The organism is Novosphingobium sp. PhB55 (assembly GCF_004368805.1).
Taxonomy (GTDB): domain Bacteria; phylum Pseudomonadota; class Alphaproteobacteria; order Sphingomonadales; family Sphingomonadaceae; genus Novosphingobium.
Genome location: NZ_SODQ01000006.1, coordinates 115,344 through 173,014 on the forward strand (window position 1 = coordinate 115,344; position 57,671 = coordinate 173,014).

Below are 57,671 nucleotides of genomic sequence, written 5' to 3' on the forward strand. Positions count from 1 at the left end.
CTGCTGCGCGATGCGTTCCGCCATCTGCCGGTCCGGGCGGGAGAGCCAGTTGGGCTGCTGCCCGTCGTGCTCCTCCGCGCCCTCGTCATCTGCCAGCGGCGCGTCGTCGTCTTCGCCGATCTGCTCCGACACAGACTGCCACAAGGCGACATAGCCCGGACGCTCCTGCCCGACATGGGGCTCGGCCGGACGATCGAGGCCGAAGCTGGCATGGCCGATGCCGGCAATGGCCTCGTCCACGAAGTCGAGCACGCGCTGCGCCGTGCGGAAGCTGCGGTCCAGCCCGAGTTCCACCAGCGGCCGCGCGGACAGGTTGCTGCGCAGCATATCGGCATTTTCAGCCGCTTCGCGCATCTTGCCCCGCACGCGGTCGGCCGCGCGGCGGAAGTTCTCGGGGCTGGTGCCCTGGAACCGGAAGATCGCCTGCTTGTAATCGCCCACGACGAACAGGGTGCGCAGCAAGGGGGGCTGCCCGTGTCGATCCCCATGTTCCACGGCATGTTGACGCTCGTGCTGGCCCAGCCCGGCCCAGAACTCCTCCGCCATGGCGAAGACGATGTCCCACTGCGCGGCATTGGTGTCCTGCGCCTCATCGACCAGGATGTGATCGAAACGGCGATCCAGCTTGTAGCGGATCCAGTCCGCCGAAGCCTGACCGCGCAGAAGATCGGCGGCGCGGCGGATCTGGTCGTCGAAGTCGATCAGGCCTTCGCGCTGCTTGGCCTCGTCCCAGGCAAGTGCGAAAGCCCGGCCGAGCCGCAATGCCGGCACGAGCCGCTCGGCCAGGCCGAGCAGCGCCTTGACCTCGCGAATGCGGGCAAGGCCCTCACCGACGCGCAAGGCATAACCCTCATAGTCGGGATCGCGCTTGGACAAGTGGTTGAGGCTGCGAACCGAATCGTCCTTGGTGAACAGCGCGGCATGGACATCGTCGATACCCTCCGCCCGGCGCGCCGGAGACTGGGTGAGCCAGGGCACCAGCACGTCGGTTGCCTTGTGGGCGGTGGCGGTGTTCCAATCGGCCAGAACTTCGCAGCACCGGCGCAGCGAGCGCACATCGAAGCCATCGTCCGCACACATTTCCGCGAGCAGGTCGTCCCCGGCGTCAGCAGGCAGGCCGAGCAGGCGCAGGACATGGCCGCGGATGTCGCCCGCCTGCCACGATCCCGGGCCGAACCAGGCCTCGCGCGCACCGGCGCAGCGCAACAGGAACTCGACGACCGAATCCGGCCCGTGCCGCAGCGAGAGCTGGGCGATGGCTTCCAGCAGCGGCGCACCGTCGAAAGGATCGTTCTCCGCCGCGACCAGCAGATCGGCCAGGACCTGCCGTGCCAGCAGGGCGCGCTCGCGGTCCTCCATCGGCCGGGCGCCCGGCACCAGCTCCGCCTCCAGCGGGAACGTCGCCAGCAGCCACTGCGAGAAGGCGTGGATGGTGTCGATCCGAAGCCCCCCGCCCGGACTGTCGAGCACCGCGGTGAACAGCGTGCGCGCACGGGCGCGCGTGTCCGGATCGGTCGGCGCGCCGATCGCGTCGAGCCGCTGGAACAGCTGGGTATCTTCCAGCCGCACCCATTCGGCCAGGGTGCCGTTGATGCGCGCGGCCATTTCGGTGGCGCCGGCCTTGGTGAACGTAAGGCACAATACCTGGGACGGCTCCACCCCCTCCTGCAGCAGGAGGCGCAGCACGCGGGAAGACAGCACTTGCGTCTTGCCCGTGCCCGCCGAGGCCGAAAGCCAGACGGTATCGCGCGGATTGACCGCCAGCATCTGGTTGCCGTGCAGCGGATGGACGGCGGCAGGACCGCTCATGCCCCCTCCTCCGTGGCACTGCCCTGCGCGCGTTCACGGCTGCCGAGCGAGGTGATCCATTCATCGAGACGCATCAGCTGGTCGTAATCGGCATAGGACCCGAGTTCGGGGTTGAGACGCGCGGTGAAAGGCTCGTTGCCGAGGATCCAGCGGTCCAGTGCATCGTTCAGGTAGCGCTCGGTTTCCGGCAGGAAATCGTCCGGTTCGATCCCGGAGCGGCGCTTGCCGACCTTGAGCGGGGTGGCGGCGTAGCCGAACTGGTTCTTGTCCTTGGCCATCGACCAGTATTCGAAGCCCCCCGCCTCGCCTTCGATCTCGCGGCCCTGCATGTCCTTGAAGCCGCCGGCTTCGGCGATCAGCGCGATCAGGCCAAGCTGCAGCGCGAAACCTTCCTCCACTCGCCGCGGAGTGGGCGGCGAGCCCGTCTTGTAGTCGACCACGGCCAGCGTCCCGTCAGCCTGGCGGTCGATGCGGTCGGCGCGGCCGTGGATACGGATGTCGCGGTGGCGCATGTCGCCCCAGGCCTCGCTCGCCACCACACGCCGCCCCTCGGTCTTGTGCCGCAGCACGAGGTCGCGAAAGGTGTCGAGCGCGGCCGAGAGACGCGGCCACCACAGCGCGCGCATCAGCGGATGGGCGTTCTTCTCGGTCAGCACGGACTGGGCAATCGTGTGCAGCCCGTCGACCGGCTCACCCGCCTTGTGCCAGTCCTCCAGGATCTTGTGCGCCACTTCGCCCTTCCACGCCGCGCTCGGTTCGGCATCGAGCGCGTCGAGCTTGCGGAGGCGCAGGATCGCATTGGCGTAGAACTCGTAGGGATCGCCCCGCAGGCGGTCCAGCCCGGTGACCGCCAGGTCCACGCGGCGCTGCTCGGGCGCCGGCATGGGCTGCGGCCGTGGGTGCGGCGGCACCGGCGCGGCATCGTCCAGCATGCGCGCCAGGCGCAGCGCCTCGGCCTCGATATGACGCTCGCCCTGCTCGCCGAGCAGCGCCTTGACCCGCAGCACGAAGCGCGAGGGGATCACCGGCCCCCCGGCATCGCGCAGGGCCCAGCTCAGCACCACGTCCGGCGCTCCCAGCGCGGCGGCCAGATCGTGCGCGGCAAGGCCGATGCGGAAATCGGCCCCCGGCACGCCGAGCGCGCGCAGCACGGCAGGCGGCAACAGGGCGTCCTGCGAGGGGGAAGCTGGCCAGACGCCTTCCACCAGCCCGCCGCAAATGACCAGGTCGGCGCGGCTCATCCGCGCTTCCAGCAGGCCGTAGATCGCCACGCGCGGATGGCCGCCCCAGGGCGGGCGCACCGAGACACGGTCCATCGCATCGCGCAGCATGGCGTGAAGTTCGCGCGGATCGAACAGCGTTCCCGCCGAACCGGCCGCCGCGCGCAGTTCCTCGACCAGGGCGCTCAGTGCCCGGCCGTCGGGACCGCCCCAGATCGCTTCGCCGCACATCGCCTCGGCCGCGTCGGCAAGCCTTCCCAACATGAAGTCCAGCGGATCGCCTTCGCTCAGCGCGAAGAGCGGCGCGAGCATCGCCTCGACCTCGCCCCACCAGCCTTCCAGCTTCTCCTGCACCGCCAATTCGGCCAGGGCGGCAAGACCGGCCCCGGGGCGCGGCCCGCGCAGTGCCAGGTCCAGTCGGCGGGCATTCTCCAGCCAGCGGGCACGGCCTTCGCCGCCCCCTGCCAGCGGATGGACCAGCAGGGCGATCAGCGGCACGGGCGCGGCCTGCTCCGCCATCACTTCGGCCAGCAGCAGCAGCAGGCGGCCAGAGGCGGTCTGCGCGAGCGGGCGTCCTGCAGTGTCGTCCGCCTCGATGCCCCAGCGGGTGAGATGGGCGACGACCCGCCCCGCAAGCCCGCGGTCGGGCGTAATCAGCGCCACGCGGCGTTCCGGGACTTCCAGCGCCTGGCGCACCAGCACCGCGATGGCCTGGGCTTCCTGCTCGGGATGAGTGCTTTCCATCAGCCGCACCCCGGCCAGCCGTCGCTTCTCGGGACCAAGCGCGACCCAGGCCGCCGATGCGCGGGGGGGCAGGAACAAGTTGGAAATCACGGTGCTGCGCTCGGCCGGCGAGGCGCCCAGCCCCGAACGGTGCCAATGCGCTACTTCCTCGCGCGAAATGCCCATGCGATTAAGCAGCAGCTTGAGGTGATATTGCGGATGGGTGACGGCATCGCCCCGGCCGAACGGCGGATCGTCCGGACTGTCGGGACGCCCCGCCGTGCCGAGTTCGTCCCAGACTTCCGGCGGCAGGGAAAGATCGAAATCGGGCAGGACCACGCTGCCGCCGGGCAATTCGCTGACCACGCGCAGCAATCTTGCCAGCGAAGGTGAGGCACTGGTCACACCGGCCGCTACGATGGGATAGGCCGGCGGCGAGGCCTGCCATTCGCGGGCGGCGTGCTCGAACAGGAGGTTGCGGCGCTCCGGCGCGTCGATCTCGCCGCGCTCGGCCAGTTCCGCGATCCAGTGCTGCTGCACTTTCAGGAATGTGCGCGTATTGTCGGTCCAGTGGCCGGCCAGATCGCCGACGATGCCGATCACCCGCTCGCTCATCAGGTCTATCGGAGCGATGCCTTCCACCAGCAGGCGGTCCATCGTGCGCCCCAGTTCCCAGGCGCGGCGCAGCAGGGCGGCGCCCTTTCCGGCCTCGGCGCCCTCGACCTCGCGCAGGAAGTGAGCGATGCGGAGCCAGCGCCGGGTCGGATCAGCCGCGGGCGGGATGTCCGAGGCACCCAGCGGATCGAGCAAGGGCCCCAGCGTCTCGTCCAGATCGAGATCGCCCACCACCACCATGCGCGGCAGCAGCAGGCCCGGCTTGTCGGTCGTGCCGGAAAAGCGCACGAAAGCCTCGGTCACCGTGCGGACCGTGCGGCGGCTTGGCAGCAGCAGCGTCAGCCGCGCCAGGCCGAGTTCACCTTCGGAGTAACGCGGCACCAATCCCGCCACCAGGGCGTCTGCGAAGCCGCGGTGAGCAGCAATCGAGAATACGCGTGGCCCTCTCTTGTCGGGCCCCGCCCTGTCAGGCACGGGTCAGCCATTCCTCGGTGGGCCTGATCGCGGTCGGCTCGCCCACTTCGAACCAGAGGCCGGTATGGGAAATGCCGTAGAGGCGCCCTTCCTCGATGGCGCGGTTCCACAGCACGTTGGTCGAGAACGGTCCTTCCGGCGCATCGCGCAGGAGGCGCTTCGACACGATCTGGATGCCCGAATAGATGAAGGGCGCGATGCGGCCCTGCTTGCGGCGGGCGATGCGCCCTGCGGGATCGAGGTGAAAGTCGCCCTCGCCCCGATAATTCACCGCGCGCGGATGCGAGACCAGCAAGAGCAGTGCATCCATGATTTCCGGGTTCCAGGCCCGCGAAAGTTCGTGGAACACGTCTTCCGGTCCGTCGAGCCAGATATTGTCGCTGTTGAGGCAGAAGAACGTCTCGGGCAGCAGCGGCGCAGCCTTGACCATGCCGCCGCCGGTTTCCAGCAGACGTTCGCGCTCGTCCGACACGGTGACCTGCGGCCCCTTGTGGCGGGCCTTGAAGTGGCCTTCCAGCGCGTCGGCAAGGTAATGGACATTGACCACCGCCTTCTCGACCCCGGCCGCATCGAGTTTGTCGAGCGCATGGTCGATCAGCGACTTGCCGGCGACGCGCACCAGCGGCTTGGGCTGGGTGGCGGTCAGCGGCCGCATCCGCTTGCCGAGGCCGGCAGAGAGCACCATGGCCGTATCGCTGGCCAGCTTCACTTCGTTCATGCCGCGTAGCTCCCGCCATTGGCGTCGCGCAAATGGGCGGGGATATTGGCATCGAACCAGCGCGCGACCGGCTCCAGTGCCGGATGCGCCAGGTCGCGTTCGAGCATCGCCCAGACGCGGGGGATCAGTTCCAGATAACGCGACTTGCCGTCACGCCGCCAGAGACGCACGAAAATGCCGATGATCTTGGTGTTCCGCTGCGCACCGAGGCGGGCATAGTCCGCCAGGAACGTCTCGGGATCGGCATCGGTGGCCTGGATGTAATGGTCGAACATCTCGGCCTCCAGTTCGGGCGAGACATTGCGGCGCGCGTCCTGCAGCAGCGAGACCAGATCGTAGGCGGGATGGCCGATCAGCGCGTCCTGGAAATCGAGCAGGCCCTGCTTTTCCAGCGCGCCGAGCAGCATGATGTTTTCGGCGTGGTAATCGCGCAGCACGGTCACGCCCGGGCGCTGGCGAGGCAGCAGTTCACCCATCACCGCTTCCCAGGCGGCGGTGAAGCCCGCGGAATCGACGTAGAGGTTCTGCGCCGTGCAGTACCAGTCGATGAACAGGCGCACCTCGCGCTGATACTCGCTCATCGAATAGTCGAGGAAAGGCCCCGGCGGCAGCTGGCGGAGCTGCGCCAGCACGTCCACGGCGCCCCGGTAGACGGCCACTTCGTCGTCCTGCCACTGGTCGAGATAGTCGCGCATCCGTGCGTGGCCGAAGTCCTCGATCAGCACGAGCCCGCGTTCCGCCCAGTCCGCCAGGATGCGCGGCGCGCGCAACCCATTGGCATCGAGCCAGCGCGCGGCGCGCAGGAACGGCGTGGGATCCTCGTTGGGCGGCGGCGCATCCATCAGCATCGCCGTTTCGCCATCCGCGCGGGTAACGCGGAAATAGCGCCGGAACGAAGCGTCCCCGGCAAGCGGTTCGACGGCGGCGCCTGCCCATCCGGCGTCGGCCAGGAAGGGTTCGAGGTCCTCGGGAAGGTTCGCTGGGTTCGTGCTCATTTCGGGATTCGCCCTAGAGCATTTTCAAGTCGGGTGGAAACACCTGACGACTCGGAAAATGCGACAAACAAACAACGGTGATCGCTGTTCCGATAAAATCAGAACCCAAGGCGATCCCGCCAATCGGGCCCCGGCTCGACAATGGCGGTCCGCCCGTCGCCCGCAACTTCCAGCGTGATCGAGAGACAGGCCGGCTCATGGGCGAAGCCGCCCGCATGATCGGGCCACTCGGCGAGCAGCACGGCGCCCTGCCGATAGTCGTCCAACCCGATCTCATCGGCCTCGGACGGATCCTGGAGCCGGTAGAAGTCGGCATGGACCAGCGGCAGGCGCACGCCCGGACGGCCGGAATCGGGCTGGCCTGCAGGAGATACGTCGCCCTGCGGCGGATCGTAGACCTCGATGATGGCGAAGCTCGGCGACGGCACTTCGCCTTCGTGCCCGAGGGCGGCGATGATGGCGCGGGCGAGCGTTGTCTTGCCCGCACCGAGACCGCCGGTGAGGGCGACGACGTCATCGGGGCGCAGCCGGTCGGCAATGGCGCGGCCGAAGCGTTCCATCGCGGCAAGGTCGGGCAATGCAATCTTCACGGAAGCTCCACCAGCGCGCTGGTACCTTGGCAGGGCTCCGAAGCGAGGCGCAGCGCGCCGCCATGCGCCTCGACCAGTTGGCGCGCGAGCGGCAGGCCAAGGCCCTGGCTGCGCTCCACCGACTTGCCGTCGGCGCTGGCCTTCATGCCGTCAAGCGCCAGGGCCACGCTGCGGCTGTCCATCCCCGCTCCCTGGTCCTGAACCAGGATCTGGAGCCATTCCCCGTCACCCGACTTGCGGCGGCCGAGCTGCACCAGGATGCGCTGGCCCTGCCGGGAGGCGGCAATGGCATTGTCGACGAGATGGCCGACGGCCCGCGCAAGCCGCTTGCGATCGCCGGAAATCGGCCGCAGCAGGCCGCTCGCCTGAAGATCCAGCACTAGCCCTGCCTTCTGGAGCCGCGACGCGCGCTCCTCCACCACGGAGCGGATGAAGGGCATCGGGTCGATCTCTTCCTTCTTCAGCGGCAGCAGCCCCGCTTCGCCCTGCGAAAGGTCCAGCAGGCTGTCGATATGATCGCCCAGCGCTTCCACGGAAGTGAGGATCGCCTCGATATATTCGCGCCCGCTGTCCGAAAGTTCGCCGCCGACGCCCGCCTCCAGCAGTTCGGCAAAACCGCCGATCGAGGTGAGCGGCGTGCGCAGTTCGTAGCTCATCTTGGCAAGGAACCGGGTCTTGATCGTATCCGCCTCGATCAGCGCCGCATTGCTCTCGCGCAGCGCGGCCTCGGCCTTCTGCGAATCGGTAATGTCGAGCACGGCCAGCAGCCCGTTGCCATCGGGCAGCGGCACGCCCGCGAACTCCAGCATGCGCCCGTCGGCCAGAGCGATGCGGCCGCCCTTCTGCGCCCGGTCCAGCGTGGCGGTGCGCATGACGCTGCCCACCGTCTCCGCTTCGGCCGGCCGCTTGAGGCGCGGCGCGATCTTCTTGAGCAGGTCCTGCATATGCGGATGGGTGTCGAGAAAGTCGCTGTCGAGCCCCCAGTCGGCGGCGAAGCGGCGGTTCCAGATCTGCATGCGCCCGTCCGGCGCGAAGACCGCAATCGATTCGAACAGACTGTCGAACGTGGCCGTGCGGGTGCGCAGCAGGGTATCGCGCACGGCCGACAGACGCAGCTGCTCGGTGCGGTCCTCGGCGATCAGCATCAGCCCGCCATCGGGCACCGGCTGGGCGACGATGCGCAGATGCGTGCCGTCCGCCAGGGTCCAGGCTTCCTCGCTGGCCTCGCCGCTGGCGAACCAGGCGGCTTTCTCACGGCGCCATGCGGGGAAATCGCGCGCTTCGGGCACGCGCCCGGCATCGCGCGCAGCATCGAGCAGGCGCTCGAAGGCAGGAAGATCCTGCATGGCCTGCGCCGAGAGCTTGAACAGACGTTGGAACGGCTGGTTGGCGAACGTCAGGCGTTTCTTGGCGTCGAACTGGGCCACGCCTGCCGAAAGCTGATCGAGCAACCCGCGCTGCGCCTCGCGGAAAGCGCGGAACGAGCGCGACATTTCCTCAAGATCCTCGATATCGACCGCGTATCCCGCGACCCCGTCCTCGCCCAGGGGCAGGTCGCTGACGCGCATCGCGCGGCGCTGGCCGTTGATCGTGGTCGAGACGATGCGCTGGATCGGCGAGCCCTTGTCGGCCGCGACGCGCGCGACTTGCGCCGGGGTGAGGCCATCGACGTTCTCGACCAGTTCGGTCCCGCTGGCCACGACGCCTTGCGCGCTGTCGCCGCCGACCGCGGCGACATAAGCCGAATTGACCAGTTGCAGTTCGCCGTCCGGACGGCGGAACCACATCGGCATCGGCGCCGCCTCGATCAGCGAGACCAGCGCGGTGAAATCCCCCCTCGCCCGCGAAGCTTCGTCGCGCAGGCGGGTGAGTTCGGTCTCGCTGTCGGAAAAGTCGAAGACCCAGACCAGCGCGGCGCCGCCGGGCGAGACTTGCGGGTCGGCCAGATGCCCCCGCAGCGCCAGCGACCGGGTGGACCCGCGCGGGGTCAGCACCATGCGAAAGGGCGTCGCGGTCTTCTGGGTGCGGCGTACGGCCTCGGTCAGCTCTTCCAGCTTCTCTGCCGGCAAGCCCCGCTCGCCCGTGTCGAGTTCGGACAGGAACTGCGGCACTTCGTCCAGCCCCAGCCACTGCGCCAGGCGCGGACTGGCTTCGATTCGCCCGTCGGAGCGGACAAGCAGCGGAGATGCGGGCGATTCCTCGACCATGCGGCCAAGGCGCCGCGCGGAGCGAAGCTGGTTTTCAGCCCGCTTCTGTCGGCTGCGCGCCGTAAGCACGGCCCAGGCCGCCGCCAGCATCCAGGCAGCGAGCAGGAGACCGATCAGGAGGGGTACGAGGCGATCCTGGTCCATTCACCAACGGCTATGCTTGTCCCGGCTCGCAAAGACAATGGGGAGAACGTCTGTGTTTAGTACGCCTTCGACATCCGTCGAAGGCTTGCGGCACCGGCCCACGCCCCCACCCGACCTCCCATTAGCGTATCCTGATGGGAGGTCGGGTGGGGGCGTGGGCCGGTGCCGCATAGGGAATGCCCAAATGGGCATTCCCTACCGAAAGCATCAATAACGGTAGTGGTCCGGCTTGAACGGACCGGCTTCCGGCACGCCGATGTAGTCGGCCTGCTTCTTCGACAGCTTGGTGAGCTTCACGCCCAGCTTTTCGAGGTGCAGCGCGGCGACCTTCTCGTCGAGGTGCTTGGGCAGCACATAGACTTCGTTCTTGTACTCGTCGTTTTTGACGAAGAGTTCGATCTGCGCGAGCGTCTGGTTGGTGAAGCTCGACGACATGACGAAGCTGGGGTGGCCGGTGGCGCAGCCCAGGTTCACCAGGCGGCCCTTGGCGAGCACGATGATCTGCTTGCCGTCCGGGAAAGTGACCAGGTCGGTGCCCGGCTTGACTTCCTTCCAGTCGTAGTTGTCGAGCGCCGAGATCTGGATCTCGCTGTCGAAGTGGCCGATATTGCAGACGATCGCCTTGTCGCGCATCGCTTCCATGTGCTCGCCGGTGATGACGGCTTCGTTGCCGGTGGCGGTGACGAAGATGTCACAGCGCTTCACAGCGTCTTCCATGGTGACGACTTCATAGCCTTCCATGGCGGCCTGAAGGGCGCAGATCGGGTCGATTTCGGTGACCATCACGCGGGCGCCGCCGTTGCGGAGCGAAGCGGCCGAACCCTTGCCGACGTCGCCGAAGCCGGCGACGCAAGCGACCTTGCCGGCCAGCATCACGTCGGTGGCGCGACGGATCGCGTCAACCAGCGATTCCTTGCAGCCATAGAGGTTGTCGAACTTCGACTTGGTGACCGAATCGTTCACGTTGATCGCGGGGAACGGCAGCTTGCCGTCCTTGGCGAGGTGGTAAAGGCGGTGAACGCCGGTGGTGGTTTCTTCCGAAACGCCCTTGATGGCCTTGACCGAAGCGGTCAGGTAGCCCGGCTTCGCCTTGAGGAAGGCGTTCAGCGCGCGGACGAATTCGATTTCTTCGGCGTTGGTGGGCTCGAACAGCGGCTCACCGGCTTCGACGCGGGCGCCCCAGAGCGCGAACATGGTGGCATCGCCGCCATCGTCGAGGATGAGGTTGGCAGTGAGGTCAGGGTTCTCTTCGGTCGACCAGTCGAAGATCTTGCCGACGTAGTCCCAGTAATCGGCCAGCGATTCACCCTTGATCGCGTAGACCGGGATACCGGCAGCAGCGATGGCGGCGGCAGCGTGGTCCTGGGTCGAAAAGATGTTGCAGGTGGCCCAGCGCACGTCGGCACCGAGCGCGACCAGCGTCTCGATCAGCACGGCGGTCTGGATCGTCATATGCAGCGAGCCGGTGATGCGCGCGCCCTTGAGCGGCTGCGAAGCGCCGAATTCCTCGCGCAGCGCCATCAGGCCCGGCATTTCGGTTTCGGCGATGTTGATCTCGGTGCGGCCGAAATCGGCAAGCGAGATATCGGTAATGGCGTAGTCGTGGGCGATCTGGGCAGTGGCCACGGGAAGCTCCTGGTACGTTGGACGTTGCGTGGAGACGCCGAACGGCAAAGCCCGGCGTCTCGAATGCATGGTCCCTACCCCGTCAGCTTTCGCGACGCAAATATAAAGATATCTTTATATGGCTTCCCGCCTGTTCGCCAAATCCGCCCGAGGGGGCAAATTCGCTCGCAGAAGGCAGCGGGTTCGCTCGCAGAAGGCAGCGGGGCCCCCGCCGTCGCGGGGGCTCCGCTATCTTACGCCTTTCCGGCCAGATCGAACCGATCCGCGTTCATCACCTTGGTCCAGGCCGAGACGAAGTCCTTGAGGAACTTCGGTCCTGCATCGGCGCAGGCATAGACTTCGCTGAGCGCGCGGAGCTGGGAGTTGGAGCCGAACACCAGGTCCGTCCGCGTTGCCGTCCACTTCTGCGTGTTGCTGGCGCGGTCAGTACCGACGAACGTCTCGTCGGCTTGGTCGTCCACCTGCTTCCACGCCGTGCCCATATCCAGCAGGCCGACGAAGAAGTCGTTGGTGAGCTGCCCTTCGCGATCGGTGAAGACCCCGTCCTTCGAGCCGCCGTGGTTGGCGCCCAGCACCCGCAGGCCGCCGACCAGAACCGTCATTTCCGGCGCGCTGAGGCCAAGGAGCTGCGCCCGGTCGATCAGCAGTTCCTCGGTCGGAACGGTAAAGGCCACCTGCAGGTAATTGCGGAAGCCGTCGACGCGGGGTTCCAGCACCGCGAAGCCTTCCACATCGGTCTGCTCCTGCGTGGCATCGGTGCGACCGGGCAGGAACGGCACTTCCACGGGCGTTCCCGCATCGGCCGCGGCCTTCTCGATCGCGGCGTTGCCGCCCAGCACGACGAGGTCGGCCACGCTTACTTTCCTGCCTCCGGCCGAACCGTCGAATTCAGCCTTGACGCCTTCGTAGACCTTGAGGACTTTCGCGAGCTTCTCGGGTTCGTTGACCTCCCAATCCTTCTGCGGGGCAAGGCGGATACGGCCGCCATTGGCGCCGCCGCGGTGGTCCGACCCGCGATATGTCGACGCCGAAGCCCAGGCGGTGGAGACCAGTTCGCCCACGGTCAGGCCCGAAGCGAGGATCTTCTGCTTGAGCGCGGCCACGTCCCCCGTCTCGATCGCGGCATGGTCGGCGGCAGGGATCGGATCCTGCCAGAGCAGGTCTTCCGCCGGAACTTCCGGCCCGAGGTAACGCGCCTTGGGGCCCATGTCGCGGTGGCAGAGCTTGAACCAGGCGCGCGCGAAAGCATCCGCGAAGTGGTTCGGGTCGGCACGGAAGCCTTCCAGGATCCTGCGATATTCGGGGTCGACCTTGAAGGCCATGTCGGCCGTGGTCATCATCGTCGGCACACGGCGTTCGGGGCTATGTGCGCCGGGCGCCATGTCCTCGGGCTTCTGGGCGACAGGCTGCCATTGCTGCGCGCCGGCAGGGCTGCGCACGAGTTCGTATTCGTAATCCAGCAGCATGTGCAGGAAGCTCATGTCCCACTGGATCGGCGTAGGCGTCCACGAGCCTTCGAGACCCGACGTGATCGTGTGATCGCCGAAGCCGCTTTCGTGTCCGCTCTGCCAGCCAAGGCCCTGCTGCGCGATGTCCGCGCCTTCCGGTTCGGCGCCCACCTTCGCCGCATCCCCGGCGCCATGGCATTTGCCGAAAGTATGGCCGCCCGCCGTGAGGGCGGCGGTTTCCTCGTCGTTCATGCCCATGCGCGCGAACGTCTCCCGGATGTCGCGAGCCGAGCCGACCGGGTCGGGATCGCCGCCGGGACCTTCGGGATTGACGTAGATGAGGCCCATCTGGATCGCGGCCAACGGGTTTTCGAGCGCCATCTCCTTTTCGGGCTGGATGCGTGTCTCGGCGCCCTGGCCCACCCATTCTTCCTCGGTGCCCCAGTAGACGTCCTTTTCAGGCTCGAAGATGTCCTCTCGCCCGCCGCCGAAGCCGAAAGTCGGGCCGCCCATCGATTCGATGGCGACATTGCCGGTGAGGATCAGCAGGTCCGCCCAGGACAGCTTGGCCCCGTACTTCTGCTTGATTGGCCAGAGCAAACGCCGCGCCTTGTCGAGATTGGCATTGTCCGGCCAGGAATTGAGCGGGGCGAAGCGCTGGTTGCCGGAAGAGGCGCCGCCGCGCCCGTCGCCGGTGCGATAAGTGCCCGCGCTGTGCCAGGCCATGCGGATGAAGAAGGGTCCGTAGTGCCCGTAATCCGCCGGCCACCAGGGCTGGCTGTCGGTCATCAGCGCGGTGAGGTCTGCCTTGAGCGCCGCATAGTCGAGCGACTTGAAGGCGGCGGCATAGTCGAAGTCGTCGCCGAGCGGATTGGCGCTGGCGCTACTGGTGCTGAGGATGTCGAGGGAAAGCTGGTTGGGCCACCAGTCACGGTTGGTGCGGCCAAGCAGCGATCTTACCGGCTCGCCGTGCATCGGGCAGCCGCTGGTCTTCGCGTCCATGTCATTCTCCTTCCGGTCGGGTCTGTCGATTCCGTCCTGTCATCGAACGGTTTGGAACTGTCCGCGCCGCATCATCCGGCGCGCTATCGACTGGCCACGGGCGCGCCCGCTCCAGACCGATCCTGAATACCCTTGTCGTCTCCAACCAGGCCTGAAACCCGGCAAGGCCACTCTCCCGGCGCCCTTCGGCACCGCCTGCAGCTTGCCAGATATGCAGCCACGATCAAGCGCCGCACGCCTGCCGACTCACGCAAAATTCCGATCATCGATCGGGGGGAAAGTGATGAGAGTTCGTTTGAAAAATCGTGACCCGCGAAGTTCGCGGCGCCGATCGAACGAGATGCCGGGCCGGGCGTTTTTCCGCCTCCTGTCGCTCTCGGTGGACATGTGGACAGGAGGCGGAAGTGGCAAAGGTAGGTCAGGACCCGCCGTTGCACGCCTGGGGGGAAGGCCGCAGCCCTCCCGCATCTCTGGGACGATCACGTCGCTGCTCCCAACCCCGGCCTGCCGCCCTGCTGCGGCGGGAAGCCCGCGTGGCAATGCCGGAGGAAGAGAGGTTCGTGATCATGTCGCGCTCGCTATCAGCCGGGATTATTACACCCGCAAGACATAATACTCAACATCGTCTCAGGCGATATCGGTGAAGAATTACTGAATTAACCAAGATATCAGCAAATGACATGACTGCAGCATACCAAGATATCACTGCAACATGACTGAAATTCCCCGAACAATTCTAGGTGAGCAGGCCCAAGGCCCAGCGCACGATCAGCACGATCACCCCGCCCGCCAGCGCATAGGCAAGGCAGATCGGCGCCGTGCGGGCGAGTGCCCTCCCCTCGTGCCCGACCAGCCCGACCGTCGCCGTGCCCGCCACGATGTTGTGCGGCGCCATGATGTTGCCGATAGCCGAACCGAGGCTCTGCCCCGCCAGCGCGAGCCAGTGCGGCAGGGTCACGGCATCGGCCGCGGCCACCTGGAAGTTCGCGAAGATGATGTTGGAGGCCGTTCCCGATCCCGTCACGAACGACCCCAGCGCCCCCACCAGGGGCACGGCGAGCGGCCAGGCCTGACCGAACAGGCCGGTCGCCCCAACGGCCAGCGCATCGATCAGCCCGCCGTGAACCATGAAGCGCGCCAGGGTCAGCACGGAGACGAGCGCAATCGCCACTTGCGGCAGGCGGCGGAGCGCGGCGAGCATCGACCCGGCGACGAGGCGCGGGCGAAAGCCGTTGATCAGCGCCGTCAGCAGGAAGGCCAGCAAGAGCATCGTGCCGGGGTGGTAGAACGGCAGCATCTGGTCTCCGAAGCCCTGCCGGTAGGTCCACTCGACATGATAGGACCGCAGGGCCGTGCGCAGCGGATCGATCAGGCGGCTGGCAAGGATGAGCGCGACCAGCAGAAGATAGGGCAATCCGGCACGCAGCAGGGCTTTCGTCTCCGGCCCTTGCGCCCGCGCTGTCGGCGGCGCTCCGCGGCGCAGCCAGACGATGAACAGGGCCCCGCCCAGCAGCGCACCGCCCAGCGTCGGCAGTTCCGGTCCCGCCAGCCCCGCGATCAAGGCGGCCGCCGGGAAGAAGCAGGCCGCCGCCATTGCCGCCACCTGCCACGAAGCGGCGCCGCCGTGCCGCAGCGTCACACTGCCGAGCCTCACGACGATGAGCGCCAAGCTCCAGCCGATGCAGGCATGAAGCAGCAGGATGGCCAGCGATAGCCGCCGCTCGTCGACCGGCCCGGCCTCCACCAGCGGCACCATCGGCGCGCCCACCGCCCCGAAGGAAACGCCCACGACATGGCCGATCAGGGCGACCAGCAGCGCCCGCTCCGGCGCCACGCCCAGCGCGACCAGCATCGGCGCGACGATGGCCACCGGCGTGCCGAAGCCCGAGGCGCCTTCCAGGAACATCGCGAAGAAATAGCCCACCAGCAGCGCCGTGGCCGCCGGATCGGACGAGATCGACGACAACCACTCCCCGATCACCCCGGTGGCGCCGGTCCGCATCTGGTATTCGTGGATGGAGAGCGCGGGAAACACGATCCACAGGATCGTCGCTGCCGTGAAGCCCGCCTCCAGCACGGGCCCGGCAAGATCGGCGGGCGTGTCTCCGAACTGGAAGGCCGCGACCGAGACGATCGCCGCGATCACGGCCGAGGCCGTACCGGCCGCCGCCGCCGACCAGCGCAGCCCCGTCATCAGGAACACGAGCGCCAGGATCGGAACGAGCGCCAGCGCGGCCATCGGCGGGGCTAGTCCCCCTGCCCGGCGGCCAGCGGCTCCTGCGGCACGAGGTCCGGCTCGGGCGGCACGGGATGGCGCGGCGCGCCGCTGCGCTCGAACGTGCTGATATTGTCGATCGTGGTGCCGGCGATGGCGGTCATCGCCTCGCGCGTGAAGAAGCCCTGATGGCCGGTGATGAGCACGTTGGGAAACGTCATCAGCCGCACGAACACGTCGTCGCGGATCACCTGGTCGGACAGGTTCTCGAAGAACAGGTCCTCCTCTTCCTCGTAGACGTCCAGCCCGACATAGCCGACCTGCCCGCTCTTCAGCCCGGCGATCACCGCGCGGGCATCCATCACTGCGCCCCGGCTGGTGTTGATGAGCATGACCCCGCGCTTCATCCGGCCGATCGCCTCCCGGCCGATCAGGTGATGGGTGTCCGGCGTCAGCGGGCAATGGAGGCTGATCACGTCGCAGCGGGCCAGCAGTTCGTCCAGCGGAACATAGCGGCCGCCGATGGCGGTGAGTTCCGGGGTTTCGAAAGGATCGCTGGCCAGCACCTCGCAGCCGAAGCCCTTGAGGATGCGGGCCAGGTTGATGCCGATCTTGCCGGTGCCGATCACGCCGGCCACTTTGCCCCTGAGATCGAAACCGAGCAGGCCTTCGAGGGCGAAGTTGCCCTCGCGCACGCGGGCATAGGCCTTGTGGATCTTGCGGTTGAGCGAAAGGATCAGCGCCGCGGCGTGCTCGGCGATGGCGTCGGGCGAATAGGCGGGAACGCGGCCTATGCGCAGGCCCAGTTCGCGGGCGGCGTCGAGATCGACATTGTTGAACCCGGCACTGCGCAGCGCGATCATGCGCGTTCCGCCGGCGACCAGGATTTCCAGTTCCTCGCGCCCAAGCTGGTCGTTCACGAAAGCGCAGATACAGTCATGGCCCCGCGCCAGATGGGCGGTGTGCGAATTCAGGCGCGGCTCCAGATAGAACAACGTGTGACCGGCACCGGCCTCGTCATTGGCCTTGTCAAGGAATTCGCGATCGTAGGGACGCGTGCTGAAGACCGCAACTTTCAAGGAAGTCCTCCTGTCATCAGGACAATTTTCAGATTACCACTGCAATCGGTCCGCACAACCGGAAGAGCCGGGTTCGGCAGACTGCGCCGCTCCGGTCAGCCCGGTGCATGCACACCCCATCCCGAGGCGTGGAGCGAGACCAGTAAGGTTCAGGGCTTGGGCATGACCGCGTCGATCACCGTCAGGTGCTCGGGCGGTCCTTCGGCCACGCGCGAATTGGTGACCAGGATCGTCGTGCCCGGCGCGAGCTGCGCCTTGACCTTCTCGTAGAAGGGGCGCGGCAGGCGCAGGCGATTGACGATCGCCTCGTCCACTTCGCGCCCTTCGTCATCGCCGTGGCCGGGCAGGCCGACATAGACCCAGCGCGGCTTGCCGTCCCGCAGGATCATCGTGATGACGTGGGAGCCGGGATCGTCGTCGTTCACTTCGGCCACGCTGCGGCCGATCTCGATGCCGTTGCGCAGCACGACCACCCGCTGGTCCAGTTTGGAGACGATGATCGACAGCGGCCCGCTGGGCGCGAGTTGCGGGCGCCAGCGATATTGCTCCCCGCCGGACAGCGGAGTGCGGTCGACCGGCCGGCCCTTGTCGTCGAAGGGGACGAGCAGGCTGTTGTCGCTGGTGCGGACGTGCTTCTCGGCATCGCCTTCCACCACGACCGTCACGCCCAGCCTGGTGATGGCGAAAAGCTCCTTCGCGAAGCCATAGGGCATGTGCACGCAGCCATGGCTTTCGGGATAGCCCGGAAGTCCCCCGGCATGGAGCGCAACACCGTCCCAGGTCAGGCGCTGCTGATAGGGCATCGGTGCGTTGTTGTAAGTGCTGGACCGGTGCTTCGCGTCCTTCTGGAGGATCGTGAACACGCCCGTGGGCGTGGCATGGCCCGCCTTGCCGCTGGAGACCGTGGTCGCGGCGATCCGCACGCCGTTGCGGTAGACGATGCCGATCTGCCTTGAGAGGTCCACGTAGACCATGATCGGCCCGGTTGGCGAAACGTCAGGCGCCCAGACCCATTCGCCGGGCTTGAGGTGCTCCATGCGCCGCGCGAATTCAGGCGGGGACGTCGCTTTCGCGCCCTGCGCATGAGCGGGTGCCGCCGCCAGGGCCATCCAACAGACCGCCGATGCGCAAAGCACCGGCACCTTCAATAGTCGCATCGAAATCCCTGTAGCAGATGAGTTCGCGCCGCCTGGACCGGTGCCGACCTGCTCCGAAGCAGGTCGGCATTCGATCAGCGCACGCGGCCGCGCTGGACCAGGTTCACTATTGCCAGAAGGACCACCGCCCCCAGGAAAGCGACCAGGAGGCCCACGATCGAGAATTCCTTCACCGATCCGCCAATGCCGAACTGGTTGGCGATGAGGTTGCCGATCACCGAGCCCACGCAGCCCACAACGATATTCCAGAAGATGCCCATCGAGGCATCGCGGTTCATGACCAGGCTGGCAAGCCAGCCGGCGATGCCGCCAACGATCAATGCGATAATCCAGCCCATGACGTTCTCCCGACCAATTCCTCGCGACGCGCGGGGACAACTGCTCTGTAGAAATGACTGCGAAGATCTTAAATACCGGGCCCAAGAGAATGAAATCGGCGACTTATCCGAACCTTGAACCCGTCAGACAGGAAGCTGCGCCCGTCTGTTCAAAACGTCAACAGATACATAGGCGTTTCTACCGAATGCGCCGCGACCGCGGCGCATTCGGAACCCTGGCGATATTTCACGACGCGCGAATTTCACCGCTTCGGTTCCGCGGCGGCATCCTCGAAAGGCCGCCTAACCGCTTACGCTGTTGTAGCCGCTGTCGACGTAGATCGTCTGGCCCGTCACGAAACGGGCCTTCGGGCCGAGCAGAAAGGCCGCCATGTGGCCGACCTGCTCGATCGTCACCAACTGGTGGAGCGGCGCCTTTTCCGCCGCCAGCCGGATCAGTTCGTCCAGATGCGACAGGCCGGACGCGGCACGGGTGCGGACAGGCCCGGTCGACAGCGCATTGACGCGAATGCCGGTCGGCCCCAGTTCGTCGGCCAGGTAGCGCACGCTGGCCTCCAGTGCCGCCTTTACCGGCCCCATCAGGCCGTAGCCCGGCACGACTTTCTCCGAACCGTAGAAGCTCATCGTCAGGATCGAGCCGCCTTCGGCCATGAGCGGTTCGGCAAAGCGCGCAAGCCGGATCAGCGAGTGGCAGGACACGTCCATGGCCTTGGTGAAGCCCTCCACCGAGCTGTCCACGACCCGGCCGTGCAGGTCCTGCTTGGGCGCGAAGGCCACCGAGTGGAGCAGGAAGTCCAGCCGTCCCCAGCGGGCGGCGATCTCGGTGAATAGCGCCTCCATCTGCTCCGGCGCGGTCACGTCGAGCGGCAGGAAGATGGGCGCGCCAAGGGCCTGTGCCAGCGGCTCGACATGGGACCGCGCCTTGTCGCCCTGGAAGGTCACGGCCAGCTCCGCACCGTCCGCGCGCAGCGCCTCGGCGCAGCCCCAAGCCAGAGACTGGTCGTTCGCCATGCCCACGATCAGTCCGCGTAACGGCAATCCGGCCATGCGCCGCTCTCCTTATTCGTGACGAAGTGCGTCGATCGGGTTGAGGCTGGCCGCGCGCTGCGCCGGGAAATAGCCGAAGACCACGCCGATCACCGCCGAAACCGCGAAGGCGCCCAGGTTGACGACCGGATCGAATATCCAGGGCAGGCCCATCAGGGGCGTGGCCACGCCAACCACGAGCTGTGCCAGCAGCAGACCGATGACCCCGCCGAGGCAGGAGAGCACCACCGCCTCCACGAGGAACTGCAGCAGCACCTCGTTGGCCACCGCGCCGATCGCGAGGCGAATGCCGATTTCGCGCGTGCGCTCGGTCACCGAGACCAGCATGATGTTCATGATGCCGATCCCGCCCACTACCAGGCTGATGGCAGCGACGGCGGCAACGATCTGGGTGAGCATCGTCGTCGTCTGAGTCAGCGTGTCGGAAATCTGCTTGGTGTCGAAGATGTTGAAATCGTCGTCCTTGCCTTCGGTCAGGTGGCGGCGCTCGCGCAGCAGCCTGGTGAGGGTCTGCTGGACCTGCTCGGTGGAATAGTTGTCATCGACGCCGACGAGGATCGTGCGGATGGACGTCGTGCCCAGGAAACGGCGCTGCACCGTCTTGATCGGCATGATGACGATGTCGTCCTGGTCGCCGCCGAAGCCGGCCTGTCCCTTGGTGGTCAGCAGCCCGATCACGTCGCAGGACACGTTGCCGATGCGGAAGCGCTTGCCGATCGGGTCGGCATTCCGAAACAGGTTGGTGCTCACTGTCGAGCCGATGATGCACACCGACTTGCCGGCGGTTTCCTCGTCCTCGTTGAACAGGCGGCCTTCCTGCAAGGGCCAGGGCTGGATCTTGAAATAGTCCGAGGTCGTCCCGTTGATCGTGGTGGACCAGTTCGCGCCCTCGTAGATGGCGGTTCCGCTGGAGGAAGCCTGCGGCGCCACGGCCATGACCCCGCCCACCTGCTGGCGGATGGCCACGATATCCGAAGGGTCGAAATCGCGCGGCGACGGACCGCCGCCACCACGGCCGAAGCCCTGGCCGGGACGCACCTGGAGGATGTTCGTGCCCAGCGCGGCGATCTGCTGCGTCACCGCCGCCGTCGTCGCCTTGCCCAGGGTCACCATCGAGACCACCGCACCCACGCCGATGACGATGCCCAGCATGGTCAGCAGCGAGCGCAACATGTGCCGCCGGATCGAGCGCAGCGCGAGAAGGAAGATCGTGCCCAGCATCAGCCCGGCACGCCATCGGGTGTTGCGGCCGATAGCCCGGCCGCCGATAGCCCAGCCGCCGATAGCCCAGCCGCCGGCGCCCCGTTCCCCTGCTCGATCCGGTCGATCAGGCCGTCCTTGAAGTGGACGATCCGCCGCGCATATTCGGCCATGTCGGGCTCATGGGTGACCATCAGCACGGTGATCCCGGACTCGCGGTTGAGCACCGAAAGGAATTCCATGATCTCCACCGAGCGCTGGCTGTCGAGGTTGCCGGTCGGCTCATCGGCCAGCAGGACCTCGGGATTGGTGACGATGGCGCGCGCGATCGCCACGCGCTGCTGCTGCCCGCCGGAAAGCTCTCCCGGCGTATGCCCCGCCCAGTCGGCAAGCCCCACTTTGTCGAGCGCGGCCATGGCCTCCTTGCGGCGGTCCTGCTTGACATCGCCCCGGTAGAGCAGCGGCAGTTCGACGTTTTCCAGTGCGGAAGTGCGCGCCAGGAGGTTGAAGCCCTGGAACACGAAACCGAGATAGCGGCGCCGCAGCAGGGCGCGCTGGTCCCGGTCAAGGCTCTCAACGTGATGGCCATGGAACAGGAATTCGCCGGTGGTCGATACGTCGAGACAGCCGAGAATGTTCATCATCGTCGACTTGCCCGAACCGGACGGCCCCATGACGGCCACGAAGTCTCCCGCCGCGATGTCGAGGTCGACGCCTTTCAACGCCCGGAACGCGGTGGCCCCGGTGCCGAACACCTTGGTGATCCCGCGCAGCGAGATGATCGGGGTGGCGACGGGAGCGCTGCCGGCCATGTGCCCTGCCCTCAGCTCCCGGTCCCGGCAAGCTCGCCGGTGATGACCGGCATGCCTGGCTTTAGATCGCCCGAAACTACTTCGGTCTGCTGGCCATTGGTGCTGCCGGTGACGATCTCGATCGCCTGCGGCTTGCCCTCGGCCGTCAGCACGTAGATCGTCTGGCGCGTCCCCCGGTCGAGCGTGGCGCTCTTGGCCGCGCGCTGGCCGCGGCGGGGCGGGCGGAACCCGATCGCGTCGGTCACGCCGCCGCCTTTCTTCTTGGCATTGCCCGTCGCCTGCGGGCTATAGGACAGAGCCGCGTTCGGGATCAGCATGACGTCCTTCTTGTCCGAAGTGACGATATCGGCCGTGGCGGTCATGCCCGGGCGCAGCTTGAAATCCGGGTTGGCCACGGAAAGATCGGCCGCATAGGACACCACCTGGCCGCTCGTGCTGGTGGTGGAGCTGCTGGAAGAACTGGAGGAACTGGCCGAAGATGCCGTGAGGTTGGAGGCGATTTCCACCCGGGTGATCTTCGCCGGGAACGTCTGGCCGGGGAAGGCGTCCACGGTGAAATTGGCGCTCTGCCCCTCGGCCACGGTGCCGACGTCGGCCTCGTCGATCGCCACTTCCAGCTTCATCTCGCTGAGGTCCTCGGCGATCACGAACAGGGTCGGCGTGTTGAACGAGGAGGCCACGGTCTGGCCGGGATCGACCTGCCGTGCCAGCACCACGCCCGATACCGGCGAGATGATCCGCGCCCGCGCCCGCTGCGTCTGGTTCTGCGCCAGCGAGGCCTCGGCCGCCACTACATTGGCCTGCGCCGTCTTCACCGCTGCGGCAGCGCGCTGCATGTCGGCGCGTCCGGCCTGAAGCTCGGTCTTCGACGGCACCTTCCCGCCGGACAGGCGCGAGACTTCCTCAAGCCGCGCCAGCTGGGCCTGCGATTCCACCAGCGTCGCCTTGGCCTGGTCCACTTGCGCGCGATTGGCGTTCAACTGGGCCTGGCCCTGGCGGATCTGGTCCTCGATCTGCTCGGGGTCGATCTCGGCCAGCACTTGCCCGGCCTTCACCCGGTCATTGACGTCCACCAGCACTTTCACGACGAGGCCGGAAAGCTGCGAGCCCACGGTCACTTGCGTGGTGGGCGCCAGCTTGCCGGTGGCCGAGACGCTGGTGACGAGACGGCCCTTCTCGGCCTTGGTGGTGGCGTAGTTCTGTTTCTCGGTCGTCCCGAAGCAGCGCACCAGCAGGAGCGAGAACAGGACGAGCACCACCAGGCCAGTCCAGAACACCCATTTGCGGCGCCATACCGGCTTCTTTTCCGCACCCAGGAATTCGTCGATTTTTTCGTCGGCCATCTCAGTTGGTTCCCCGGGGCTCGGTTGCCAGCACGGTGTAGTCGGATGTCGGATCCCAGCCGCCGCCGAGCGCATCGTAAAGCGCGATCAGGGCGGTCGCCCGGTCGGAATGCGCCTGCACCAACCCGTTGCGGGCGGAGTTCAGCGCGCTTTCCTGCGTGTTGAGCGTGGTAAAGTCGGTCAGTCCGCTGCGATACTGGGCACGGGCCAGCAGGGCGGAATTGGTCGAGGCATCGAGCGCGATGGCGAATTGCCGCTCTCGCTCCTCGGCCGATCTCAGGGCGACCACGGCGTTCTCGATATCCTCCAGCGCCGTCAGCACCGAAGAGCGGTAGGCGGCAAAGGCACCGTCCGCCGCCGCCCGGCTGGAGCGGACTTGTGCGTTCAACCGGCCGGCGTTGAAGATCGCCTGGCTGATGCCGCCGAACAGGCCGCCGGTGATCGTGTCGAACAAATTGCTGAAACTCGACGCATTGGTGTCGAGACTGCCGCTGATGTTGAGCTGGGGCAGCAGCTGCGCCTTGGCGACGCCGATCTGGGCGGTGGTGGCGGCAAGCTGGCGCTCCGCCGAACGAACGTCGGGCCGCTGGCGCAGGACGTTGGCGGGAATGCCGGCGCCGACCTGGCCGGGGCCCTTGGGGATCGGCTGGACGGTCTGCAGCAGCGGCTTCACCGCCCCCGGCGCCTGCCCGGTCAGCACCGAGATGCGCGAGACGGCAGCGTTATACTGCTGCTCGATCTGCGGAATGCCCGCCGCGGTCTGCGCGCGGCTGGCGCGGGCCTGTTCCTGGTCGAGCGAGGACACCAGTCCGGCCATGACGCGCCAGCCGGCGATCTGCAGATTGTCGTCCTGAATGGCAAGGCTGGCCCGCGAATTGGCAAGCTGGGCCTGATAGGCACGCGCCAGCACATAGTTGCGCGCCACTTCGCTCTCCACCGTCAGCAGAGTGGCGGCATAGTCGAACCCGGAGGCTTCGAACTGGGCCTTGCTGGCTTCCACCGCCCGGCGATTGCCGCCGAACAGGTCGAGCTGATAGCTGGCATCCAGTCCGAGCGAGAAACTGGAACTACCCCCGCCGCCGGTCTGCGTGACCGTGCCGTCCGGCAGGGTGATGACGGTGCCGCCGCCGCGCAGCGCCTCGGTCCGGCTGACACCGGCCGATCCGCTCGCTGATGGAAACAGCGCGGCCCGGCTCACCACCAGCGATTCCCGCGCCTGGCGCAGGCGCGCCACAGCTTGTTCGAGATCGAGATTGGCGGCGGCCGCCTGCTCCACCAGTTGCGTCAGGATGGGATCGTCGAAGTTGCGCCACCAGCGCGTCAGGTCTTCGGCCTGCGGGGGCGCCGTCACGGACCATTGGTCCGGCACGCCAAGTTCCGGCGCGCCACGGACCTTGTAATCGGGACCGACCGCGCAAGAGGCAAGCAGGCTTGCCGCGAGCGGGACGATTAGGAAACGATCGAATCCAGCTCGCAAAATCATCGGGCTCCAGGTGATCCCTCGACCAGGGCGAAGATGATCTGTTTCGGGAACAAAGGTCAAGAAGAAGCTTCGGCAATTACAAAGTCTTGTCATCGCCCGCGGTTCCCGACTATCGCCACTGGCGCCGCAGCTCGACCGTCGTTCCGACGGGACGCGGCTTTCCGACGGAATTTCATCGGCTGTCGCCATCCCCGGCGCCCGTGCGTTATCCGTCGCCAAGCGCATGACAGTCATGATAAGCGCTCATCAATGCAACGCGAACACCTCGCCGATCTCACCGCTTTCATCGCCGTCGCCGACGAAGGCAGCTTCACGCGCGCCGCCGCCAAGCTCGGGTCCTCGCAATCGGCCTTGAGCCATACGATCCGCCGCCTGGAATCGCGACTGGGCGTGCGCCTGCTGTCTCGCACGACCCGCGCGGTATCCCCCACCGAAGCGGGCGAGCGGCTGCTCGGCACCCTGCGCCCCGCCATGGACGAGATCGCGATGGGGCTGGCCACGGTGAGCGAGCTGCGCGACAAGCCGGCCGGCACCGTCCGCCTGACAGCCTCGGAACACGCGGCCAATTCGGTGATCTGGCCGGCGCTAAGGGGATTCCTGCCGCTCTATCCCGACATCAACGTGGAACTGAATATCGACGCAGGCTTCGTGGACATCGTCGCCGAGCGCTTCGATGCCGGTGTACGGCTGGGCGAATCCATCGCGCGCGACATGATCGCCGTCCGCATCGGCCCGCACGCGCGGCTGGTTCCGGTCGCCTCCCCGGACTATGTCGCACGGCACGGCATCCCCGAAACGCCGCACGACCTCGCCGGCCATCAATGCATCAACTTGCGCTTCCGCTCGCGCGGCAATCTCTATGCCTGGGAGTTCGAGAAGGACGGGCGCGAATTGACCGTTCGCGTCGACGGCCAGCTGACCTTCGACAGCATGGCGATGATCCTGCGCGCTGCGCTCGACGGAGCGGGGATTGCCATGATGATGGACACTTACGCCAGGCCGCACATCGAATCCGGGCACCTCGTGCCGCTGCTGGACGAATGGTGCCAGCCCTTCTCCGGTTACCACCTCTATTACCCCAGCCGCCGCCAGCCTTCGGCGGCGTTCCGGCTGGTGGTGGACGCCTTGCGCTATCGCGGAGAATAGGGGCGGAAACGGATCTATCGGTCTCTTCCTGGCACTTGCCAAATCATGGCCCTGCTTTAGGCAGGATGGACCAGACCGGGAGAGCTGGAAACCATGATGAGACGGACCCTGAAAGCCTGCGCTGCGCTGGCCGCTTCCTTTTTTGCTGCGTCGATATTTACAGTCTCGACAATGGCAGGGCCTGCCCCAGCCACGATGGCTGGCACCGCCGTGCTCGATTGTCCGCTGCGCGATGCCCCGTTCTCCGCGGATTCCCCGCTGATAGACCTGCTGCTCAGCCCGGAGGCCAAAGCCATCGTCTCGCGTGACATGGGTGCCGCGCTGGACCGTGCCCCGCCGCGTTTCATGGGCACCCAGACGCCCAGCTTCGCCGCCATTCTCACTTTGCGCAAGGCCGCCGGGTTCTTCGGAATGCCCGCCGATGCGGTGGACCGCGCCGACGGCGAATTGCGCAAGCTGGCGGTCACCGACGCCGATCGCAGGGCCCGCTGCGCGCGCTACGACGACGACCGTCTGGAGATTCCCGCCGCCAGGAAATCCGCAGGCGGCAAATCCGCAGAAGGTAAATCTGCAGCCGGGGCACCGCGCCTGCTGATCTTCGAAAAGATCAACGGCTTCAAGGATACCCCCGGCGTGGAAGCCGCGCATGCCCTCTTCGTTGACCTCGCGCGGGAGAACGGCTGGAGCGTGACTTCCACCGAAAAGGGCGGGGCCATCCGCGCCGAGACCCTGCGCAATTTCGACGCGGTGATCTGGAACAACGTCAGCGGCGACGTGCTCACCCTCACCCAGCGCAAAGCCCTGCAGGCCTATCTCGAAAATGGCGGCGGTTTCCTGGCCGTTCATGGCTCAGCGGGGGATCCGGCCTATTTCTGGGACTGGTACGCCGATACCCTGATCGGCGCGCGTTTCGCCGGCCATCCGATGTCGCCCCAGTTCCAGGACGCGAAAGTCCGGCTGGAAACGCCTTCCTCGCCGCTCGCAAAGGGGCTTCCCGCGCAATGGACGATGAACGACGAGTGGTATTCGTTCACCACCAATCCGCGCAAAACCGGCGCCAAGGTCCTGGCCACTCTGGACGAAAGTACTTACGCGCCCCAGGGCGTGGGCGGGCAGGACCTGCGCATGGGCGACCACCCGATCGCCTGGAGCAAGTGCCTGGGCAAAGGCCGGATGTTCTACTCAGCGATCGGGCACCGGCCGGAAACGTACCGTACCCCGGAATACCGCACGATGGTGAAGAACGCCCTGGCCTGGGTTTCGCAGCGGAAGGCGTGTGTAGCGGGAGAATGATCGCTGCCGATCATGGCAGGGTCTTGCCACGTCCCCTTTGTTAGCGCTACCTCCACCCCGCCGAAAACCCGCCGCGCGATCTTGCAGGCAGATCGGGCCTGTAAGTTCAGACCTGGACGTTCAGGCCCGAAACACAAGGTAGGCGCGTCCCATGGGAGTGGACCGGAAGCGATGATCATCCTCGAAGCGCAAGGCTATCGACTCGAACTGGCACCGGAACGCGGCGGCGCCGTGCTGCGGCTGGACTGGCATGGCGAACCCCTGATGCGCCCCGCCTGCGGCAGCACGATCTTCGATGTCGGGAGCTTTCCGCTGGTCCCCTTCTCCAACCGCATCGCCAAAGGCCGATTCAACACCGGCGCGCGCAAAGGCACGATTGCGCCGAACTTCCCGGGGTCCGACCACCCGCATCCGCTGCACGGCTTCGGTTGGCTCACGGCCTGGTCGGTGATCGAACAAGACGACAACCACGCCTTGCTGGAGCACACTTACCCCGGCGGCGAGTGGCCCTGGCCCTACCGCGCGCGGCAAACCTTCGAACTCGGTGCGCAAGGGCTGACCAACAGGCTCAGCATCACCAACCTGGGCGATGCGCCGATGCCGGCGGGGCTGGGCTTCCACCCCTATTTCCCCCGCGACGCCGAAACCGTCTATCGCGGACTGCATCGCGGAGAATGGTACAACACGCCTGACTGCCTGCCGAGTTCGCTTGACGAGCATGAGGAAGCGATCGACTGGTGGCAGGGCGAACCCGTGGACACCCGCGCCGTCGACACCGCCTATACCGGCCGCGAGGGCATGCTCGAAATCGACTGGCCGGCACGCGGCCTCGGCCTGACGATCGCGCCTTCCGAGGAATTGACGACGACGGTGGTCTTCACGCCCGAGGGTCAGGACTACTTCTGCGTGGAGCCCGTCAGCCACGCTACCGACGCCATCAACCGCGCCCCGGAAACACTGGCCTGGCTCGAACCCGGCCAGACCGCCACCGTCAGAATAACCCTTTCCGCCCGAACCCTGCCCCCTGCCGCATAAGCCTGTCGGGCCACGGCAAGGTCAGAGTGCCGCGTCAGGTGTCGCGGCGCGCGCCGGGTCCGAAATGGGCGGTCAGTTCGTAAGCCCCGGCGACGAACAGCTGCCGCACATAAGTGATCGGCTCGGAGCCGCGCCACGTCTTGCGCTCCACGCAAAGACACGGCGCGCCGGATTCGACCGCCAGCAGGCGCGCCTCCGTCGCACCGGCACCCGTCGCGGTGATGCGGGCGTCGGCCTCCGTCCAGGGCACATGCTCCAGGAGCCAGGTTCCGGGCGAGGAACCCGTGAAGTCGGCGTCGAGGATCTCCGGCACGGCGGTCAGATTCACGAAGCGATGCTCCAGCGCAAAAGGCGCCCCGTCCGCAAAGTGAATGCCCTCCAGTTCCAGCAGCGGCACGGAACCATCGACCTTCCATTCCATCGGGGCCTGCGCCCGGCCCGTTGCCACGTGCATTTCGCGCCGCAGCGCCAGATCGAAGCGATAGGCCTGGCCGCGCTCGGCCACTTGCGCGCCGAGGTCGGGAATATCCATGGCCATGGAATGCACGCGCGGGCGGGCGACGAAAGTGCCGGCCTTCTTGCGGCGGTCCACCAGGCCAGCCGTGGCCAGCGCGGAAAGCGCCTTGTTCACCGTCATGCGCGCGCAGTCGTAATGCGCCATAAGCGCCTGCTCGGTCGGCAGCCGTTCGCCAGGCGCCAGCGCACCCGCGAGAATCCGCGTCTCGAAATCCTGGCGGATGCGTTCGTGGAGCGGTCTATTCACCCGATCAGCCTGCCCAACCTGTCCCTGTAACGCCGGACGACCTCTTGTCGCGCGCGGTGCCGGCCACCGCTTACCACCTGCGCGCCGAAGCGCCACACGCAATCCACGGCCCCGCGCCCGGCCGCGAAGACCAACCCGTCCAGCAGCCGATCCGCGCCGCGCGCCGTGAGCGAGGGGTGGTCGAGGTCCAGCGACAGGGCATCGAACGGCAAGCCGATGGAAAGCCCGCCCTTTACCCCCAGCGCCCGCGCGCCGCCGCGGAGCGCCTGGCCCCAGAGCGCCTCGCCCGTGGAGGGCATGGCGGGGCTGGAGAGGATATTGCGCCCGCGATGATGCAGCCGCTGGCCATATTCGAAAAGGCGCAGTTCCTCGGTCGCATCGATCATCACGTTCGAGTCGCTGCCGGCGCCCCAGCATCCGCCCTCGGCAAGGAATTCTCGCGCCGGAAAGAGGCCGTCACCCAGATTGGCCTCGGTCACCGGGCAGAGCCCCGCCACGGCGCCGCTGCGGGCCATCCGCCGCGTTTCCTCCGGGGTCATGTGCGTGGCGTGGACGAGGCACCAGCGATGGTCCACCGCGGCATTGTCCAGAAGCCAGGCGACCGGACGGCTCCCGCTCCAGGCAAGGCAGTCCTCCACTTCGCGGACCTGCTCGGCAATGTGGATGTGAATGGGGAGGCCGCCTGCCATGCTTTCAAGCGCGCCAAGCTGCTGCGGCGACACGGCGCGCAGGCTGTGCGGAGCAAGGCCGACCACCGGCTCATCCAGTCCCTTGACCGCCGATCGGGCGCCTTCCAGCAGGCGCGCGAAGCCATCGAGGTCGTGGAGGAAACGCCGCTGTCCTTCGCTCGGAGCCTGCCCGCCGAAGCCGGAATGGGCGTAGAAAACCGGCAGCAAGGTCAACCCGATGCCGGTTTCCGCCGAAGCGCGGGCAATGGCGGCGCTCATTTCCGCCGGATCGTCGTAAGCCCTGCCGTCCGGGGTATGATGGAGGTAGTGAAACTCGCCCACCCGCGCGAAGCCGCTCTCCAGCATCTCCACGTAGGCCATGGCGGCTACGGCCTGGAGGTCGTCCGGGTCCATGCGGTCGAGGAAGCGGTACATCACGTCCCGCCAGGTCCAGAAGCTGTCGTCGGTCGCCCCGCGGCGTTCGGCCAGACCGGCCATGCCGCGCTGGAAGGCATGGCTATGCAGGTTGCCCAGCGCCGGGAGCACGCAGCCATGGCGCTCGTCGCCCGCGCGCACCGCCGTATCGCGCTCGATGGCGGCGATCCGCCCGCCCCGGAGTATGAATCGCACGTCGCTGGCCCAGCCCTGCTCCAGCAAGGCAAAGTCGGCAAATATCGCGGAGGACGTGGCTTCGGGCGAAATGGCGGACATCGCTTTCAGGGCTCCTTCGCTATTTTGTCTATACATTAAAAACGACCGATGCAATAACCGGGGCAAGCAACAAGGATCGACTCGTCATGCGCTGCGACAGGCTCTGGAAACACGCCCGTTTGGCCACGATGGCCAGTGCCGGGTCGGCCCGGGAGCCGCTGGGCATTGTCGAGCAGGGCGTGATCGCGGCGCAGGACGGCGTGATCTTGTACGCCGGTCCCGAGGCCGATGCTCCCGCATTCGATGCCGCCGAAGTGATCGATTGCGAAGGCCGCTGGATCTCGCCCGGACTGATCGACTGCCACACCCACCTCATTTTCGGCGGCGATCGCTCGCGTGAGTTCGAACTGCGGCTGGAAGGCGCTTCCTACGAGGAGATCGCGCGGGCCGGCGGCGGGATCGTCTCCACCATGAAGGCCACCCGCGCGGCCGGCGAGGACGAACTGGTCGCTGCCGCCCTTCCCCGTCTCGACGCCCTGCTGGCCGAGGGCGTCACGACACTCGAAGTGAAGTCGGGCTATGGCCTCGACCTTGCCAGCGAACTCAAGATGCTGCGCGCCGCCCGCCGCCTCGGCGAGGTTCGGCCCGTGCGGATCGTCACTTCCTTCCTCGGCGCCCATGCGCTTCCCCCGGAATTCGCAGGCGATGCCGACGCCTATATCGATCATCTCTGCACCGTCATGCTCCCCGCCGCCGCGCAGGCCGGCCTTGCCGATGCCGTGGACGCCTTCTGCGAGGGGATCGGCTTTTCGCCCGACCAGACCGAGCGCCTGTTCCGCGCCGCCACGGCGCTGGGCCTGCCGGTCAAGCTCCATGCCGAGCAGCTTTCCAACCTTCACGGCGCCGCCCTGGCCGCACGCCACGGGGCGCTTTCGGCAGATCACCTCGAACATCTGGACGAAGCCGGCATCGCCGCGATGGCCGTTTCCGGCACGGTCGCCACCCTGCTGCCCGGCGCCTACTATTTCTGCCGCGAGACAGTGCTGCCCCCGATCGAAGCGCTGCGCCTGGCCCGCGTGCCCATCGCGCTCGCCACGGACTGCAACCCCGGCACATCGCCGCTGACCTCGCTGCTGCTGACGATGAACATGGGCGCCACGCTGTTCCGCCTCACCGTGCCCGAATGCCTGGCGGGCGTGACGCGCAACGCGGCACAGGCGCTCGGCCTCTCTCATCGGCTCGGCACGCTCGAACAGGGCAAGGCTTGCGACCTTGCGATCTGGGACATCGAGGGCCCGGCCGACCTCGTTTACCGCATGGGGTTCAACCCGCTCCATGCACGCATTTGGAGTGGACAATGACCGACAACCTGCTCACGCCGACACCCGTGAGCGACACGCTCACTCCTGGCACCGTGAGCGACACGCTCACACCTGGCACTGTGAGCGACACGCTCACGCCCGGCGAGGTAACCCTGGCCCAGTGGCGCGCGATCTACCGCGGCGCGGATGTGAAGCTCGACCCGGCCTGCGCCCCGCGCGTGGCCGAAAGTGCCGCTGCCGTCGCGCGCATCCTGGCCAGGGGCGAGCCGGTCTACGGCATCAACACCGGTTTCGGTAAGCTCGCCAGCGTCCGCATCGGCGATGAGGACCTCGCCACGCTCCAGCGCAACATCGTGCTCAGCCACGCAGCGGGCACGGGAGAGCCTTCGCCAGTGCCGGTCATCCGGCTGATGATGGCGCTCAAACTCACCAGCCTTGCGCAAGGCGCTTCCGGCGTCCGCCCTGAAACCGTGGCCCTGCTCGAAGCGATGCTGGACAAGGGCCTGACGCCGGTGGTCCCCTCGCAAGGCTCGGTCGGCGCCAGCGGCGACCTGGCACCGCTTTCGCACATGGCCGCAACGATGATCGGCGTGGGCGAGATCGTCCTGGACGGCCAGCGCATGCCTGCCGCCGATGCGCTGGCATGCGCGGGCCTCTCGGCGCTCGAACTCGGCCCGAAGGAAGGCCTCGCCCTCCTCAACGGCACCCAGTTCTCCACCGCCAATGCGCTTGCCGGACTGTTCGAGGCGGAACTGCTGTTCCGCTCCGCCCTGGTGACCGGCGCGCTCTCGACCGAAGCCGCCAAGGGCTCCGACACACCGTTCGACCACCGCATCCACGCCCTGCGCCGCCATCGCGGCCAGATCGAGGTGGCTGACGCCCTGCGCGGGTTGATGGCCGGTTCTGCGATCCGCGCCAGCCACGTCGAGAACGACGCCCGCGTGCAGGATCCTTATTGCCTGCGCTGCCAGCCGCAAGTCATGGGCGCCGCGCTCGACGTGCTGCGCCAGGCCGCGACGACGCTGGAGATCGAGGCGAACGGCGTTTCCGACAATCCCCTGATCTTCGTCGATGCCGATGGGGGCGGCGCCGACGAGGCGCTGTCCGGCGGGAACTTCCACGCCGAGCCGGTGGCTTTCGCTGCCGACATGATCGCGCTCGCCGTCTGCGAGATCGGCTCGATCTCCGAGCGCCGCATCGCCATGCTGGTGGACCCGGCGCTGTCCGGCCTTCCCGCTTTCCTGACGCCGCGTCCCGGCCTCAATTCGGGCTTCATGATCCCGCAAGTGACCGCTGCGGCGCTGGTATCCGAGAACAAGCAGAAGGCCTATCCCGCCTCGGTGGACTCGATCCCGACCTCCGCCAATCAGGAAGACCACGTTTCGATGGCCGCTCACGGCGCGCGCCGCCTGCTGTCGATGGTCGAGAACGCCACTGCCGTCATCGGCATCGAACTGCTCGCCGCTGCGCAGGGGATCGAATTCCACGCGCCGCTGGCCTCCAGCACCTGGCTCGATGCCGCGCGCGCCGCGCTGCGGGCCGAAGTTCCCGCACTGGACGACGACCGCCATTTCCACCCCGACATGGAAGCGGCCAACCTGCTGGTCCGCTCGGGCGCGCTGGCCGATACGGCTGCGGACCTGCTTCCGGGTATCGCATGAGGGCGGCCACTCTCCCTCACTTTCGTCATTGCGAGGAGACGAAGCCGACGTGGCAATCCAGAGCGGCGCAGAACCGCCCTGGATTGCTTCGCTACGCTCGCAATGACGAAGTGATGGGTAACGGCCGATACTTGGAGCAACGCACATGAGCCCAAGCTTCACTCTCCATCGCGGCGAAGCACCGCTCATCGTCGCCTTCCCCCATGTCGGCACTGCCCTGGCCGATGTCGCGCCTGCGTTCCGCTCCGAATGGCTCGCCCGGCGCGATGCGGACTGGTGTGTGGACGAACTCTACGCCTTCGCGCGCGACATGGGCGCAACGACGATTGCCGGGCGCGTCTCGCGCAGCGTGATCGACCTCAACCGCAATCCTTCGGGCGCCTCGCTCTATCCGGGGCAGGCGACGACGGAACTCTGCCCGACGACGACTTTCGACGGCGAACCGCTCTACCAAGGCGACGCGCCGGATACGGCCGAGATCGCCCGCCGCCGCGCGCTCTGGTTCGATCCGTACCACGCCGCCCTCGCCGCCGAGATCGAACGACTGCGCGTCATTCACGGCAAAGTCGTAGTCTACGACGCCCACTCGATCCGCAGCCATGTGCCGCGCCTGTTCGACGGGGAATTGCCGCAGTTCAACGTCGGCACCAACCTCGGCCAGACGTGCGATCCGGCGCTTTCCGCCGCCATCGTCGAGGTTTGCGCCAGAAGTGGCCTCGGCCACGTCCTCGACGGCCGCTTCCGGGGCGGCTGGACCACGCGCCACTACGGCCACCCGGAAAACGGCGTCCACGCGATCCAGATGGAACTCGCCATTCGCGGCTACATGGACGAGCCTGAAGCGCCGGACGAAGCCAACTGGCCCGTCCCCTTCTCGGCCGCGCGCGCCGCCGCCCTCACCCCGATCCTGCAAGACATGCTGAAGGCCGCAATCGCCTTCGCGCAATCCTGACCTGAGGAAACACAATGACCCGCCTCGATAACAGCCGCGTCATCAAGCCCGCGACCGGCACCGAACTTTCCGCGAAATCGTGGCTCACGGAAGCCCCGCTGCGCATGCTGATGAACAACCTTCACCCCGACGTGGCCGAGCGGCCCGAGGAACTGGTGGTCTACGGCGGCATCGGCCGCGCTGCGCGCGATTGGGAAAGCTACGACAAGATCGTCGAGACCCTGCGCCGCCTGAATGAAGACGAGACGCTGCTGGTCCAGTCCGGCAAGCCGGTGGGCGTATTCCGCACCCATGCCGATGCGCCGCGTGTGCTGATCGCCAATTCCAACCTCGTGCCGGAATGGGCGAACTGGGAGCATTTCAACGAACTCGATAAGCGCGGCCTTGCCATGTACGGCCAGATGACCGCCGGTTCATGGATCTACATCGGCACGCAGGGCATCGTTCAGGGCACTTACGAAACGTTCGTGGAGATGGGCCGCCAGCACTACGATGGCGACCTTTCGGGCAAGTGGCTGCTGACGGCAGGTCTTGGCGGCATGGGCGGCGCGCAGCCGCTGGCGGCGGTGATGGCGGGCGCATCGTGCCTTGCCATCGAGTGCCAGCCCAGCCGCATCGAAATGCGCCTGCGCACCGGCTACCTCGACGTTGCCGCCAGCACGATCGAAGAAGCCATGGCGATCATCGACAAGGCCATTGCCGAGAAAAAGCCGGTCTCGGTCGGCCTGCTCGGCAACGCGGCGGAACTGCTGCCGGAGATGTTCGCGCGCGGCATTCGTCCGGACCTGCTGACCGACCAGACTTCCGCCCACGATCCCGTCAACGGCTACCTCCCGGCTGGCTGGACCGTCGCCGAATGGATCGAGAAGCGCGAGCGGGAACCGGAGGCGGTCGCCAAGGCGGCCAAGGCCTCGATGGCGGTCCACGTCCAGGCCATGCTGGACTTCCAGGCGGCGGGCGTGCCCACCACCGACTACGGCAACAACATCCGCCAGATGGCGAAGAACGAAGGCGTCGCAAACGCGTTCGACTTCCCCGGCTTCGTGCCCGCCTATATCCGCCCGCTGTTCTGCCGCGGCGTTGGGCCATTCCGCTGGGCCGCGCTCTCCGGCGATCCCGAGGATATCTACAAGACCGACGCCAAAGTGAAGGAACTGCTGCCCGACCACGCGCACCTGCACAACTGGCTCGACATGGCGCGCGAGAAGATCCAGTTCCAGGGCCTGCCCGCACGCATCTGCTGGGTCGGCCTGGGTGACCGCCACCGGCTTGGCCTCGCCTTCAACGAGATGGTGGCGAAGGGCGAACTGAAGGCACCGGTCGTGATCGGCCGCGACCACCTCGACAGCGGCTCGGTAGCCTCTCCCAACCGCGAGACCGAGGCCATGCGCGACGGATCTGACGCGGTTTCGGACTGGCCGCTGCTCAATGCCCTGCTCAACACCGCCAGCGGCGCGACCTGGGTTTCGCTGCACCACGGCGGCGGCGTCGGCATGGGCTATTCGCAGCATTCGGGCATGGTGATCGTCGCCGATGGCACCGAAGCGGCAGCCAGGCGGCTGGAGCGCGTGCTGTGGAACGACCCGGCGACGGGCGTGATGCGTCATGCCGATGCCGGCTATGAGATCGCGCTGGATTGTGCGCGGGAGAAGGGGTTGGACCTGCCGGGTATTCTCTGACGATCCGATCGAGAGACCTCGAGCCCTAACCCGGTCCGAACCGGCTCGCCAGGTCGACAGTGCTCTCCTGGCCGAGGCTCTCGATCGAAACCTCGCACCAGCGCTTCGCCGCCGCCTCTCCCACGTCGCGCAAGGTCAGCAGGATCTGTCGCACCGGCAGGAGTTTGCTTTGCGCAGGCATGGCGGAAAGCGCAGCCTCGTCGTGGATCTCGTGGAAACGCAGCCGGTCGACCCGGGCGATCAGTCCGTCCGTTTCGCGGTGCCGCCCGATCGACGATTGCAGCAGGAACAGACCCTGCATTTCCTTGCGCATCGACTGGTTGAAGCCGATCTCGGTGATCCGGTCCGCAATACCGGCAGCATTGCGCGGCGTTTCGCTCCGCAACTGCGGATTGACCGTGATGAGCAGCAGATCGTCGTTCGGACTTTCCAGCACCAGGGGCACGAGCGGGGGATTGGCGCTGTAGCCGCCGTCCCAATAGTCCTTCCCGTCGATCGTGACCGGCGGAAAATAAAGCGGCAGACAGGCCGAGGCGAGCAAGGCGTCGGCCGTCAGGTCATGCTTGCGGAAGATGCGCACCGCGCCGCTCTGCGCATTGGTGGCCGAGATGAACAGCGGCGGCGCATCCTCGCTGGCGATGGCGGCGAAATCGACGTGATCCTCGATGACCTTGCGCAGGATTTCCTGCATGTCCCGGCCCATTTCCGGCGACGCATGCGCCATGCCGAGATCGCCGAACACGGTGCTCCACCATGAACTCATCGCGCGCGTGGCTTCCGGGAAGGCCTCGATCATCGGAATCAAGGGCCCGGCCTCGCGCCCCGAACGGTTCAACGCCTTCCAGAACGAGCGCAGGCGTTCCCGCGCCCCTTCCCGGCCGCCGACCACCAGGCCCGAGACGAGGACCGCCGCATTCATGGCCCCCGCGCTGGCACCGCTGAGCGCGCCGATCGAGATTCGGGGATCCTGCAGCAAACCGTCCAGCACGCCCCAGGTGAAGGCGCCATGCGCGCCTCCGCCCTGAAGCGCGAGGTCCAGCCTGTGGGGTGAATTGTCCTTGCGGGCCATGTCACTGCTCACTCATGCTGCAATGCAACATCAAAAGCCATAGCAGTCGCGCCGCGCCCTGACCAGCGGCGGTGCTCCGCCCGAGACCTTCAGGGCCCCGGGCGGAGCGACGGTCAGTGCGGCGCCGCGTTCAGCGCGGCGAATGTCTGCGCATAGCGCCCTTCGGCTTCGGCATTGCGCAGGAAACCGAGGCGTTCGACGCCAATCAGCTCCGGCGTCGGCTGCTGCGCGATGAGCCCCATGACCTCGTCGATGAACGCGTCCAGCGGCATGTAGCCTTCGCGAGTCGATTGGCCTGGCGTCAATTCGGTCTGCACGGCCGGGGGCGCCAGCTCGATCACCTCGACCGAACCCTTCAGGGCAAAGCGCAGCGAATCGGTCCACGAATGGATCGCCGCCTTGGTGGCCGAGTAGACCGCCGCGCCGACCAGCGGAACGAAAGCGAGACCAGAGCTGACATTGACGATCGCCGCGCCCTCCTGCTCGCGCAAATGCGCCACCAGGGCATCGGTCATGCGGATCGGGCCAAGCAGGTTGGTCACCACGCAAGCTTCCGCGCGCGCAAGGTCGCGGGGCACGGAAATGTCTTCCAGCGGCATGACCCCGGCATTGTTGACAAGCACGTTGAGTGCCGGAAACCGCGCGAGAATGTCCTTCGCGAAAGCCGCGATCGCGCCCGCATCGGTAACGTCGAGCGCCATGGGATGAATGCCCGGTCGCCCCTTCGCGGTCTCTTCCAGGCTGGCGAGCGTCCGCCCGGTGACAATCACCTGGTTGCCGGCATCGTGCCACCGCTGCGCCAGTTCGCGCCCGATGCCGGTGCCGCCGCCTGTCAGAAGGATAATGTTGCCGCTGGTCTTCATGGGAACGCTCCTGTGAGAAAGATTGCGAAGCGGAATGTAGATCTATACTCTCTTTTGGAAAGTAGGCACCTGAAAGTGCTGTAGCCACCCAAGGGTAAGAAATGGAAAATCCGCCGATCACCAGCTATTCGACCGTGCCGGGCGTCGATGCACTCGTCAATGAGCTGATCGGCCGCGTGGCAGACAAGTGGACGCTCCTGGTGCTGGAAGCGCTGGAAGAAAACGGCGAAACCCGCTTCAGCGCCCTCGCCCGCGCCGTACCGGGCATCAGCCAGAAGATGCTCACGCAGACACTGCGGCAAATGGAGCGGGACGGTTTCGTCCATCGCACGGTTCATCCCGTCATCCCTCCTCACGTCGATTACCGGCTGACCCCGCTGGGTCACGGCCTGGGAGAGGCGTTCTGCAGCGTCTGGCTCTGGGCCGAAGCCAATCTGCAAACGGTGGCCGACGCCCGCGCCGATTTCGACGCGCGCGACTGATTCCCGGTCACGATCCGCATCTCGACGGGGGAACCCGAACGCAGGCACCTTTTCCGCCGCGCGCGATATCGCTAGGCATGGCGCCGGACGGCGGCATTCCCGCGCGCCGGTCATATGGGGCTCCCTTCCTTTGCTGCGCATCCTTGCCAAGATCGTGTTCTGGTTCGTTGCGATCAGCGTGGGGCTGACCGTGCTCTACCGCTTCGTTCCGCCGCCCGTGACGGTGACGATGCTGGTGGACGGCAACGGCATCACCAAGGACTGGCAGCCGCTCAGCCGGATCGACCGCAACATGGTCGCCGGCGCCATCGCCGCCGAGGATGGCAAGTTCTGCACGCACAACGGCTTCGATACCAACGCCATCGAAAAGGCCTTCGAGCGCAATGCCGCCGGCGGCCGCCTGCGCGGCGGATCGACGATCAGCCAGCAGACGGCCAAGAACGTCTTCCTCTGGCAGGGCGATGGCTGGACGCGCTATCTGCGCAAGGGTCTGGAAGTCTGGTTCACGTTCCTGATCGAGAACCTGTGGGACAAGCGGCGGATCATGGAGATCTATCTCAACGTCGCGGAAACCGGCATCGGCACTTACGGCGTGGAAGCCGGGGCACAGCGCTACTGGGGCAAGTCCGCCTCGAACCTCACGACCACGGAGGCCGGCCGCATGGCGGCCGCCCTGCCCAGCCCCAAGACCCGCAGCGTGAAGAGCCCCTCCGGCTTCACCCGGCGCTATGGCAACACCATCGCCGCCCGCATCGGCACGGTGAAGACCCAGGGCCTCGATGCCTGCGTCTACGACTGAGGCACCTCGCCCCTAGCGGGGTGTCTTCGACCGCGCAGGCTTCTTCGCCAGATTGAGCGCTATGGCGCTGCGGACCAGCGCCGTCAGCGCAGGCTCGTCTACCGTGTCGCCCTCATGGAAATCGATGGCCCGGCGCTGGTTGCCGTCGAGGCTGGCATTGAAGAGCCCCGCCGGATCGTCGAGCGCGGCGCCCTTGGCGAACGTCATCTTCACCGCCGCCTTGTAGGTCTCCCCGGTGCAGATCATGCCGCCGCAATACCAGACCGGCACCCCCCGCCATTTCCAGTCCTCGGCAACACCGGCATCGGCCGCCAGGACAACCTCGCGCAGCCGAGCCAACAGAGCCCCCCGCCAATCGCCCAGCTCCGCGATGCGGGCATCGATCTGCTGCGACGCGGATTGCTCCGCCTTTTCCTCGCTCATGTATCCTCTCCGTGAAGCGAGCGAAGAATACCATCGCGTGTCGAGCGGACAAAAGAAAAGGGAGGAAGCTGACGCTTCCTCCCTTCCTTGTTCCGAAATCGGAAGCGGTCTTAGAAGCCGAAGCTGACCGAACCGATGAACGTGCGCGGGGTGCCGATGAAGGCGTTCGGCACGTTGGTCTGCGAGGTACCTGCACCGTCGAAACCACCGACATAAAGCTTGTCGAACAGGTTGACGACGTTGAGCTGCAGGAAGGTGCGATCGCCCAGACCGATGAAGTCCAGCTTCACCTTCGCGTCGAGGTCGACGAGGGTGTAGGCCGGGGTCTTCTTGGCATAGACCTGCGCGCCGCTGATCACGATCGGCAGGTTCTGGTCGTTCACGTAGCGCGGACCGGTACGCTTCACCTGCACGCCCAGCTCGACCGGACCGAGGTTACCTTGGGCGCGAGTACCCAGCGTGTAGACAGGTGCACCGGCTTCGCGCTTGCCCTTGGTGGCTGCAAAAATCGGATCGCCAGCAGCGGTCACACCGGTTTCGACGTTCTCCTTGATCTTCGACTTCAGGTACGAACCGAAGACGTAGAGCGAGAATTCGGGGATCGGCTGCACGGCGAAGCTGCCGTCGACGCCGTACTTGTCCACGCGACCGAGGTTACGGTAGATCGTCACGTCGAGGTCACGGTCATAAGCCGAAGCCAGACGGTTGGTGTAACGGGTATACCAGCCGGTGACCGAGGCCTGGATGATGCCCGAGCTATAACGGACGCCAAGGTCGAAGTTATCGGTAGATTCCGGCTTCGGGTTGGCCGCATCCTCATCACGTGCATACCAGAACGACTGGTAAAGGTTGTCGGTGCCGGGGACTTGCACGCCCTTCGAGTAGTTGAAGAACACGCTCGCATGGTCAGTCGCATCGAATACCACACCTGCGGTCGGCAGGACCCGGTTGTAGTTGAGAGTGCGCTGCTGCGGCAACTTGTAGGTGGGGTTCGCCCCAGCATATACAGCCTGGTCGGCAGTGTTCGTCGTGAAGCAATCCACGAAGCCACCGGCGCTGGTCGCAAGGCAGTTGTTGGTCAGGTTGCGCTTGAAGAACGGCGCACGAACACCGAGGTTCAGGTGAACGCGGTCGTTCATGTAGTCGCCCGAGTATTCACCCGAGACCTGATGCAGGATGGCGTAGGACAGGCGATCGCGCTTCTGCAGGATGTTACCATCCGCATCGGCCAAAGCGTTGTCCGAGAACACGTCCGAACCAAAACCGTTCGACTTCAGCAGGCTGGTTTCACCGGTCTGGCGGTGACGGCCGCGGTCATACGAATAGGCGACACGGACGCGGTTGAAGTCGTTGATGTCATAGCGCAGCGACGCAATGACACCAATACGCCAGGTTTCCGTGTTGCTCGGCGCCAGGATGCGGACCTGATCGCGCGTATCGCCGTCACCGTTGAGATCGACGCCGTTAAAGTAAGGCGCGCCGCCGATATAGCCGGAGATCGGCGTGGTGATACCGGTTGCCGCGTTCGTGTAGCCCCCTTCGCGAGCAACCACCGTGCCGCCACCGTTAGCCTTGGTGTACTGAATGCTCGGATCGACGTTCAGCGTCAGCTTGTCGCTGAGCGTGAAACGCGAGTTAATACGGATGTTACCCGTGTCCGAGGGGTTGAAACGATAGTCGTAGAGCGAACCGCAGCTGCTGGCGGAATCCGCTACACCCGTCACACCAGCCGGAATCTGGCAGTCGGCGATCTTGTAGAAGCGCTCGTCCTTGGTCAGCGGGAAGCGGTTGCTCGAATCCGGGCCGACAACTCGGGTCGGGTCGACACGCAGCGGGGTCGAACCGAAGAAGTTGTTGCGGTTGCGGTTCCAGTGGCCCGCGACCGAGATGAAGTCGCCGTTGTCGCCCAGCGGCTGGTAGATCTTGGCGTTGAACTGGGTCTTGTCGATCTGGCCGATGCCGCCGTAAACGGTGTTGTTGACCGCCTTCGATGCCGAGAAGAACGCCTTGGTGCCGCTCGAGTTCAGCACGCCGGTATCGATTTCGCCGAACATGCGGAAGAAGCCGAAGTCACCGGCCGAACCCAGGAAGCGCACACCGAAATCGTCGAACGGGTTGCGCGTACGAATGTTGACGGTCGACCCCGAAGCAGCGGCGGTTGGCGAGTCGACGTCGGTGGTGCCGAGGTTGACGTTGACCTGCTCGATGATTTCCGGATCGATCTGCTGGTTCGAATAGAGCGCGTAGCCGCCCGTGTCGTTCAGCGGGATACCGTCGACGGTTTGCGAGATACGCGAATCGTCGAAGCCGCGAATGGTCAGCGTACCGCCCGACGAACCGAAGGCGTCGTTGTTCTGGAAGCTGACACCCGGCATCAGGTTGATGGTGTCGTTGATCGTCTGACCCGGAACCTGGGTCTGGATGATGTCCTGCGTCAGGACCTGCTTGGCCTTCGAGGTGTTGGGCAGCTTGACGCCGGCGACGCCGTTCTGGGTCTGGCCAGTAACGACAATGGTGCCTTCTTCGAAGTCTACCGAACCGGTCGACTGTGCGAAAGCGGGAACGGCGAGGAACGCTGCGCCGACGGCGAGCGAGCTGGTCGCGGTGGAGAGAATGGATTGAAACTTCATCTTAGCCCCCTGGAAACCTTCAGAGTGTTTTCGCCAAATGCGGAAGAGTTGCCCTGCCGCAAAATTTGCTGCGGCTGCTAAGAGCAGCGCAATATGACAATCTTCTGACGCACGGGATTCATTTCCGATCTTTGTTGCGCAATTTTCTGACTCAAATTGCGTTCGATTGCAGAGATCGCCTATTTTTCCTGAGAATTCCGGGTTTTATGCGCCAATATGACAATCTTTGGTGCGGCATAAATGTCACGCGGCGCGGCATCCATGTTCGGCGCCCCAATTGCGTTTCGGCATGTGATGATACGTCATAGCTTGCTGTTAAGGTCCGGCGCATGCGATGAAATTGTCATGGGCGTCGCACATCAGCATCATCACGATCAGGCCGATAAGGGGCATGGTCATGGCCATTCGCATGGTCACGGACATGCACACGGTCACGGGCATCATCACCATGGTCCGCCCGCTCCTGGCGACGTGGGCAAGGCATTCGCAGTTGCGGTAGGACTGAACGTCGCCTTCGTCATTGCCGAGGGCGCGGCGGGCTTCTTCAGTGGCTCGATGGCGCTTCTGGCGGATGCCGGACACAACCTTTCCGACGTGCTTTCGCTGCTCCTCGCCTGGGCCGCCAGCGTGCTCGCAGCGCGTCCTCCCTCGGAGCGCTTCACTTACGGCCTCAAGAGTTCCTCGATCCTCGCCGCGATCGCCAATGCCGCTTTGCTATGGGTGGCGATCGGGGCGATCCTGGTGGAGACGATCCGGCGCTTCACGGAACCGGCGCCGGTGGCCGGAACCACCATGATCGTCGTCGCGGCCCTCGGCATCGCGGTGAACGCGCTGTCGGCGCTGCTCTTCGCCAAGGGGAGCAAGTCCGACCTCAACCTGCGCGCGGCCTTCGTGCATCTCATGGCCGACGCGGCGGTGTCGGCCGGGGTGGTGATCGCGGGCATCGTCATCATGTTCACGGGCTGGCAAGTGGTCGATCCGATCGCCTCGCTGGTGATCACCGCCGTCATCGCCTGGTCCAGTTGGGGCCTGCTGCGCGAATCGCTGCGCATGGGCATGATGGGCGTGCCCGAGAGCATCGACATCGCCGCCGTCCGCCAGTTCCTGGCGGCGCTGCCGGGCGTCACCCGCGTGCACGACCTTCACATCTGGCCGATGAGCACCACCGAAACGGCGCTCACCGCCCATCTCGTCATGCCCGGCGCCGAACGCGGCGACGCCTTCCTTCACACCCTGGCCCACGACCTCGAGCACCGCTTCGGCATCGGCCACCCGACCGTGCAGATCGAAACGGATGCCGAATCGCCCTGCGCCCTGGAGAGCGAAACCGTCGTCTAGGCCTCGGTGAACTCGTGCCGGGCGCCCAGGAAGTCGTCCGGCTCGATTGCCAGGCCTGCCGGCACGCAATGGGCCTGGCCCACGCGGAATTTCAGCTTCCCGGCGAAGTGCGCCTGGGCCTGCGCGAGATCGTCCACCTTCCAGACGAGCGCATAAATGCCGTTCTGCGCCTTCGCGAGAAAAGCCCCGAATGCCCCGGCCTCGGGTTCTTCAGGCTCCAGGAACGCCACTTGCGTATCGCCCAGCCGCAAGAGCACGCGGCGCGCCCTTTGCGGCGATACGATGCGCTCGTCACTGAGGACTTCGCCGTCAACCACTTCGGTAAAGAACCGCAGAGCTCCGGCCATGTCGCGCGTGACGCAGGCGATATGATCGAGGCCCGTGACCCGGCAGGGGTGCCCGGCTCCGAGCCTGGGGTCCCAGTTGCCCCGCTCCCACGGATCGTTGGGCATCGGCAGCTCGCAGACTTCCAGCAGGACGCCGCCGGTCGATTCGGGCCGGACGAAGAAGAACACCCCATAGTCGCTGGCGACCGTGCAGCCCGCCTCGCGGAAGGCCGCGCTGGCCGTCTTGCCATCCGCCACCTTGATCTCGAACGAGTGAAAGCCCTGGCCGATCCGCGCGGCCTGGCGTGCAAAAGGCTTCGTCAGGTCCTCCGGATGGCGGGCCGCCATCGGCTCGACCATATGATCGGTCACATAGAGCAGCGCCGCATCGCGATCTTCCGCGGGGAAGAAGTTCTCGGCGAAAACCAGCCCGCCCAGCGCATCCTGATAGAGCGCGCGGCTGCGATGAATATCGGTGGTGGCGTGGATAGTGTGGATGATCCGCGAAACGGCGATAGGTCCGCCCATGTGCTCTCCCCTGCCCGGCGTCGATCCGACTGCCCATCGGGCCGCAGCGTGGGCAAGGCGCGCCGAACTGCCAAGCATGAGCGCGACAATCGGGTACAATATCGTGATTGCGGCATCGCAGCCTGCCGCTAGGACTTTGCACCAGCCACTGCTCCACCCGCGACATGGGGACACGATCGACATGACCCGCAAACCCTCTACCCGCCTCCTGCTCTCCCTGGCCCTCGGCTGGGCCTTCGTCCCGGGACTGGCCCAGGCCGACACCAGGAGCGATATCGAGGCTCGCTACGAGCAGCTTCGCGCCGCGATGGACAGCCGCGAGGCAGACCGCATCAAGCCCCTGCTCGCCGGCGATTTCGTCCGCACGGACCTGGGCGAGAACAAGATGAGCGCGGACGAACTGATCGCAGGGCTCGCGAAAATCCCCGTCGATCCGGATCGCACGTCGAAGACGACCATCCAGTCGGTGACCGTCAACGGCAAGACCGTTGAGGTCGTCCAGCAGCAAGTCGCCAGCGACAAGCGCCAGGGGCGCGACGGAGAAATGCATACGTTCGGCACCACGTCGCTCTCACGCGACACCTGGGTGCAGAGCGACAAGGGCTGGCTGCTCAAGGCCACGGACGCCCAATCGACGACGATTACCCGCGACGGCGTTGCCTTGCGCACGATCAAGAAGGGCGATCCGGTTCCGCAAGGTCGGCGCGGACGGATGGGTCCGGGCGCCCGCGGTACGATGGGGCCGCCGCGTCCCGTGGGCGAGGACTGAGCCTAAGGTCCGCCTTTCGGCCCCGGTCCTTCCGAGCCTCACTCGTCGTGATGCATCGGCAGGTGAGAAAGATGGCGCGCCATCCTGGTTTCCAGCAAGAGGGCCAGGTCGGGATCCATGAAGGCATAGTCGTCGGGAATGTCGAGGCAGATCATGCGTTGCCGGTTGAGGCGGCGCCGGAAGGTCTGCTGCACTTTACGCCGATGAACCTTTTCCATGACCACGATCACATCGGCCCAACGGACGAGTTCCCTTGCAACTTGTTGCGGCTGCAGACGAAGAGGTATCGCGTCATCGCCCCACACCGGAGCATGGTCAGACCTGACCGGCACGTTCCGGGCAACGAAAAGGCCCGCCCGGGAGAACCGGACGGGCCTTTTTCGTCTGCACCTGCTTCGCAGGGATCAGGCTGCGGCCTCGGCCTTGTCGCCCTTGAGCACGCGAACCGGCTCCTTGCGGCCTTCGACCACGTCCTTATCGACGACGACTTCGGCGATATCGCCTTCGGTCGGCAGGTCGAACATGGTGTCGAGCAGCAGCCCTTCCACGATCGAGCGCAGGCCGCGTGCGCCGGTCTTGCGGTCGATGGCCTTCTGGGCAATCGCTTCGAGCGCCTCGTCGGTGAACGTCAGTTCCACGTCTTCAAGGTCGAACAGCTTCGCATACTGCTTGATCAGCGCGTTGCGCGGCTCCTTCAGGATCTTGACCAGCGCCTCGATGTCGAGGTCGTTCAGGGTCGCGATCACCGGCAGGCGGCCGACGAACTCGGGGATCAGGCCGAACTTGAGCAGATCTTCCGGCTCCGCCTTCTGGAGCAGTTCGCCCACGCGGCGCTTGTCCGGATCGGCGACATGCGCGCCGAAACCGATCGAGCGCTTCTGAAGGCGGTCGGCGATGATCTTCTCAAGACCTGCGAAGGCACCACCGCAGATGAACAGGATGTTGGTCGTGTCCACCTGCAGGAATTCCTGCTGCGGGTGCTTGCGGCCGCCCTGCGGCGGAACCGAAGCGGTCGTGCCTTCCATCAGCTTCAGCAGCGCCTGCTGCACGCCCTCGCCCGAAACATCGCGCGTGATCGACGGGTTCTCGGCCTTGCGGCTGATCTTGTCGATTTCGTCGATGTAGACGATGCCGTGCTGCGCCTTCTCGACATTGTAGTCGGAAGCCTGGAGCAGCTTGAGGATGATGTTCTCCACGTCCTCGCCCACGTAACCGGCTTCGGTCAGCGTGGTGGCGTCGGCCATGGTGAACGGCACGTCGAAGGTCTTGGCGAGCGTCTGCGCGAGCAGCGTCTTGCCCGAACCCGTGGGACCCACGAGCAGGATGTTCGACTTGGACAGTTCCACGTCGCCCTGCTTGCCGCTGTGCTTCAGCCGCTTGTAGTGGTTGTGCACCGCCACCGACAGAACACGCTTCGCGCGTTCCTGCCCGATCACGTAGTCGTTCAGCGTCTCGCAGATTTCGCGGGGAGACGGCACGCCGCCGTCCTTTTTGCCCGCGATCCCGGCCTTGGTCTCTTCGCGAATGATGTCGTTGCAAAGCTCGACGCATTCGTCGCAGATGAAGACCGTGGGTCCCGCGATCAGCTTGCGCACTTCGTGCTGCGACTTGCCGCAGAAGCTGCAGTAGAGGGTGCTTTTCGCGTCAGATCCGCTCAATTTCGTCATTTTCCGTCTTTAGGCCCATTCGAGGCGACTCGTCGAGTCTACCTTGGACGGGGCCGGTTTTGCAATCCTGAGACCGATATGGGTATCCCCGCAACCGTTGCAAAGGACTGAAGGTCGGGACTCCGTTGGAGCCCCGACCTTGCGGTCATGCTCAGGCTTCGGTCGGCTTGTCGCCGTCGGGCCGCGTTTCGAAGACCTTGTCGACGAGGCCGAACGCCAGCGCTTCCTCGGCTTCGAGGAAGGTGTCGCGGTCCATCGCCTTCTCGATCTCGTCGAGCGACTTGCCGGTGTACTTCACGTAGAGATCGTTGAGGCGCTTGCGCATCCGCAGGATCTCGCGCGCCTGGATCTCGATGTCGGACGCCATGCCCTGCGCGCCGCCCGAAGGCTGGTGCACCATGATGCGGGCGTTCGGCAGCGCGATGCGCATGCCTGGCTCACCGGCGGCGAGCAGGAAGCTGCCCATCGAGGCGGCCTGGCCGATGCAGACCGTGGAGACGCGCGGCTTGATGTACTGCATGGTGTCGTGGATGGCCATGCCGGCCGTCACCACGCCGCCCGGCGAGTTGATGTACATCGAGATGTCCTTCGAGGGATTTTCCGACTCGAGGAACAGAAGCTGCGCAACGATCAGCGAGGCCATGTGGTCTTCGACCTGGCCGGTGATGAAAACGATGCGCTCGCGCAGGAGGCGCGAGTAGATGTCGAAGCTGCGCTCACCGCGGCTGGTCTGCTCGACGACCATCGGCACCAGCGCGCCGGTCACGGGATCGGTAGTGAACTTTCCTTGGGCGCCCGCGGCGCCAAACAGGTCGAGCATGGGAGTCCTCTTCTGGTTTGGACCGCCTATGTCGCGTGCCCTTCGCCGATGTTCAAGGGCTTTAACGATCTAACGCGGATGGGATGTGGGATAACATTCTCCATCCTCGATAAGAAAACGGCCCGGCGCAATCTCTGCACCGGGCCGCTTCGCGCATCAGCCTGAAAGAAGGATCAGTCCTTCTTGGCAGCTGCCTTCTTGGCGGGAGCCTTCTTGGCGGGCTTGGCTTCCGCCTCGCCTTCAGCGGCTTCCTCGGTCTTCTTGGCGGCAGCCTTCTTGGCGGGAGCCTTCTTCGGCTTTTCCTCGGCAGCGGCTTCGTCGGCGTCGGCAGCGGCGTCTTCCGCAGCGTCTTCCTTCTTGGCAGCTGCCTTCTTGGCCGGGGCCTTCTTGGCCGGAGCCTTCTTGGCTTCCGCCGGCTTGTCGCCGTCGGTGTCGGCTTCGATAGCGGCCTGCAGTTCGTCGCGGGTCACTTCACGCTCGGTGACGTCAGCCTTCTCGATCAGGAAGTCGACGACCTTGTCTTCGTAGAGCGGGGCGCGCAGCTGGGCGGCCATCATCGGGTCCTGCTGGACATATTCGAAGAAGCGCTGGCGATCTTCCGGACGGTACTGCTGAGCGGCCTGCGAGACCAGCATCTGCATTTCCTGGGCGGTCACTTCGACGCTGTTGGCCTGGCCGATTTCCGACAGGAGCAGGCCCAGACGCACGCGGCGCTCGGCGATCTTGCGGTAGTCGTCCTTCTCGGCTTCGATCTCGGCGAGAGCGGCCGCGGGGTCTTCCTCGTGGCTGGCTTCGTGCGTGAGCTGCTGCCAGATCTGCGAGAATTCGGCTTCCACCATGGTCGGCGGCACGTCGAAGTCATGACCGGCGGCAAGCTGGTCGAGCAGCTGGCGCTTCATCGCGGTGCGGGTCAGGCCGGCAGTTTCCTGCTCAAGCTGGCCCTTGAGCAGGCCCTGGAGCTGTTCGAGGCTCTCGAGGCCCAGTTCCTTGGCGAAATCGTCGTCGATCTTCGATTCGGCAGGCGCCTTCACTTCGTGCGCGACGATGTCGAAGGTGGTTTCCTTGCCGGCGAGGTTCGCGGCCTGGTAGTCCTCGGGGAAGGTCACGGTAATGGTGCGCTCTTCACCGGCCTTGATGCCGCCGAGCTGCTCTTCGAAACCGGGGATGAAGCGACCGGCACCGATCACCAGCGGAGCCTTCTCGGCCTTGCCGCCTTCGAACTCGACGCCGTCGAGCTTGCCGGTGAAGTCGATGATCACCTGGTCGCCGTCTTCGGCCGCACCGTCCTTGGTCTCGAAACGCTGCTGCTGCGAGGCAATGCGCTCGACCGCTTCGGTCACGGCGTCTTCGGCGACGGGCACGACCAGCTTCTCAAGCTTGAGGCCGTCCAGCGAGGGCGCAGCGATCGTCGGCAGCACTTCCAGGCTGACGGTCAGCTCGGCGTCCTTGCCCTGCTCGTAACCTTCGCCGAGAGCGACGTCGGGGTTCATCGCGGGGCGCAGGGCGTGGTCGGCGACCAGCTTGTCCATGGCTTCGCGGATGGTCGCGTTCAGCGCGTCCTGGTGGATCGCTTCGCCGTGCATCTTCTTGACGAGATTGGCGGGAACCTTGCCGGCGCGGAAGCCGGGCATCTTCACCTGCGGCGCGATCTTCTTGATTTCGCCTTCGACGCGGGCCGTGATGGTCTTGGCGGGAATGGTCACCGTGTAGGCGCGCTTCAGGCCTTCGTTGGTGGTTTCGACGATCTGCATTTCAAATGCCTTCCTGTGCAATTCAACGGGCCTTACGGGGCCAATTCTCGCGACTCATCTCCCCCAGGGCGGCGTAATGGTGCGGGCGAAGGGACTCGAACCCCCACATCTTTCGATACTGGTACCTAAAACCAGCGCGTCTACCATTCCGCCACGCCCGCAAAGATCAAGCCTGAAACTCAAGGGACGTGCCCTTATAAGGACACGCGGAAAAGGGCAAGCGCCGCGAGTCGCACCGGAGCAAGTCGCGCACGGATCCGCTGCGGCGTTCCGGCCCGCCGCGACGGCATCGCATGCGAAGAACCGATGCGCCAGTCGGCCTGCACCGGCCATGCAACCAAGCCTCTCCGCCACGGGTTGCAACAGCATCAGCAAGAGAGAGGCGAACATGGCAACCCAGCCTGCCGACAACCCCGGCGACACTCCCCCCGAGACTCCGGTACCCCCGAGCGACCCGAACGAACCCACGGCCCCCACGGAAATTCCCGAGACCGGACCCGATTTCGACCGCCCTGAAAGAGGCCCGGTCGAACTTCCACCACCTGACTGATTCCATTCAGGAAATTCAGGCGCCGCGTTCCATCCCCGGGAAGGAACACGGCGCCTTTTTTGCTGCTCAGTCCTTGCCCAGCCAGTGCGCCAGGCTTTCCAGAGCCGAGAGTTCGCGCAAATCGTTCGGCCTGGTCCGGCCCGGAACGATCGGGCATTCCATGCAATAGGCCTGGGTTCCGCGCGCCGTGAACATCGCGCTGACCTGCTCCGTCACGCGAGCGAACTGCTGCTGGCGGCGCAGCGCCGTAAAGCTGGCGAAATCGAGGGCGGCGGCGGATTGTCCTTCGGAATCCGATGTCAGCCCGCCCAGGAATTTCGAGAACGAATCCGTCTCGTCCTTCAGGTAGACCGCCTGATACTTGCCGTTCCCGACGCCGCCGAGACGAGCCGCTTCTGCCAGCGCCGCGTCGAGATTGCCGATCTTGTCCACCAGACCGATCCGCAGCGCTTCCTGCCCTGGCCAGACCCGGCCCTGAGCGATCGAATCGAGCTTCTCGGGCGTCATCTTTCGCGCCGCGGCGGAAATGCCCACGAACTTGCGGTAGGTATTGTCGACAGAGGCCTGGAGCATGCCTTCCACTTCAGGCGTGAAGCCGCCGAGAATGTCAGGCTGGCCGGAAAGCGCCGTGGTCTTCACCCCGTCGCTGGTGACGCCGTAGTCGGCCAATGTCTTCTCGAAGCTGGGGACAACTGCAAAGACGCCGATCGAACCGGTGATCGTCTCGGGCTGCGCGAAGACTTGCTGACCGGGGGTGGATACCCAGTAACCGCCGCTTGCCGCCATGTTGCCCATCGATACGACGATGGGGATCTTGCGCGCCTTGTAGCGGTCTATGGCACGGCGGATGCGTTCGGCCGCCATGGCCGAGCCACCCGGCGAATCGACGCGGACGACCAGGGCCTTGAAGCCTTCGTCGATATTGTCGTCCAGCAGGTCGGCAATCCGATCGCCCCCCGCCTGTCCGGGACCGGCATCGCCGTCGACGATCTCCCCGGCCACGGTGATGACGCCGATCTTCGCGCCCTCACCCTTCTCGGGATTGGCGGCAAGCCATGCGGCCAGGCGATTCGCCTTGAAGGGCAGGTCGCCGTTCTCATCCTTCCCGGCAACCTCGGCCACGCGATTGCGGAATTCGGTGATGTCGCCGATGCGGTCCACCAGGCCGGCGGCCTTGGCGCCCTGCGCGAAGTCGCCTCCCGACGCCTGCGACCAGGCCATCGGATCACCGGTCATCTGGTCGAGCCGGGCCTTGGGTCGGGCCCGCTGGATGTCGGCCTTGTAGCCGCTCCACAGCGCGCCGTAGATGTCCTGATAGGCTTCGCGCGCGGCCGGCGACATGTCGTTGCGGAGATAGGGTTCGACGAAGCTCTTGTAGGTGCCGGCGCGATAGACGTGGGCATTGACCTTGAAGCGGTCGAGCAATCCCTTGAAATAGACCTGGTTGCCGCCCGGGCCCGCCACGAAGGCGCCGCCCATCGGATCGACCCAGACCTCGCTGGCGTGGGAAGCCAGCTGCACGCCGTCATCGGCGTAGGCGTTCGCGAACGTCAGCACCGGCTTGCCCGCCTTGCGCACTTCGTCGAGCGCCTTGCCGATTTCCTCGATATGCACCATGCCGCCGCCCAGGAAGCGCGACATGTCCAGCACCACGGCCTTGATCCGCGAATCCCTGGCGGCCAGACGCAGGGCGCGTTCAAGATCGCGGGCCTGGAACTCGCTCGAGGTTGATTCCGTGCTCATCAGCAGGCTGAGCGGATCGACGTTGCTCTTCTCCTCGACGATGTTGCCATCGAGTTCGAGCAGCAAGGCCCCGTCCACGATCTTGCCCGGCGAAGGGCGCGATGAAAGCGCGGCATAGAGCAGCGCGAAGAACAACAGCAGGAAAATCAAGGCCAGGGCATCTTTCACGCCCACCAGCAGCTTCCAGATCTTGCGCGCGAACGTCATGAATTCACCAGCCTTTCGATCCCCTGCCATAACGCCCTTATCCGGGCGCGGCCATAGCGAGGGCACCATCGGCCAATCCGGTCTCCTGCCCATGCGAAAGGGCGCGTGCCCATAAGATCCGCCTTGGCGCTAAAAACACCTTGAGCCGACTCCGAGCCGAGCCTAAGGCCTTGTCTTCGATGACAGCTCCAGAATTCACATATCCGGAAGGCTCCGCAGCCTTCCCGCACCGCAGCCTCGTGGGCATCGGCGGCCTGGCCCCGCACGAGATCATGTTCCTGCTGGACGAGGCCCAGCAATGGGTCGACCTCAACCGCGGCACGCAGAAGCGGCGCGACCTGCTCTCCGGCCTGACGATCATCAATGCCTTCTTCGAGAATTCGACGCGCACGCTGCTGAGCTTCGAGATCGCGGGCAAGCGCCTCGGCGCCGACGTCGTCAACATGGCGGTGGCGAATTCGAGCGTGAAGAAGGGCGAAACCCTGATCGACACGGCGATGACGCTGAACGCCATGCGCGCGGACGCCATCGTCATTCGCCACGCCAGCTCGGGCGCCGTGCACCTGATCTCGAACCTCGTCGACTGCCCGGTGCTCAATGCCGGTGACGGCCAGCACGAGCACCCGACGCAGGCCCTGCTCGACGCGCTCACCATCCGCCAGGCCAAGCGTGCCTTCAACGGCCTGCGCGTGACGATCTGCGGCGACATCCTGCACAGCCGCGTCGCCCGCTCCAACATCCTGGCGCTCAATTCGCTGGGTGCCGAAGTCCGCGTCTGCGCACCGCCGGCCCTGCTGCCCGCCGATATCGAGCGCATGAGCGTCAAGGTCTTCCACGATTTCGATGCCGCGCTGAAGGGCGCCGACGTGGTGATGATGCTGCGCCTTCAGCTCGAACGCATGGAAGGCCAGTTCATCCCCTCGCCGCGCGAATATCGCCATCTCTACGGCCTCTCGCTCGACCGTCTCGCCAAGGCGGAAGGCAATGCCCTGGTCATGCATCCCGGCCCGATGAACCGCGGCATCGAGATCGACAGCAATGTCGCCGATCTCGTCGGCCGCTCGCAGATCACCACCCAGGTCGAAATGGGCGTGGCCATGCGCATGGCCTGCCTCGATGTCCTGACCCGACGAGGGCGCGGAATGCCCGGATGGGCTGGGGAGGCCCGGGCATGAGCAACAATACCCCCCTCACCGTGACCGGCGGCCAGCTGGTACTGCCCGATGGCACCATCGCCCCGGGCGCGCTGCGCAGCGAAGGCGGCTTCATCACCGCCGTCGGCGCTGACGTCACGCCCCAGCCGGGCGACGAAGTTCACGACGCCCGCGGCCGGCTGATCGCCCCCGGCCTCGTCGACATCGGCGTCTTCGCCATCGACAAGCCCGCCTTCCACTTCGGCGGCATCACCCGCGCGGCGCTCATGCCTGACCAGAACCCGCCGCTCGACGTGCCGGCGCGCGTGCGCTTCGCGGCGCAATCGGGCAAGCCGGACCTCTGGGTCCATCCGCTCGCCGCGGCGACCCAGAACCTCGAAGGCAAGGCACTCGCCGAGATCGCACTCATGCGCGACGCGGGCGCCAAGGCCGTGACCACCGGGCGCCAGTGGATCGCCGATTCGGGCACCATGCTACGCCTGCTCCAATATACCGGGATGCTCGGCATGGTCGTGCTGGCCCATCCGGAAGATGCGGGAATCACCGGCAAGGCCGTCGCCACTTCCGGCGAAATGGCCACCCGCCTGGGCCTGCCGTCCGCGCCTGCCGAAGCCGAAGCCCTCGCCATCTCGCGCGATATCGCCCTGGCCGAACTGGCCGGCGCGGCCATCCACTTCCGCAAGGTGACGACCGCAAGAGGACTGGACCTCGTGCGCCGCGCCAAGGACAGGGGGCTCAAGGTCACGGCCGGCGTCACGCCTGCCTACTTCATGCTCTCCGACCTCGCGCTGGCGGGCTTCCGCACTTTCGCGCATCTTTCGCCTCCGCTGCGCTCGGAGGACGACCGCAAGGCCGTGATCGCGGCGATCGGGGACGGCACGATCGACGTCGTCGCCTCGGGTCACGATCCGCGCGGCCCTGAGGACAAGCGCCTGCCCTTCGCGGATTCCGCGCCGGGCATGGCCGGCGCCGAGACCTTGCTGCCGCTGACGATGAACCTCGTGCGCGACGGCGTGATCTCGCTCTCCCGCGCCTTCGAACTGATCGCGACCAACCCTGCGAAGCTGCTCGGCGTCAATGCGGGCAAGCTCGAAGTGGGCGCCGAGGCGGACATTGCCGTGATCGACGCCGATCGGCCGTGGATCGTCGATTCGGACAAGATGGCCGCTGCCGCCGGCAACACGCCGTTCGACAAGCAGCCCGTCCAAGGCCGCGTGCTGGCGCTGTTCAAGGGCGGGGTCGCTGTAAAGGCCAAGTAAGCAGTCGCGTGATGGCAGGGGCAGATGACCCCTGCCCCCTCCGCCGACCCTCCATTTCTCGCGGAATATGTCCGTCTGCCGCCCCTTTGTGGCCCCGGCAGGCGTTCTGGTGGCATCGCGAAGAGCGCCTGACCGGCCGCTGCTTTCACTTTTTTAACTTCCCTGAAACCAAAAAAGACGGCCCCTGTCCGAAGACAGGAGCCGTTTAGGTTCACATGGAACTCAAGTGCGAGGGGCAAAGCCCCCGCGGAAACTCTAAAGCTCGGCGCGGCGCATCTGATTCGCACCGACGCCGCCGGGTAGCGGCCGTTGCTGCGCATAGGCAAGGCAGGGATTGCCGCCCTGCCGAACGCTGGCGCAGACGGACTGGGCCGCACGCTGGTCGAAACCGCCCGCCGCGACGCGGTAGTAAGTCTGGCCGTTCACTTTCGCCTCGGTAATCCGCAAATCATGCCCCCGAAGGGCCGGGTTGCGCGACTGAAAAATTCCCCAGGCCCGCTTGGCGCCGTCCATGGTCCGGAACGAGCCGAGCTGGACGAGATGCGTAGCCGAAATCAAGGCCTTGGCCGGAACGGCCTGCGGCTTGGCCGCCGCCACCGGACGAACCGGAGGCGCGGTGGCCACACGCACCGGCGCGGCGACTCGGGCAGCCGGCATGGGCGCAGGCGCCGGAGAAACCGGCTGGATCTCTTCGGGCTGGTTCGCACCCCAGAAAGTTTCGCCGGTTTGAACGGGCGGAAGTTCCGCTTCGGGCGAAGCCGCTGCGGGCGCTTCGGCCATGGCCATCCGCGGCGAAGCGGCAGGAGCGTTGAGCGCGAGCATCGCAGGCTGCCCCGGATCGGCGCGCAGCGGCGCACCGATCAGGCCGGCGATCCGCGCCTGCGACTGGTCCGGGCGGGCTGCACGCGCCCATTCACCAAGACGGCCGTCGAGCTGGTCGGCCGGAACGTCCTGCGAGGCGATCAGGCGGGCCTCGCGCCACCGGCCGTCAAGGGCATAGGCATAGGCCAGGTTCTGGCGCGCCTTGGGCGTATTGTCACCGCCGCGAACGACGCCGGTCAGGATATCCACGCCAGTGGCGGGACGACCGGCAAGAGCGACGGCAAGACCGTAGTCGCTGGCCGGCAGCTTGTTCTGGAAGCGCTGGAGCACGGCCATGGCCTCAGCCCCGCGACCCGCGCCGACATAGGCCAGCACGGCGCCAAGGCCGGTGCGCGGGCTCTGGTCGCCCAGCGCAATGGCATCCTCGAAAGTGGTGGCGGCCGAATCGAAGCGTCCGGCAGAGAGGTAGGTCTGGGCCAGCGCAGCTCGGGCCGAAGCATCGCGCGGCGAGCGGGTGACACGCTGCTCCGCGCGGGCAAGATCCTTGTCCCCCGGCTCACCCGGGGCGGCCGAAGCACCGGCGCGGGCGAAAGGCGCCTGTCCTGCGCAGCTCACCAGGAGCGTCGCGGCCATCGCGGTGCAGATCGCGAGAGCGGCGCTGCGGGCACGGAAGTTGAGGGGTTGCATCGATCGGGCCCTGGCTCAGCTGCGCCCGCCGACGGGCATGGCGATTTCCGGCATTTCGGAAAGGAATTTGTCGAGCGCCTCGGTAACCAGCACTTGCGCGCTGCGGTTCAGCAGCACGCCGGCCATCTTCAGCCGGAAGTGACGATCTGCATCGAGGCGCAGGGTAAAGGCGGCACGGCGCCCCTCGACGGCGGCCGAGCGACTCTGGACGGTCATGCGGCCGAGGCGCTGGGCAAGCTCGTCGATCTGGCGCAGCACGTCGGGCGCGGGGGCCGAAGCGGGCAGTTCGGCACTCGGTCCGACCAGCTCGATCCGATCGTTCTGGACCGCATCGTTTTGAACCGCGTCGTTCTGGCCCCAGTCGTTCCAGCCAAGGTCTTCCATCCGCGCACCGGCGACGGAAAGGCTCGTGGCGCCGAGGTTGACGGCATCCTGGCGCCGCATCGCCGGGCGGGCGCGCCCCTTGCGGGCCAGCAGCCCGGGCGTCAGCGAGGCAAAGCCGTGTTCGCTCAAGCCGGTCACGATCAGGATCCTGCCACGCGGCGGCCGAAGCCACCGATCGGTCGTGCCGCGCCGGGCATGATCGGCTGGCCGGTCAACTGCGGCGCCGAGAAGACGGTGCGGCGGAAATTGCGTTCGAGGCGGTCCGAAACGTAGTTCCACAGCGCGGTCACTTCCTGCGCGGAACGACCGTTGGGATCGACTTCCATGACGGTGCGGCCGTCGATCATCGACGCCGCGAAGTCGGTACGCTGGTGCAGCGTGACGGGAGCGACGGTGCCGTGCTGGGAAAGCGCGACGGCGGCCTCGGCCGTGATGCGCGCTTTCGGGGTGGCGGCGTTGACCACGAAGATCAGCGGCTTGCCCGAGCGTTCGCAAAGGTCGACGGTGGCGCCCACCGCGCGCAAGTCGTGCGGGCTGGGACGCGTCGGCACCACGATCAGTTCCGAGACCGAGATGACGCTCTGGATTGCCATGGTGATGGCGGGCGGCGTATCGATCACGGCCAGCTTGAAGCCTTGCTGGCGCAGGACCTGAAGGTCGCTGGAGAGGCGGGCCACGGTGGTCTGGGCGAAAGCAGGATAGTCGGCCTCACGCTCGTTCCACCAATCGGCGAGCGAGCCTTGCGGATCGATGTCGATCAGGACGACCGGCCCGGCGCCGGCGCGCTGCGCCTGCACGGCGAGGTGCCCGGAAAGCGTGGTCTTGCCCGAACCACCCTTCTGCGATGCCAATGCCAGTACGCGCAAAGCCGTTACCCCCTGAGGAACCCCGCGCCGAAAGATCGGCGGCTCGGAAAATTCAGTTTCTCACAGAGGGCTGGATCGCAGATCGTTCCTAATTTAGAGTTAACCCCGCCGCCGTTTCAGGCACTTGCTGCTTGGCCGCCTCCGCCAGGTCCGGGATTTTTCGTTTACCATCGGAGTTAACGCGAATTTCGCCCTTCCATGGGCATCTTTCGGGATATCCGGATGATCCGGTGAGTGCCTTCGCTTACCATGTCCGGACCTTAGTCAGGAAATCGAGGCCAGCAGACGTGCGGAAAAATCGAAGCGCCCTATCATGTCTCCCCCTGCACCTCGGGCTGGCCGCCGCGCTTGCGAGTCTTGCCGCTGCCCCTGCCCTGGCCGAGGTGAAGTCCGGAGACGTCAAGTCCGGGGGCGTGAAGGCAGGAGTCGAGGCCTGGTCCGCCGGAAACTACGCCGCCGCCGTCCAGCAATGGCGCCCGCTGGCCGACAAGGGCGATGCCGACGCCCAGTTCAACCTGGCCCAGGCCTACAAGATGGGGCGCGGCGTTCCCGAAGACCTTGGCAAGGCGGAAGAACTTTACGGCAAGGCCGCCGCGCAAGGCCATGTCCAGGCTTCCGACACTTATGGCCTCATGCTGTTCCAGCGTGGAGAGCGCCAGAAAGCCATGCCCTATCTGCGCAGTTCCGCCGCACGCGGAGACGCGCGGGCCGAATATATCCTGGGGGTCGCGCACTTCAACGGCGACATCGTGGAGAAGGACTGGGTACGGGCCTATGCCCTGGTGAGCATGGCCCAGCGCGCAGGCCTGCCCCAGGCCGCCAATGCCCTTGCCCAGATGGACGAGCATATTCCGCTCTCAGACCGTCAGAAAAGCGTAGGGCTCGCCGCCCAGCTTACTGCGCAGGCCGATGCGACCCGCACCCGCGAAACCGCGGAGGCCGAGCTGGGAACGGGTCCGCGCGCGCCCACGCCGACGAGAATCGCCAACGCCCCGGACAGCCCCGCCCGCGCCGGTGCCGACTATACCCTGCCCGCCATTGCGCGCCCGGCCGACCGCGCGCCCTTGCCTGCCGCGAAGGCGCCGCCAAAAGTCGCGGCCGCCCAGCCGGTCGCCCGCC

47 protein-coding genes and 1 tRNA gene (2 of these 48 cut by a window edge) are annotated in these 57,671 nt (G+C 66.2%); 14 read left to right on the top strand and 34 right to left on the bottom strand.

From position 1 onward, the window contains the following. From addA to EDF57_RS15955, 17 genes are all read right to left on the bottom strand, one after another. Positions 1 to 1,809, bottom strand: partial view of a double-strand break repair helicase AddA gene (addA, locus tag EDF57_RS15875; protein WP_134094986.1) — the 5' portion only. 1,746 nt of this gene lie to the left of the window's left edge; the window shows 1,809 of its 3,555 coding nt (coding positions 1–1,809); its start codon is at positions 1,807 to 1,809; the stop codon falls past the left edge of the window. Next, positions 1,806 to 4,763 carry a PD-(D/E)XK nuclease family protein gene (locus EDF57_RS15880; protein ID WP_243841123.1) on the bottom strand — a complete coding sequence of 986 codons (2,958 nt, stop codon included), beginning with the start codon at positions 4,761 to 4,763 and terminating at the stop codon, positions 1,806 to 1,808. Before EDF57_RS15880 ends, addA begins: the two co-directional genes overlap by 4 nt. Before the next feature lie 70 nt (positions 4,764 to 4,833). Continuing rightward, positions 4,834 to 5,559, bottom strand: a complete 726-nt coding sequence (locus tag EDF57_RS15885) for a nucleotidyltransferase family protein (RefSeq protein ID WP_134094988.1) — start codon at positions 5,557 to 5,559, stop codon at positions 4,834 to 4,836. Beyond that, positions 5,556 to 6,554, bottom strand: coding sequence for a phosphotransferase (locus EDF57_RS15890; RefSeq protein WP_134094989.1), 999 nt, complete (start codon positions 6,552 to 6,554; stop codon positions 5,556 to 5,558). Before EDF57_RS15890 ends, EDF57_RS15885 begins: the two co-directional genes overlap by 4 nt. A 98-nt stretch (positions 6,555 to 6,652) precedes the next feature. Beyond that, positions 6,653 to 7,144, bottom strand: coding sequence for a tRNA (adenosine(37)-N6)-threonylcarbamoyltransferase complex ATPase subunit type 1 TsaE (locus tag EDF57_RS15895; protein WP_132262091.1), 492 nt, complete (start codon positions 7,142 to 7,144; stop codon positions 6,653 to 6,655). Further along, positions 7,141 to 9,495 (bottom strand): PAS domain-containing sensor histidine kinase, encoded by a 2,355-nt coding sequence (locus tag EDF57_RS15900; RefSeq protein ID WP_134094990.1) that lies wholly within the window; start codon positions 9,493 to 9,495, stop codon positions 7,141 to 7,143. The genes EDF57_RS15895 and EDF57_RS15900 overlap by 4 nt, the downstream gene beginning before the upstream one ends. A 207-nt stretch (positions 9,496 to 9,702) precedes the next feature. Continuing rightward, positions 9,703 to 11,121 carry an adenosylhomocysteinase gene (ahcY, locus tag EDF57_RS15905; protein WP_207912788.1) on the bottom strand — a complete coding sequence of 473 codons (1,419 nt, stop codon included), beginning with the start codon at positions 11,119 to 11,121 and terminating at the stop codon, positions 9,703 to 9,705. Positions 11,122 to 11,354: 233 nt separating this feature from the next. Next, the gene (gene katG / locus EDF57_RS15910; protein WP_134094991.1) at positions 11,355 to 13,571 is read right to left on the bottom strand and encodes a catalase/peroxidase HPI; all 2,217 of its coding nucleotides are present in this window, start codon (positions 13,569 to 13,571) and stop codon (positions 11,355 to 11,357) included. A gap of 736 nt (positions 13,572 to 14,307) precedes the next feature. After that, positions 14,308 to 15,810 (bottom strand): L-lactate permease, encoded by a 1,503-nt coding sequence (locus EDF57_RS15915; protein WP_132262085.1) that lies wholly within the window; start codon positions 15,808 to 15,810, stop codon positions 14,308 to 14,310. Positions 15,811 to 15,818: 8 nt separating this feature from the next. Next, positions 15,819 to 16,865 (bottom strand): 2-hydroxyacid dehydrogenase, encoded by a 1,047-nt coding sequence (locus EDF57_RS15920; protein ID WP_134094992.1) that lies wholly within the window; start codon positions 16,863 to 16,865, stop codon positions 15,819 to 15,821. A gap of 149 nt (positions 16,866 to 17,014) precedes the next feature. Continuing rightward, positions 17,015 to 18,022 (bottom strand): L,D-transpeptidase family protein, encoded by a 1,008-nt coding sequence (locus tag EDF57_RS15925; protein WP_134094993.1) that lies wholly within the window; start codon positions 18,020 to 18,022, stop codon positions 17,015 to 17,017. A gap of 74 nt (positions 18,023 to 18,096) precedes the next feature. Beyond that, a complete protein-coding gene (locus EDF57_RS15930) occupies positions 18,097 to 18,360 on the bottom strand; it encodes a GlsB/YeaQ/YmgE family stress response membrane protein (protein ID WP_132262080.1) in 264 nt (87 codons plus the stop codon). A 282-nt stretch (positions 18,361 to 18,642) separates the two neighbouring features. Further along, entirely contained in the window at positions 18,643 to 19,407 is a 765-nt protein-coding gene (fabI, locus tag EDF57_RS15935) for an enoyl-ACP reductase FabI (protein WP_134094994.1), read from the bottom strand. Positions 19,408 to 19,419: 12 nt separating this feature from the next. Next, complete coding sequence (locus tag EDF57_RS15940) at positions 19,420 to 20,628, bottom strand: ABC transporter permease (protein WP_132262076.1); 1,209 nt, start codon at positions 20,626 to 20,628, stop codon at positions 19,420 to 19,422. Beyond that, positions 20,628 to 21,419: an ABC transporter ATP-binding protein gene (locus tag EDF57_RS15945; protein ID WP_134094995.1), complete on the bottom strand. Its 792-nt coding sequence runs from the start codon at positions 21,417 to 21,419 to the stop codon at positions 20,628 to 20,630. Before EDF57_RS15945 ends, EDF57_RS15940 begins: the two co-directional genes overlap by 1 nt. A gap of 11 nt (positions 21,420 to 21,430) precedes the next feature. After that, positions 21,431 to 22,762 carry an efflux RND transporter periplasmic adaptor subunit gene (locus EDF57_RS15950; RefSeq protein WP_134094996.1) on the bottom strand — a complete coding sequence of 444 codons (1,332 nt, stop codon included), beginning with the start codon at positions 22,760 to 22,762 and terminating at the stop codon, positions 21,431 to 21,433. 1 nt (position 22,763) lies between these two features. After that, on the bottom strand, positions 22,764 to 24,245 hold the full coding sequence (locus EDF57_RS15955; RefSeq protein WP_134094997.1) for an efflux transporter outer membrane subunit: 1,482 nt from the start codon (positions 24,243 to 24,245) through the stop codon (positions 22,764 to 22,766). A gap of 249 nt (positions 24,246 to 24,494) precedes the next feature. Between EDF57_RS15955 and EDF57_RS15960 the strand changes: the two genes are divergently transcribed. From EDF57_RS15960 to EDF57_RS15970, 3 genes are all read left to right on the top strand, one after another. Continuing rightward, positions 24,495 to 25,391 (top strand): LysR family transcriptional regulator, encoded by an 897-nt coding sequence (locus EDF57_RS15960; RefSeq protein WP_132262068.1) that lies wholly within the window; start codon positions 24,495 to 24,497, stop codon positions 25,389 to 25,391. A gap of 195 nt (positions 25,392 to 25,586) precedes the next feature. Next, entirely contained in the window at positions 25,587 to 26,684 is a 1,098-nt protein-coding gene (locus EDF57_RS15965; protein ID WP_243841094.1) for a ThuA domain-containing protein, read from the top strand. 171 nt (positions 26,685 to 26,855) lie between these two features. After that, positions 26,856 to 27,719 carry an aldose 1-epimerase gene (locus tag EDF57_RS15970; RefSeq protein ID WP_166675296.1) on the top strand — a complete coding sequence of 288 codons (864 nt, stop codon included), beginning with the start codon at positions 26,856 to 26,858 and terminating at the stop codon, positions 27,717 to 27,719. Positions 27,720 to 27,753: 34 nt separating this feature from the next. Here the strand turns inward: EDF57_RS15970 and hutC are convergent, their stop codons facing one another. Continuing rightward, positions 27,754 to 28,482, bottom strand: a complete 729-nt coding sequence (gene hutC, locus EDF57_RS15975) for a histidine utilization repressor (protein WP_134095000.1) — start codon at positions 28,480 to 28,482, stop codon at positions 27,754 to 27,756. Next, positions 28,479 to 29,861 carry a formimidoylglutamate deiminase gene (locus EDF57_RS15980; RefSeq protein WP_134095001.1) on the bottom strand — a complete coding sequence of 461 codons (1,383 nt, stop codon included), beginning with the start codon at positions 29,859 to 29,861 and terminating at the stop codon, positions 28,479 to 28,481. Before EDF57_RS15980 ends, hutC begins: the two co-directional genes overlap by 4 nt. 86 nt (positions 29,862 to 29,947) lie before the next feature. Here EDF57_RS15980 and hutI point away from each other — a divergent pair, with 86 nt between their 5' ends. The 4 genes from hutI (at position 29,948) to hutU (ending at position 35,415) form a co-directional block, all read left to right on the top strand. Beyond that, positions 29,948 to 31,162, top strand: coding sequence for an imidazolonepropionase (hutI, locus tag EDF57_RS15985; protein ID WP_134095002.1), 1,215 nt, complete (start codon positions 29,948 to 29,950; stop codon positions 31,160 to 31,162). Between the two features lie 80 nt (positions 31,163 to 31,242). Next, entirely contained in the window at positions 31,243 to 32,784 is a 1,542-nt protein-coding gene (gene hutH / locus EDF57_RS15990; protein ID WP_243841124.1) for a histidine ammonia-lyase, read from the top strand. A 145-nt stretch (positions 32,785 to 32,929) separates the two neighbouring features. Then, positions 32,930 to 33,736, top strand: a complete 807-nt coding sequence (hutG, locus tag EDF57_RS15995; RefSeq protein WP_134095004.1) for an N-formylglutamate deformylase — start codon at positions 32,930 to 32,932, stop codon at positions 33,734 to 33,736. Positions 33,737 to 33,750: 14 nt separating this feature from the next. Next, positions 33,751 to 35,415, top strand: a complete 1,665-nt coding sequence (gene hutU, locus EDF57_RS16000; protein ID WP_134095005.1) for a urocanate hydratase — start codon at positions 33,751 to 33,753, stop codon at positions 35,413 to 35,415. A gap of 25 nt (positions 35,416 to 35,440) precedes the next feature. Here hutU and EDF57_RS16005 read toward each other — a convergent pair whose 3' ends face one another. Both EDF57_RS16005 and EDF57_RS16010 read right to left on the bottom strand, forming a co-directional pair. Then, positions 35,441 to 36,496: a patatin-like phospholipase family protein gene (locus tag EDF57_RS16005; protein WP_134095006.1), complete on the bottom strand. Its 1,056-nt coding sequence runs from the start codon at positions 36,494 to 36,496 to the stop codon at positions 35,441 to 35,443. A gap of 101 nt (positions 36,497 to 36,597) precedes the next feature. Further along, complete coding sequence (locus EDF57_RS16010) at positions 36,598 to 37,347, bottom strand: SDR family NAD(P)-dependent oxidoreductase (protein ID WP_134095007.1); 750 nt, start codon at positions 37,345 to 37,347, stop codon at positions 36,598 to 36,600. Between the two features lie 101 nt (positions 37,348 to 37,448). On the opposite strand from EDF57_RS16010, the gene EDF57_RS16015 reads away from it, so the two are divergent. Both EDF57_RS16015 and mtgA read left to right on the top strand, forming a co-directional pair. After that, on the top strand, positions 37,449 to 37,829 hold the full coding sequence (locus EDF57_RS16015) for a helix-turn-helix domain-containing protein (protein ID WP_134095008.1): 381 nt from the start codon (positions 37,449 to 37,451) through the stop codon (positions 37,827 to 37,829). Between the two features lie 133 nt (positions 37,830 to 37,962). Continuing rightward, complete coding sequence (mtgA, locus tag EDF57_RS16020) at positions 37,963 to 38,628, top strand: monofunctional biosynthetic peptidoglycan transglycosylase (RefSeq protein WP_134095177.1); 666 nt, start codon at positions 37,963 to 37,965, stop codon at positions 38,626 to 38,628. A 12-nt stretch (positions 38,629 to 38,640) separates the two neighbouring features. Here mtgA and EDF57_RS16025 read toward each other — a convergent pair whose 3' ends face one another. From EDF57_RS16025 to EDF57_RS26230, 3 genes are all read right to left on the bottom strand, one after another. After that, on the bottom strand, positions 38,641 to 39,051 hold the full coding sequence (locus tag EDF57_RS16025) for a DUF1801 domain-containing protein (RefSeq protein WP_134095009.1): 411 nt from the start codon (positions 39,049 to 39,051) through the stop codon (positions 38,641 to 38,643). Between the two features lie 110 nt (positions 39,052 to 39,161). Further along, the gene (locus tag EDF57_RS16030; protein WP_134095010.1) at positions 39,162 to 41,681 is read right to left on the bottom strand and encodes a TonB-dependent receptor; all 2,520 of its coding nucleotides are present in this window, start codon (positions 41,679 to 41,681) and stop codon (positions 39,162 to 39,164) included. Positions 41,682 to 41,996: 315 nt separating this feature from the next. Beyond that, positions 41,997 to 42,131: a hypothetical protein gene (locus tag EDF57_RS26230; protein WP_279388296.1), complete on the bottom strand. Its 135-nt coding sequence runs from the start codon at positions 42,129 to 42,131 to the stop codon at positions 41,997 to 41,999. 21 nt (positions 42,132 to 42,152) lie between these two features. Between EDF57_RS26230 and EDF57_RS16035 the strand changes: the two genes are divergently transcribed. Continuing rightward, positions 42,153 to 43,019 carry a cation diffusion facilitator family transporter gene (locus EDF57_RS16035; RefSeq protein ID WP_243841095.1) on the top strand — a complete coding sequence of 289 codons (867 nt, stop codon included), beginning with the start codon at positions 42,153 to 42,155 and terminating at the stop codon, positions 43,017 to 43,019. Here EDF57_RS16035 and EDF57_RS16040 read toward each other — a convergent pair. Beyond that, positions 43,016 to 43,873, bottom strand: a complete 858-nt coding sequence (locus tag EDF57_RS16040) for a VOC family protein (protein WP_134095012.1) — start codon at positions 43,871 to 43,873, stop codon at positions 43,016 to 43,018. The genes EDF57_RS16035 and EDF57_RS16040 overlap by 4 nt on opposite strands. Before the next feature lie 181 nt (positions 43,874 to 44,054). Between EDF57_RS16040 and EDF57_RS16045 the strand changes: the two genes are divergently transcribed. Further along, positions 44,055 to 44,642 (top strand): nuclear transport factor 2 family protein, encoded by a 588-nt coding sequence (locus tag EDF57_RS16045; protein ID WP_166675297.1) that lies wholly within the window; start codon positions 44,055 to 44,057, stop codon positions 44,640 to 44,642. A 38-nt stretch (positions 44,643 to 44,680) separates the two neighbouring features. Here the strand turns inward: EDF57_RS16045 and EDF57_RS16050 are convergent, their stop codons facing one another. From EDF57_RS16050 to sppA, 6 genes are all read right to left on the bottom strand, one after another. Beyond that, positions 44,681 to 44,947 carry a hypothetical protein gene (locus EDF57_RS16050; protein ID WP_243841096.1) on the bottom strand — a complete coding sequence of 89 codons (267 nt, stop codon included), beginning with the start codon at positions 44,945 to 44,947 and terminating at the stop codon, positions 44,681 to 44,683. Positions 44,948 to 45,046: 99 nt separating this feature from the next. After that, on the bottom strand, positions 45,047 to 46,309 hold the full coding sequence (gene clpX / locus EDF57_RS16055) for an ATP-dependent Clp protease ATP-binding subunit ClpX (RefSeq protein WP_132262033.1): 1,263 nt from the start codon (positions 46,307 to 46,309) through the stop codon (positions 45,047 to 45,049). A 151-nt stretch (positions 46,310 to 46,460) separates the two neighbouring features. Beyond that, complete coding sequence (clpP, locus tag EDF57_RS16060; RefSeq protein WP_132262031.1) at positions 46,461 to 47,129, bottom strand: ATP-dependent Clp endopeptidase proteolytic subunit ClpP; 669 nt, start codon at positions 47,127 to 47,129, stop codon at positions 46,461 to 46,463. A 173-nt stretch (positions 47,130 to 47,302) separates the two neighbouring features. After that, a complete protein-coding gene (gene tig, locus EDF57_RS16065; RefSeq protein ID WP_134095014.1) occupies positions 47,303 to 48,880 on the bottom strand; it encodes a trigger factor in 1,578 nt (525 codons plus the stop codon). A gap of 77 nt (positions 48,881 to 48,957) precedes the next feature. Then, positions 48,958 to 49,041 (bottom strand) — tRNA-Leu (locus EDF57_RS16070). A 455-nt stretch (positions 49,042 to 49,496) separates the two neighbouring features. Further along, positions 49,497 to 51,380, bottom strand: a complete 1,884-nt coding sequence (sppA, locus tag EDF57_RS16075) for a signal peptide peptidase SppA (RefSeq protein ID WP_134095015.1) — start codon at positions 51,378 to 51,380, stop codon at positions 49,497 to 49,499. A 179-nt stretch (positions 51,381 to 51,559) separates the two neighbouring features. On the opposite strand from sppA, the gene EDF57_RS16080 reads away from it, so the two are divergent. Together EDF57_RS16080 and EDF57_RS16085 are read left to right on the top strand one after the other, a co-directional pair. Beyond that, on the top strand, positions 51,560 to 52,555 hold the full coding sequence (locus EDF57_RS16080) for an aspartate carbamoyltransferase catalytic subunit (protein WP_132262027.1): 996 nt from the start codon (positions 51,560 to 51,562) through the stop codon (positions 52,553 to 52,555). Next, positions 52,552 to 53,793: a dihydroorotase gene (locus EDF57_RS16085; protein WP_134095016.1), complete on the top strand. Its 1,242-nt coding sequence runs from the start codon at positions 52,552 to 52,554 to the stop codon at positions 53,791 to 53,793. Before EDF57_RS16080 ends, EDF57_RS16085 begins: the two co-directional genes overlap by 4 nt. A gap of 255 nt (positions 53,794 to 54,048) precedes the next feature. Here the strand turns inward: EDF57_RS16085 and EDF57_RS16090 are convergent, their stop codons facing one another. The 3 genes from EDF57_RS16090 to EDF57_RS16100 are packed head-to-tail and all read right to left on the bottom strand — an operon-like array spanning position 54,049 to position 56,552. Continuing rightward, positions 54,049 to 55,302, bottom strand: coding sequence for an SPOR domain-containing protein (locus tag EDF57_RS16090; protein ID WP_243841097.1), 1,254 nt, complete (start codon positions 55,300 to 55,302; stop codon positions 54,049 to 54,051). Between the two features lie 15 nt (positions 55,303 to 55,317). After that, positions 55,318 to 55,824 (bottom strand): hypothetical protein, encoded by a 507-nt coding sequence (locus EDF57_RS16095; protein WP_243841098.1) that lies wholly within the window; start codon positions 55,822 to 55,824, stop codon positions 55,318 to 55,320. Between the two features lie 2 nt (positions 55,825 to 55,826). Further along, a complete protein-coding gene (locus EDF57_RS16100) occupies positions 55,827 to 56,552 on the bottom strand; it encodes a ParA family protein (protein ID WP_132262023.1) in 726 nt (241 codons plus the stop codon). 374 nt (positions 56,553 to 56,926) lie between these two features. Between EDF57_RS16100 and EDF57_RS16105 the strand changes: the two genes are divergently transcribed. Next, positions 56,927 to 57,671, top strand: partial view of an SPOR domain-containing protein gene (locus EDF57_RS16105; protein WP_243841125.1) — the 5' portion only. The gene runs 299 nt beyond the window's last position; 745 of the gene's 1,044 nt are visible here — the first part of the coding sequence; it begins with the start codon at positions 56,927 to 56,929; its stop codon lies off the right edge, out of view.

Coding starts and splice junctions, on each gene's coding strand:
- EDF57_RS15885 (WP_134094988.1), bottom strand. CDS start 5,559: ATGAACGAAGTGAAGCTGGCCAGCGATACGGCCATGGTGCTCTCTGCC.
- EDF57_RS15890 (WP_134094989.1), bottom strand. CDS start 6,554: ATGAGCACGAACCCAGCGAACCTTCCCGAGGACCTCGAACCCTTCCTG.
- EDF57_RS15900 (WP_134094990.1), bottom strand. CDS start 9,495: ATGGACCAGGATCGCCTCGTACCCCTCCTGATCGGTCTCCTGCTCGCT.
- katG (WP_134094991.1), bottom strand. CDS start 13,571: ATGGACGCGAAGACCAGCGGCTGCCCGATGCACGGCGAGCCGGTAAGA.
- EDF57_RS15915 (WP_132262085.1), bottom strand. CDS start 15,810: ATGGCCGCGCTGGCGCTCGTTCCGATCCTGGCGCTCGTGTTCCTGATG.
- EDF57_RS15925 (WP_134094993.1), bottom strand. CDS start 18,022: ATGCGACTATTGAAGGTGCCGGTGCTTTGCGCATCGGCGGTCTGTTGG.
- EDF57_RS15930 (WP_132262080.1), bottom strand. CDS start 18,360: ATGGGCTGGATTATCGCATTGATCGTTGGCGGCATCGCCGGCTGGCTT.
- fabI (WP_134094994.1), bottom strand. CDS start 19,407: ATGGCCGGATTGCCGTTACGCGGACTGATCGTGGGCATGGCGAACGAC.
- EDF57_RS15940 (WP_132262076.1), bottom strand. CDS start 20,628: ATGCTGGGCACGATCTTCCTTCTCGCGCTGCGCTCGATCCGGCGGCAC.
- EDF57_RS15945 (WP_134094995.1), bottom strand. CDS start 21,419: ATGGCCGGCAGCGCTCCCGTCGCCACCCCGATCATCTCGCTGCGCGGG.
- EDF57_RS15950 (WP_134094996.1), bottom strand. CDS start 22,762: ATGGCCGACGAAAAAATCGACGAATTCCTGGGTGCGGAAAAGAAGCCG.
- EDF57_RS15955 (WP_134094997.1), bottom strand. CDS start 24,245: ATGATTTTGCGAGCTGGATTCGATCGTTTCCTAATCGTCCCGCTCGCG.
- EDF57_RS15960 (WP_132262068.1), top strand. CDS start 24,495: ATGCAACGCGAACACCTCGCCGATCTCACCGCTTTCATCGCCGTCGCC.
- EDF57_RS15965 (WP_243841094.1), top strand. CDS start 25,587: ATGGCTGGCACCGCCGTGCTCGATTGTCCGCTGCGCGATGCCCCGTTC.
- EDF57_RS15970 (WP_166675296.1), top strand. CDS start 26,856: ATGATCATCCTCGAAGCGCAAGGCTATCGACTCGAACTGGCACCGGAA.
- EDF57_RS15980 (WP_134095001.1), bottom strand. CDS start 29,861: ATGTCCGCCATTTCGCCCGAAGCCACGTCCTCCGCGATATTTGCCGAC.
- hutI (WP_134095002.1), top strand. CDS start 29,948: ATGCGCTGCGACAGGCTCTGGAAACACGCCCGTTTGGCCACGATGGCC.
- hutG (WP_134095004.1), top strand. CDS start 32,930: ATGAGCCCAAGCTTCACTCTCCATCGCGGCGAAGCACCGCTCATCGTC.
- hutU (WP_134095005.1), top strand. CDS start 33,751: ATGACCCGCCTCGATAACAGCCGCGTCATCAAGCCCGCGACCGGCACC.
- EDF57_RS16010 (WP_134095007.1), bottom strand. CDS start 37,347: ATGAAGACCAGCGGCAACATTATCCTTCTGACAGGCGGCGGCACCGGC.
- EDF57_RS16015 (WP_134095008.1), top strand. CDS start 37,449: ATGGAAAATCCGCCGATCACCAGCTATTCGACCGTGCCGGGCGTCGAT.
- EDF57_RS16025 (WP_134095009.1), bottom strand. CDS start 39,051: ATGAGCGAGGAAAAGGCGGAGCAATCCGCGTCGCAGCAGATCGATGCC.
- EDF57_RS16030 (WP_134095010.1), bottom strand. CDS start 41,681: ATGAAGTTTCAATCCATTCTCTCCACCGCGACCAGCTCGCTCGCCGTC.
- EDF57_RS26230 (WP_279388296.1), bottom strand. CDS start 42,131: ATGGTGATGATGCCCGTGACCGTGTGCATGTCCGTGACCATGCGAATG.
- EDF57_RS16040 (WP_134095012.1), bottom strand. CDS start 43,873: ATGGGCGGACCTATCGCCGTTTCGCGGATCATCCACACTATCCACGCC.
- EDF57_RS16045 (WP_166675297.1), top strand. CDS start 44,055: ATGACCCGCAAACCCTCTACCCGCCTCCTGCTCTCCCTGGCCCTCGGC.
- clpX (WP_132262033.1), bottom strand. CDS start 46,309: ATGACGAAATTGAGCGGATCTGACGCGAAAAGCACCCTCTACTGCAGC.
- clpP (WP_132262031.1), bottom strand. CDS start 47,129: ATGCTCGACCTGTTTGGCGCCGCGGGCGCCCAAGGAAAGTTCACTACC.
- tig (WP_134095014.1), bottom strand. CDS start 48,880: ATGCAGATCGTCGAAACCACCAACGAAGGCCTGAAGCGCGCCTACACG.
- sppA (WP_134095015.1), bottom strand. CDS start 51,380: ATGACGTTCGCGCGCAAGATCTGGAAGCTGCTGGTGGGCGTGAAAGAT.
- EDF57_RS16080 (WP_132262027.1), top strand. CDS start 51,560: ATGACAGCTCCAGAATTCACATATCCGGAAGGCTCCGCAGCCTTCCCG.
- EDF57_RS16085 (WP_134095016.1), top strand. CDS start 52,552: ATGAGCAACAATACCCCCCTCACCGTGACCGGCGGCCAGCTGGTACTG.
- EDF57_RS16090 (WP_243841097.1), bottom strand. CDS start 55,302: ATGCAACCCCTCAACTTCCGTGCCCGCAGCGCCGCTCTCGCGATCTGC.